The sequence below is a fragment of the Pseudoalteromonas sp. SaAl2 genome (genome assembly GCF_052947895.1).
In genome coordinates this window covers 1-57,671 of sequence record NZ_CM129605.1, presented here as the reverse complement: position 1 = coordinate 57,671, position 57,671 = coordinate 1, and the positions used below count along the sequence as shown (strand labels likewise).

Sequence of the window (57,671 nt, the reverse complement as noted above, 5' to 3'; positions counted from 1 at the left end):
CCTTAATTAGCGAGCGAGTTGCGCATTACGCTCAGCAGCTTCCTCACTTAAAGCTTGTGGTTAATCACGCCGGATTGCCACAGCAACTGGTGTTATGGCAAAAAGGCATTAGTAGTTTAGCTCATAATAAAAATGTATATATAAAATATTCTGGATTTGAATTACTTTCTCTAAATAAGCAACAACAGCAAGTTTGCTTTGATTTTATAGTACAGCAATTTAGCCAAACGCGAGTCATGCTTGCTAGTAACTTTCCAGTTTGCCAAATTCAACAAAGCTATTCTGAACTTTGGCACAGCCACTTCTCGTTATGCAAAAGCAATGATTTATGGCAACAACTTAGTTACTCCAATGCTCTTCACTTTTTATCAACTTTAACCTTTTACTTACTATCTTGTATCAATAAAAGGCGCTATATTCTATACAAGATGTATCTAAAAAGTGATGTGTGATGACTCAATCAAGATTTAATTTAGCGCTAATCTCAGCCTTATCCCTAGCTGTATTAACTGGTTGCGGTGGTGGCAGCACAGCGAATACTGATAACACTCAGATACCAGCACCGACAGCCATTGACTGGTCTGAAGGCGTGTTTGAGCCTTCAACTAGTTTTGCCCAGCAATGCCAAGCGCTAAATGAAAAACACTGGTTGCGTTCATGGAGCAATGAGACCTACTTATGGTATGACGAAATAATTGACCGAGACCCTGCTCTCACCGACTCCGTAGCTGACTACTTTCAACTTCTAAAGACTAAAGAAATAACGGAGTCTGGTGCTAATAAAGACAATTTTCACTCAAGTCTCCCCACAGCCGAGTGGGAAGCCCAAAGTCAATCAGGCGTTACTTTTGGCTATGGCTTCAAGCTCAAGATAATTAGCGCAACGGCCCCTCGTCAAGCTGTCATCTCATACACAGAAACTAACACCCCTGCAAGTAATGCTAACCTAAGCCGTGGTTTTGAAGTACTGGAAGTAGACGGTGTTGATTTTGTAAATGCAAGCACGCAAGCGGAAGTCGATATACTTAATGCTGGCTTATCACCTCGTGAGTCTGGTAAAACAACCAACTTTACATTTAAAGACATTGAGACCTCAGAGGTTCGTGAGGTCACTTTAACAGCTCAATCTATAACATCACAACCAGTTACGAATGTAAAAACACTTGCCAATGGCAGTGTGGGATATTTTCAGTTTAATAGCCATAATGCCATTGCTGAAAAGCCATTATATGATGCGTTTAATACCCTAAAAAACAGTAATGTCACTGATTTAATTATTGATATTCGCTACAACGGCGGTGGTTTTTTACAAATGGCAAGCCAAGTAAGCTACATGATTGCAGGTGCTGAGAATACTAACAATAAAATTTTTGAACGCACAATTTTTAATGATCAGCATCCAACATTTAATCCTGTCACAGGGCGACGGTTAGAACCGGTAATGTTCACCGATGAGTTTATTGGCTTTGCAGATAACCCAGGCCTTACCCCAGGAACACCTTTACCTTCTCTCAACCTAGAGCGAGTTTATTTATTAACAACCAGTAGCACTTGCTCAGCCAGTGAAGCCATTATTAATGGGCTTCAAGGTATTGATATTGAGGTAATACAAATCGGTGCTGGCACCTGTGGCAAGCCCTATGGCTTTTACGCTACAGATAACTGTGATACTACCTATTTTACCATTCAATTCACAGGTGAAAACAACAAAGGCTTCGGTGAATACTCCGATGGCTTTGCACCGCAAAATACGGTTAATAATGCCCGCCTACCGGTACGCGTAGCAGGTTGCGCTGTTGCTGATGACTTTAATCATCAATTAGGCGACCCAAATGAAGCATTGTTAGCGGCTGCTCTTAACTATCGTGAAAGCCAAAGTTGCCCAACTGCAACATCAACCGCTAGCCAACAAGGTTTTGCACCAGCCCTTTTGGCTGATACCCCTGCGGTAATCGATACGCGCGCAAGTACATTTGCTCAACAGAACAAAATCTTGCCTCAGGACCAAAACAGGTAGCTTACAATGAAAAAAATACCTTACATTTTAGTCAGTATGAGCATATTACTACTTGGTTGCAGTGCACCTAGCGAGGCGCCAACACCTAAACTACAGCATGCGCTTTTGCAAAAGCCACAAAGTGAGCTGATTGCACAAGGATTAGCCCGCTTAATGCGCAGTGACAACATTGCCGTTGCAGATGATGTTTTCATGAAGCGCAGTTTAATGGTCGTGGATAACCTTAGCAAAACAGATGAACTCGGAAATCCGATTATGGGTAAGCAGTTGAATCTACCTGATAGATTTGAGCTGTTGATCAAAGATAATTTATGTTTTATACGTCACTTAGATAGCAAAGCCACCGAGCCATTGCCTGATGTGAAATGTAAAGTGAATTATAAGTAGGTGCTAGGTGCTAGGTGCTAGGTGCTAGGTGCTAGGTGCTAGGTGCTAGCAATACGTTAATAGAAGAAGTGCCTAGAACAAATAATATTAACGAGAAGCAAGCTCTGCTCGCTTCTCGAAACTCGCGACTCGTCGCTTATTTTATTTCTACTCTTTGTGAGCGCATCACAATTTCATCGTTTAGTTCAATACCCAAACCAGGCTCTTCGGATACTTCAAAGAAGCCATTTTTTGGCTGCGGATCTTGCAGGCATAACTCGCGGTTCCATTTTTTAATAGCATAAGTATGGTGTTCATGGATTAAGAAATTAGGAATAGCCGTTTCTAAGTGCAATGATGCTGCAGTAGCAACTGGGCCACCACATACGTGCGCTTGAATTCTTACATCAAAAATATCGGCATAATCACATACCTTTTTAGTTTCGGTAAAGCCACCACATAAACCTATATCTGGTTGTAGTACGTCAATGCTTTGGTCTTCAAGGTATGGGCGCACACCCCAACGATTATATAAGCGTTCACCACCCGCGATTGGTACAGCAACTTTATCTGCAACTTTTGCATGCAGTGAATGATTTAAGTAGTTAACCGGTTCCTCATAATACATACAATCAAATTCTTCAGCTATTTCACCTATTTGAATCGCAGATGTTGCTCCTGGTAAGCTGTGACATTCAAAAATAATGTCTACTTCATCACCCACCGCTTCACGAATAGCTTGCATGCGTGCTCGATATAACTTCATTTCAGCTCGTGAAATGATTTTGGTGCGATCATAATACGTGTTCCCGTCTTTATCATACTGAATAGGATCAACTTTAACGGCATCGTAACCTTCTGCAATCGCTTTTAAAGCTGCTTCTGCATATTCTTGTGGTTGTACTAGGGCTTTAAACTCGCTATCCCAGTCAAACTGTAATTGTGAGGCATAAGTGCGCAGCTTATCGTTAACTTTACCACCGAGTAACTGGTAAACAGGTAAACCAAGTGCCTTACCTTTAATGTCCCACAGTGCAGTATCAATAGCACTCATTGCAGCATAAACCACAGGACCACCACCTAAACCCCAAAAGCTTTCACGTAGCATACGCGACCATAACTTTTCAGTTTGAAATGGGTCATGACCAATCAAAAATGCATCTGCCATTTCTTTGATCATCGCAGCAGCGGCACTATGCCCTAAATCGTACGCAAGACCCGCCTCACCAACACCGCTAATACCTTCGTCAGTATGAATACGAACAAACACAGGAGTCCACGCTGGACGCTCAGGGCAATGGATATCAAACACTTCAACGCGATTAACTTTCATGAAAATTCCTTAATTAGCAAAACTTGGATCAAGACGATAGGCTTTACGTAACATTGCAGGCCAAGCTAACTGACCTCCGGTGCTACCACTGTGCACAACATTGGCTTGATTATAAATATTATCGATTATGGCTTGAGGAACTGGCGTAACGTCTACGCCACTTGATTGCAATGCGAGTTGAATTTCACACGCGCGCTGTAAATCATAAAAACGCATGAAGGCATCACCCACTGTTGGACCTAGCGTTAAGCCACCATGATTAATAAGTAACATATGATTTGTGTCAGCAAGATCATCTTGCAATCGCTTTCTCTCATCATCATTTACTGCAAGCCCTTCGTAGCCATGGTAAGACAATGAAGGTAAAGAAAACATTGAATATTGGCTCAGTGGCAACAAGCCTTGTTTTTGCGTCGCAACAGCAATGGTTTCTTTAGTATGCAAGTGAATAACACAATGAGCATCGTCACGTACTTCATGAATAGCACTGTGAATAGTAAAACCAGCCGGGTTAATTTTAAACGGAGTGTCATCTAAAATATTACCTGATAAATCAACTTTCACCAGATTTGATGCGGTTACTTCGTCAAATGTTAGACCAAATGCATTTACAAGGTAATGATCAGTGCCCGGTAGCCGGGCCGATAAATGCGTATAAATTAAATCACCCCAACGAAAATGATCAACTAAACGATAACACGCGGCTAAATCAACACGTAATTGCCACTCCTGTGCTGATACTTTATTTTTTAAATCAAGTTGCGGTAATTCAAACATATTTATGCCTTGTATAAACACAGTGCGAAATAGATGTATAGAAGTCTAAAGCAGTCTAGAGTTGCAATCAACTGTTAGAAAACAAAACAGCCACATCAAATAAATTGATGTGGCTGTTTAAGCGCTAATTTAAGTACAGATTAACGTGAAAATTATTTAACGTTTGCTAAGTAGTCAGCAATTGCAGCCATTTCTTCTTCAGATACATTAGCAACCATAGCCTTCATTGCCGCAGTCATCCCATTACTACGCGCACCTGATTTAATGTCTTTCATTTGCGCAAGTAAATATTCTTTATTTTGGCCATTTAGTTTCGGGTACAATGCCATAATTGGCGCTTTGCCTTCAGGGCCGTGACAAGTTTGACAAAGCTTTGCGGTATAAAGGGCTTCACCTTCAGCGGCCACTGATGTAAAAGATGCGCTAGCTGCCATTGCAAGGCTAGCCCCTAAAAGTAATGTTGTTATCTTGCTCATTGTATTTTCTCTTCTTTTTGACGGTTTATAAATTTACTTATTTAATTGTAGACCATGCATAATAGCATGCTAATTTTGTACGCAATTTATACACATTGAAGATCACTGGGAGCGTTTTAAAAGCTCCGATTGCAAAAATTACCAAACAAGATCATCAGGCACTTCAAAGTCTGCATACGGGTCATCATCATCTTTGCCTTTATCTTCTGGTTCAACGTGAAATACGATGTACTTTTCATCTACTTCAGCGACTTTACGTGCAGGTTCGTCTTCAAGTACAAAAAATTGCCCTTCTAAAACACATATAGCTAATCTACCACCAGCAAGTGCCTTTTGTGTTTTTTCATTCACGTCTAGCTCTTTAACTTTGTTTTCATAGGTAAAGTTAAAAGTACGCTCACCACGAATTTCATCTTGATTGTGGTGTTCTAAAATTTGTTTAACTCTGGCTATTTGTTCACGCTGCTTTAAATCGCCTTGACGAGCTTGGTTTAGCTCTTCAGCTTTCTTTTGTTGCTCTAATTTAGTTTGCTGAATGTGCTTTTGCAGATCACTTGGGTTGCTCGTGGCACCTTTTTTCTGCTTTTTCTGTTGCTTGCGTTTCTCGCTTTTTGCAACTTTCGCTTTATGTGATGTAGTAAGTCCTGCTTGTAGCAATTGGTCTTGTAATGAACCCATGGCCTTGTTCCATTAAAACTTAGATTAGGATTATTTTATACCTATAGCTAAGTTACCTCAACAATGAAGCACCATCGCAAGAGAAGTAATTTAGCCAGTTCTTGAAAGTGACTGTAGCAAAGCTAATAAAACAAAACCTGATAAAACGCAATAAAACTCTATTTTAATACAGAACAAGCAACTTATTGTTGCTTTATCATTGATTTAAAAAGCACTAAGCGTAAGCTAACAGCTTTTATTGGCTGGTCAAAATAATGCGTATTTCCCACTTATTATTGTGCTCATTGTTTATCTTTTTTGTCTTGTACGCACCGCAGCCATTATTAGGCCTTTTTGCTTCACAGTTTAAAGTCACGCCCGCTAGCGCTGGCAGCTTGATGACGGCGACCATGCTACCACTTGCCATTGCGCCCCTGATATACGGCTTGTTGCTTGCTAAACATAACCCGTTAACTATTTTACGCTATGCTATGTTGATGCTGGCATTAAGCTGTATTGCGATTACTTTAGTGCCCAAATTTGAATTACTACTTCTGCTGCGCTTTATTCAAGGATTAATCTTGCCTGCTGCCCTCACCGCTATGACCACCTATATTGGCTGCACTTATAAGGCTGATTATTTACAAAAAAATATGACCTTGTACATAGGCAGTACTATTGCTGGCGGGTATTTTGGTCGGGTATTAGCTGCTGTATTTACAGATTTATGGAGTTGGCAGATCTTTTACTATGTAATCGCTGTCGCTTTAATTTTATTGGCTTTAGCCATCCCTAAGGGCCGCCATGAAACGATAACGCAAGTATTATCACCGCTGAGTTATTTAAAACAACTCGCCACAGCGCCTATCTTAAAATTGTATGGCGCAGTATTTTGCATGTTTTTTTGCTTTGCTGCATTATTGAATTACCTGCCTTTTATTTTGAAAAATACATTTTTAATAACAAATACTCGTGATATTGGTTTGGTTTACAGTGGCTATCTAATTGGTGCGCTGGCATCTATTACCACGCCTTGGCTACTAAAACGCAGTTCTAGCCCTTGGTATTTACTTAGCGGGGTATTTATTTTTTATTGTGGAACAATATTAATCTTGATGACTAACCAACTCATTATATTCTTATTAGCCTTTACTGGTTTTTGCGCTGCGATGTTTATGATCCATTCAACCGCGGCACCATTGGCTAATAAAATCAGTAGCGCGCCACCGAGTGTTACCAATGGCGGTTATGTATCATTTTACTATAGTGGCGGCGCGCTGGGTTCTTTTTTACCTGGCTTGGTATACCAGCACTACGGGCACGTCGCGTTTATTGCTGCACTATTGCTTGTATGCTTGTGCGGATTGGCCTTAGTATTGAGTGGTTATTTAGCAGGTAAAAAAACCACCTTAGGTTGATGCCCTGTACTGGCAAAAAACAACTCTAAATCATTTTTTTTCATTAACCATGTTTCGGTATTTTCAAATGGATGACAATGAAATAGTTCACTAAACCAAATATCTTGGTCTAACCATAAAGTCACATTATTTTGCTTATCGTTCATAAGTGCCAACATAGACACACAACCAGGTGCTACTTTTAAATAACGCGCTAAACGCTCATCTGAAGCAAAGCCTAATCGTGATAAGCCTTGATATTTAGCCACCGCCTTTAAATCAAGCTGCTTATCATGTGCAGTTATCACTAAAAAATGATTTTTTCCTTCATTATCTCGTAAGAAGAGATTTTTTAAGCGTGTGCCTGGACGCTCAATTAATAGCGTATCGGCATCTAAGCTACCATGCAAAGCGGGATGTTCAATTACATTATACTGAATATTTAAATGCGCGATATACTCAACTAACTTACTCTTATCTTCTAGCATGTTATAGACAACGCCCTCTAAGTTGTACGCTTAGATCACGCCAAACAACTTCATCTATCTCATAATTGCTTGGGCAATATTGTTGTTGCTCTAATTCGTTCTGCAACAACTCAACCGCTTGATCTTCTAATTGTAATTTAAGGCTATTCGATTCTTCAAAATACTCTTCTTCTGCGAAGCTTTTAAACTCTCTGCGCGTGAGTGGCCGATCTGAATTACGGCTTTTTCTGCTATTTGCTTTGACTGACACAACATAAGCAAAGATTTTATTACCTTGTTCATCTAGCTTTTTATATAATTGTTTATTATTTATTTCAAACGGCGGTTCATCTTGGCTGGCGCAACCAAAGAGCAAAACCAGTAACACCCAGGCATATTTTTTCATTATTAGTTTCTTTGTGTTTTTTAATAGTCGCTAGAATAGCCCCTAGTCTAACAAAGATTCACTGTTTTCGTGAAAATTGATAAAAAATATAAAAAATGCTTGACCAAATTTATAAATCTCATTAAAGTTCGTCCCGCTTAAACGGAACCTTAAGCAGGTTACAAAATTTGTGACTTTAGGAATGTGGGGCTATAGCTCAGCTGGGAGAGCGCCTGCCTTGCACGCAGGAGGTCAGCAGTTCGATCCTGCTTAGCTCCACCACTTTCCTAACTTCAATATCAGTCTATTTCCTTTCTTTTAAAACTCTTTAGATTCAATATTTTCAAACACTATTTAGCACTAAACTCTTGAGCATTTCAGATTAATTAACTATACCTAATCTACGATTACTTTATTAGGTTTGATTATGGATTTGCCTAAACGGGCAACACTCAAGAAGATCGCCACTTTAAGTGTAGGCGCTGGTATTATTACCCATGTACCCTATGTTTTCGCGCGTAAAAAAAACAACTCTACGTGTGCTCGGCACACATGTCACACTCCAGGAGCCCCTACGCAAACAAGCAATGGAAGATTTAGGTATCAACATTGTGTTTAATCCTGCGGGTAGTTCATCTGTTTTACAACAAGCTTCCATGGATCCGAGCTCTTTTGATCTTTATGAACAATGGTCTAATAGTATCAATGTTTTGTGGAGTGCAGGAAGTATCCAGCCAATCGAAAAAAAAGCGCATCACTCACTTTAATGAAATTAACTCATTGACAAAAACCGGAAAGCTTACTCAAGACGCATCTATTGGCGCAGGAGATGCGCCTTACAAATTACTTAACATTCAAGGTGATGGTACTCTAAACGCACAAGAAACAGATTTAATAAGCTATTTACCATATGTCCACAATGTCGATTCATTTGGCTACAACCTAGACAGCATTCCTCTTGGAAGCGCATATGAAACTGAAAGCTGGGCTTGGTTACTCGACGAAAAAAATCGTGGCAAAGTAGGCATAGTAAATGCGCCAACAATTGGCATTTTTGATTTGGCACTCGCAGCGCAAAGTAAAGGCTTGATAAAATTTGTTGATATAGGCGCTATGACGCGCGATGAACTAGATAGGTTATTTTTTATTTTACTCGACTATAAAAAACAAAAACACTTTAATGGCTTTTGGAACTCAGTACCAGAGTCCGTTGAGTTTATGAAAAATAACCGGGTTAGTATTCAAAGTATGTTCTCACCCGCGGTAGAGAGCTTAAATAGTCAGGGCATCAATGTACGATTTGCAGCTCCAAAAGAAGGTTACCGAGGCTGGCACGGTGTTATGTGTCTGTCTTCTCAAGTCACCAATAATACAAAAGATGCCGCCTATGATTATATGAATTGGTGGCTCAGCGGCTGGCCAGGTGCTTTTATTGCACGACAAGGTTATTACATTAGTAACCCAGAACGTTCAAAACCGTTACTTTCAGAAGCTGAATGGGCATATTGGTATGAAGGAAAAGAAGCAACGGAGGCACTGCTTAATACGCAAGGTAAAGTATCTGTAGAAGCGGGTAACGTTCGCAGTGGTGGTAGCTATTTAAAACGTTTCAGCAATGTAGCTGTTTGGAATACAGTTATGCCAACGTATGATTACAGCTTGCAAAAGTGGTATGAGCTAATTAGCCGCTAATGAAAATAAATTCTATCAAATCAAAAATCATCGCTGCGATCTCATTATTAGTTATAATTTTACTGTTTCAAAGCTATTTATTTTCAAGTGCGCAAAATTCACTAAGAATACTTTTGACAGTACAAAATGATGCTCAAATTCAAAGTGAAGCAACCAACGATCTTGAAAATAACGTCATCTCACTACAAGGGCAAGTAACTCATTACGTTGATAAAGCCAAGCCAATTTCAGTAGATAACTTTAAACGTTTTCAGTTGAATGCTAAAAACGACTTAAAGAAACTCAATACCAATGCACAAAAGCATTCAAGTTCATATAAAGACTTGCTTACTCGTTTAGGAGAGCACTTAACAAACTTCAACCGAACATTTGAGCAAGTCGTTAAAAACAGAGAAAATCGTGTACGTTTATTCAATACACGCTTCAAGCCTGCGGTTAATAATTTAATATTGCACCTCAACGCGTTGAAAAATGTTGAAGGCTCGAGCCATGAGGCAATTTACACAGATGCAATGCTAACGCTTTCAAACATAAACTACGCGACAGAAAACTACTTAGAAAATACTGACTTCGATATTTCGCAGACAACCAGCCAAGATGTTGATCAACTTAAGCTGCAGCTAGATAAGATAGAAAAATTTATTGAGTCAGGCTCAATACAACCTAATAGTTTGCTAAATAAAGAGTTTTTAGAAATAAAAAAAAAGCTATAACCAGCTTATTTTACTGTCGAGAGGCTATAACTACTCGGTAAATGTTGTTTTGACAGGTGTTGCAAATGAATTACTGTATTTAACAGACCAGATAAACCGTACTGAAAAAAATACCTTTCTCCAAGCGCAAAAGCAAGTCAGCTTACACCTAGATCAACAGGCGGAACAAAGTAAAGTATTTGCGCTAGTGATGTTGGTATTATTAATTACAATATGCATTTTTATTGTGCGCACAATAATATCCCCTATAGATAGTCTTTCTTTGCTTTTGAACGATATGAACAACGGTAAGCAACGTGGTCTACTGGTTGAGCCTGAACAAGATAATGAATTTTCGCATGCGATAAAAGCGGCCAATTCTCTGTATAAGAAAAATGATGAAACAAACACACTATTGATAGAAACCCAAGAGCTAAATGACCAAATGAAAGCGGTAAACTCAGCATTAAAAGCAGCAAAACATCAAGCAGATATTGCCAATGAGGCAAAAAGCAAGTTTGTCGCTAATATGAGCCATGAGCTGCGCACACCCTTGAATATCATTTTAGGAATGCAGCAACTTTTATCTGAAGAAATTACAGATGATGCGCATAAAAAGTATATTGCCAAATCCCTTACCAGTGGTAACAACCTACTTTTATTAGTAAATAATATTTTAGAGTTATCAAAGCTAGACTCGAATCAATCCACTATCGAAAATGTTAACTTTACCATTAAAGAGGTGTCACAGTTCTTATCAGAATCATTTTCAAGCTTGTGTAAGTCTAAGGACCTAGAATTTAATATATTACTTCATATGGATGAAGACATCTCCTTGACAGGTGACTATTTAAAGCTAAACCAAACCTTAAAATTTGTAGTCGACAATGCAATCAAATTTACCGAGCAAGGCAGTGTCACAATCACGATAACGGCCGATTCATTGAACAATGACTCAATTACCTTAAGTTTTTCAGTAAAAGATACGGGAATTGGTATTCCTGAAGATAAGTTATCAGCAATTTTTAATCCTTTTTATCAGAGCGATGACTCCTACTCCCGTAAATATACTGGAACAGGGTTAGGATTAAGTATTAGTCAAAAGCTGATCAAACTGCTAAATGGCGAAATTCAAGTCAAGAGTAGACAAGGTGAAGGCACTGAGGTGCTCATCTTTTTAAATTTTGATATCAATTCAGCTCTTTTCGCAACGCCTAATTTCTCCCAGACACAATTGATAAACTTGCCTGTGGCTTTAGAGAACTTAGACTTTAATGATGTACTGTTAAGTGAGTCGTTCGACCGGTTTACTAAAGACTACAGTAACTTTATAAAAGAAGCTGAAGTGCTTTATAAGCAACAACATATTCTTGAGTTAAGACGTATGTTGCATACGTTTGTAGGTTTAACCGGCACTCTGGGCTTGGAACGATTAGAGGAAGTGGCTAAGAAACTCCAAAAAGATGTAAAACAATCGACACCGATAAACTTTACTCCTTGCCAGCTGCAACTTGAAATTTCTTTGCGTGCAATAGAGCAGTTTGCTATTGCTAACCAACTAAAAGCAAGTCAAGCGATCACCCTTAATATTGAAAGTAATATTGAGTACCTAGATGAAATACTTGAATTAGCTAAATCAGCTAAACCTATTCCCCAGGTGCTTATTTTACAACTTGAGCAGCATATAGAAAACGTATCAGAAAATACGCAATTAGTACGGTTAAGAGAAGCGATAAATCAATTTAACTTTCAATCAATTAAAACACTCATTAATAACTACTTAAATGGCCTTAAAAACTAGACAAAACTCTTAATCATGAGCTATTTTTTATCTAATGGTGAAACTGAAATTGAGAAATTAGTGCCCCAAAAGAGCTTACCCACACAAAACGCTGACCGTCAAAAGCCGTTAATCCTCATCGTTGATGATGAACCCAATAATCTGCATATATTGGTTGAAGGCTTGCTATCAGATTATGACGTTCGCGTATCAACTAGCGGCAGAAGTGCGCTTGAATTTATTGAAACGACACGTCCCGATTTAATACTACTTGATATCATGATGCCACAGATGGACGGTTATGAGGTCTGTAAAAAGCTAAAGCAGAACCAAAACAGCAAGGGTATTCCTATTATATTTGTCACCGCCCTCACCGAAGAAGAATCCGAAGAACAAGGTTTCGAACTGGGTGCCGTAGACTATATTCACAAACCCTATAAATTGGCACTCGTTCGTGCTCGTGTACGTGCACACATCTCTGTGCAAGGAATGCTCGATCGCCTCATTGAAAAAAACTTTGAATTACATGACAAATTCCTTGAGGTAGAAAACCTTGCTTCTGAGCTTACCAAGCGTGATGTTGAATTAAAAAACTATCCGCCAAACAAGCTTTATTTTATCAAGCCCTCACCAGCACAGCCGATGGCGTAGTAATCACAAATCACAAGGGCATTATCATTGCTGTCAACCCATCTTTTTGCCGAATAACGGGGTTTTGTGAAAGTGAAGCTCTTGGACAACCATTAAAAGAAATCAAAAAAAACAACCTACCAGAGATAAGCTTTGATGATATATGGCTACATGCAAGCAAAGCGGGTTACTGGAGTGGTGAGCTGACTACACGACGAAAAAGCGGTGAGCTATATCCTGAATTACTTACTCTTAGTATGGTTAAAAACGAAGTCGATACCAACATTAACTTTATTGGTGTCTTTAGTGATATTTCGAGTGTAAAAGTCACTCAAGAGCGTATTGACTATTTAACATGGCATGATGAGCTTACAGGCCTCCCTAACCGTAATAACTTTTTAAAAATTCTGGATCAACAATTACGTGAGCAAAATAAACAGCAAAGCTATACCTGTATTTTTATTCTCGATATAGATAGCTTTCATTCTATTAATGATGGCCTTGGCCTAGTGGCGGGCGATAAAGTATTAAAAGAGTTTGCAACACGAATAAACGATAATTTAGATAATAAAGATATCGTTGCACGTCTTGGCAGCGATGAGTTTGCTGTACTATGTGAAACACAAAAAGGAACTGGTTATGAAAGAACACAATCTTTAGCGAATGTAACCGCGCAAAAACTGCTACTAGCCGCCAGTGAACCATTTGATATCGAAGAACAAAAAATTAGTTTAACGATCAGTATAGGAACCTATATTCTTCCTCGTAACGAATTAAGAGGAAGCGCAATTGAAACTATTCGAAACTGTGAAGCTGCTTGCTATAAAGCAAAAGAAAAAGGCGGCAATAGAGTTACGTCATTTGATACATCTTTTGGCGAACAAGCTAAACGACGTTTCGAAGTTGAACAAGACTTACGTCAAGCAATTGCTCAGCAAGAACTAGTACTTAACTTACAATCACAATATGATCACAACCACACCCTAAAGGGTGCTGAGGTACTCCTTCGCTGGCAACATACAACAAAAGGTTTTATTAGCCCTGCTGAATTTATCCCGATAGCCGAAGAGTCTGATATTATTTATGATTTAGATTGCTGGGTTACAACTCAAGCTTTAAAACTGCTAGAACAAATTAACGAGCAAAACCCAAGTCTAGCTATTTCTATCAACATCAGCGGCAGACATTTTCATGAAAAACGTTTTCTAAACTTTATCACTCAAAGCCTTATTGATGCGCAGGTCAACCCTGCAAACCTGACGATTGAAATCATTGAAGGCACACTGTTAAACAATATGGATGATGCTATTGCGGCAGTGCACCATCTAAAACAGCTGGGTGTAAGGGTATCTATTGATGATTTTGGAACTGGCTACTCAAGCTTAACCTACTTAAAGCAATTGCCTATTGATGAGCTCAAAATTGATAAGTCATTTGTTTTAGAAGCACCAACAAACAATAACGACAAACTGATTATCGATATGATAGTTAGTTTAGGTGATTTATTTGATCTAAAAATTATTGCTGAAGGTGTTGAGGATCAAGAGCACCTAACTCTACTACAAGCTTTCCCTGATATGACTTTACAAGGCTACTTTTTACATAGACCCGAACCAGCAGAAGATTGGCTAAGTGACTTAAGAAATAAAAATGCCGAGTCTTAAACTCGGCATTAAATACTTAACCTGAACTCTGGAGACTAATAAACATATTTGTGATTTAATATCAATACATTAGTACATCTCTAAACCAGAGTTCAGGTTACATAAATAAGTAAATTACTCGCGAACTTGACCTTCACCATCCACTAGGTACTTTTCTGTTGTAAGCGACTCTAAGCCCATAGGACCATATGCATGCAACTTAGAGGTAGCTATACCAATCTCAGCACCTAGACCTAATTGCGAGCCATCAGAAAAGCGTGATGATGCGTTAACCATCACGACTGATGCATCCACACTGCGTTGAAACAATTTAGCTGCATCTTGGTTTTTAGTACAAATAACTTCAGTATGGTTTGAACCAAACTGAGCAATGTGATCAATGGCACCAGCAAAATCAGGAACGACTCGAATCGCAATTTCTAAATCCAGATATTCTTGACCGAACTCACTATCGGCAAGTACTGTTGCATTATCAAAGTATTTAGCTGCTTGGCTATCAGCATTAATTTTAACACCTTCTTGACGAAGTACGACTGCACATAAATTTAAGAAACTCGTCTGCTACAGCTTCATGTACAACTAGACCTTCTAATGCATTACAAACACCTGTACGCTGTGTTTTACCATTTAACAGTAGATTAAGTGCCACTTCTAAATCAGCATCTTTATCAACGTATAAGTGGCAAACACCTTTAAAATGCTGAATAACAGGGATAGTACTATTATCTGTAACAAAGTTAATTAGCCCTTCACCACCTCGTGGGATAATTAAATCAATGCTGTCTCTTTGCTGCATTAGTTCCATCAGTAATGCACGATCAGGATCGGGGATCACCGAAATAAGTGCAGCTGGCAGATCATTCGCTTCAAGCACTTTGTGCATTACGCTAGCAATCGCTTGTGAGCTTTTTTAACGCCTCTTTACCACCACGTAAAATAACCCCGTTACCTGATTTAAAGCACAACGCACCGGCATCTGCGGTTACATTTGGGCGCGCTTCATAAATCATACATACAACACCTAGCGGTACTCGCATTTTACGAATTTTAATCCCATTAGGACGTTCAGTAATATCACGAAGCTGACCAACAGGATCTTCAAGGCTAACAATAACTTCAATACCCTCAGCCATTGCTTCAATACGCTCATCATTGAGCGTTAAACGGTCTATCATTGATGCAGCTAAATTATTGTCTCTAGCAGCTGCTAAATCACTCTCGTTTTCTGAAATTATAAATGCTTTTTGTTCACGTAACGCTGCCGCCATTTCCAGTAACACACGGTTTTTTGTCTCGGTATCGAGTAAAGCTAACTGGTGAGCAGCTTTTGCTGCTTGGCGTGAAATATCCGTAATTAAACTCATGACTTCTCCAATAATGCGATATCTTTTTCTGAAATAACGGGACCAATCGAATCTTGCATTTTGTCGCTAAATTCACTTTGCTCGTTATCAGCTATAAAATTCAATAAACAGCTACTATAGTTAGCTGTCGCTTTAGCCAGACGCGTACCATCGTTACTACGCACCAAAATAGTGTCGCCGATCGCAAACTCACCGTGTACGGCAACAATTTCATCACCGCGTATACACCCAGTTTCACCTTCAAGCGATTCATCAAATGAACCTTCAACCACGACTTCACCTTGCTCATTTGCTGTATGAGTCATCCAATGTACTGCTTCTTGCATTGGTTTTTCATAAGGTAAAAAGACTGTACCTGGATTTATACCCTCTAGTAACTGGTTAAACGTCTGCTCTTTAAAACCATTAATTATGTATGTGGTTATACCATGCGAAGTAGCTTTTTCTGCCGCCTCAATCTTAGTTTTCATACCACCAGTACCAACCGCACTGGTCGCACAACCAGCCATAGCGTAAATTGACTCATCAATTGACTTTATTTCCGGCAGTAACTCTGCATCATCATGTAAGTTCGGGTTTTTGTTATAAAGTCCATCTACATCAGAGAAAATCATTAATGCATCAGCATCCGCTGCTGCGGCAACCATGGCTGATAAATTATCATTGTCACCAACTTTCAAATCATCTGTTGTTACCGTGTCATTTTCATTCATGATAGGTAATACGCCATGCTCTAGCAATGTGAACACGGTTTCACGAATGCTTTCATAACGTTCACGGTCACGTAAATCACCATGAGTTAATAAAATTTGTGCAGACGGAAAATCAAAAAAGCGGTCCCACATAGCCATCATTTCTGTTTGACCTGCGGCTGCCATGGCTTTTTTCATGGTAACGGTGCGTTCTTGCTGATCGGGAAATAAATGCGCGCCAGCAGCTACAGAGCCCGACGAAACTAAAATAACTTCAATGCCACGACTACGGCAGCGAACAATAAACTGTGCGATAGTTAATAAATAACGTGAACGACAACCATCTTGATCCGGAGCGATAAGTGCGCTACCAACTTTAAGTACAATACGTCGCCAATTTAACTTTTGCATAATGTGTTTCAACTTTCCATTTAACTGTAACTTCTCAAAAGAGAAGTAAGAAAACAATCTCTTAGCATTAAGACTAAGATACGAGTTTACATTTTGTATGTCCAAATACACTTTTTACACACTCACCCAAAAACACACACCTTTAATTAAAAAAGTGAATTTTAGATATAGCATAACTTTTACTCAATCATTAGATTGAACAGTTATAAAGTAAAATAAAAAGTGTTGTTTATGCATCGCTGTAAAAAGCTGTGTGAAGCTTCTTTATTAACAACATACATAGAGCCTCTAAAGTCAGGTACACCAACAGATAGGGTGATGACTTAAGGACCGAGATTTGTTCACCACGATGGGCGCCAAATATTGAACAGGTAACAATTCAACTCAAAATATAAAAATGGCAATTTAATGCCCTTATTATTACAAGCGAACCAATACCCAAAAATGAGTAAATACATACAAATTGTGTTCAAAACAATTAACTCATTGAATATTAAGCAAATAAATATAATAACCTTCATTTAAGTAAGCATAATTTTAACTGACTTAAAAATAACTATATGTATTCGCTTATACCTAACTAGTAACTAATTAGACAACAAATTGTTTGAACACTAACTATAATACGCTAAAATCATCTGTGAGATCAAGGCTATATTTTATTCACCTACTTACACCCACCTTAAGAAAAATAAAATATCAATATTTATCAACATGTTGCATTAACATGAAATTTTTATGTAGTTGCGTTAATTTCTCAAGAAAAATTATTTCTACAAAAAAACCATATACAGCTAAAATTCAATTAAGATAAATGAACATATCCCTGTATTATTAGTTTTGCTAGCCTTACTCTTAACTGAAGTAATAAATAAGGAATACCTCTTTTATGTCAGCTATTTACATCGCAGGGATCGCTCTTTGCTCCGTTCTTGCGCAATGGGTTGCTTGGGCTTTTAAAGTTCCAGCAATTTTATTTTTACTACTCACAGGTTTATTACTTGGTCCTGCGTCCAGTATATTAGATCCAGATGCATTACTAGGTGATTTACTATTTCCTGTTGTTTCCTTGAGTGTTGCCGTTATTTTATTTGAAGGCTCACTGACCTTACATTTCAAAGAGCTTAAAGGAATAGGAAAGGTAGTTCGAAACCTATGCTCCATAGGCATGATTGCTACCTGTATTATAATTAGCCTCAGCGCTTACTGGATTTTAGAACTCAACTGGCGAGTTGCCGCAGTGCTCGGTGCGGTATTGGTCGTTACTGGGCCTACTGTTATTGCCCCCTTACTTAATTCTATGCGCCCAACCCAAGATATTGACCGTATTTTACGCTGGGAAGGCATTGTAATTGACCCTATTGGCGCGCTATTCGCGGTATTAGTTTTTGAAGCCGTAATGCTCGTTGGCCAAGGTGAAGTATTTGTTCATACCCTTATTGCACTATTTAAAACACTAGGTGTAGGTTTATCTATAGGGGTGGTTGCTGGTTGGCTTACAACATTATTAATCCGCAGAGAGTGGTTACCATTTGAATTACATAAATTTGGTATATTAGCTTTAGTGCTTATTAGCTTTACTATTTCTAACCATCTAAGCCATGAGTCAGGCCTACTGGCTGTAACAGTATTTGGTATCTGGTTAGCGAACCAAGATGACTTAGAAATTGACTCTGTATTAGAGTTTAAAGAAGACTTGTCGATGATTTTAATCTCGACATTATTTATATTGCTTGCTGCTCGATTGCAGCTCTCTGATTTAATGATGCTCGACGGTGACGTATTTATATTTTTAGCCGTTGTATTATTTATTGCACGTCCTGTCTGTATTGCAATTTCAACCTTTGGCTCAGACTTACCACTTAAATCACGTCTAGTGCTCGGATGGATAGCGCCCCGCGGTATTGTGGCTGCGGCTGTAGGCTCGGTGTTTGCACTAAGCATGATGGAAGCAGGTGTCGCAGACGCAGAAAAGATAGTACCGTTAATATTTACTGTAATCATAATTACTGTGGTACTGCAAAGCTTAACCGCAATTCCTGTTGCTAAGCTGTTGGGTGTACGTCAACCTTCACCGAATACAATACTAATCATTGGTGCAAACCATGTCGCTCGCGCGATTGCTAAAGGGCTAAATGATCAAAATATTCCAGTGCATTTGTCAGATCCAGCATGGGAAAACTGTAAAATGGCGCGGATGGATGGTTTGCCTTGTTATTATGGTAACCCTCAGTCAGAGCATGCTGAGCGCTACCTACCCCTAACCACTATACGCAGCGTACTAGCGCTGTCACCTAACCGGCACCATAACGCGCTAGGCGTACAATACTTTTCTCATCTACTAAATGAAAAAAATGTATTTTCACTGCGTTCTTCTACAAACCATGCTAAAGCGAACAAAGACAGCGCGACATTTTTGTCACGCCAAATTTTATTTGGCGACAATGGCGCCTATGCGCGCCTAAGTAGTTTGATTGCTAAAGGCGGTAAAGTAAGTGCAACTCGTATCTCTGAAGAGTTCAGCTGGGATAAATACCAAGAAATGAATAACGAAGCTATTCCATTGTTTATTTTGCACGGAGAAAAAGATGCCGATGACGACTCACCAATTAAAGTACGTCCATTTACTATTAACATGGAAAAACTACCGCAAGAAGGCGAGCGAATTGTTGCACTGCAGCCTCCCAAAATGTCAGTGTTAAAAAGATCCTAATAACGGGAAAGCAAAAGAACCAAAAGAACCAAAAGAACCAAAAGAATAAAATAGGAAAGCTAGGAATTTAATTCCTAGCTTTCCTTTTAGCTAATCACCTGAAAGTAATAACCTAATTACATGCAACTTACTAAAACATGACAACCTGTAATCCTCGCCTTACAGCATAGTTATGTTAATACATCGCCAAAAAATGCATTCATGCTTCAACTTATATATGCTGCCGCAAAATTATTATTCTAATTGGTGGAGTATAAATGAGCTCATATCAAGATGTAGCACAGTTAGATACATCGACAACAAGTAAAAACAAGTGGAACCTGCATGATACTCAGTGGGTTTTAAGTCTATTTGGCACCGCGGTAGGTGCTGGGATCCTGTTTTTACCAATCAATATTGGTATTGGCGGATTTTGGCCTTTGATCATTTTGGCCTGCTTAGCTTTTCCTATGACCTTTTTAGCTCACCGAGGTTTAGCACGATTTGTGCTATCATCAAAAAACAACAATGCTGATTTCACTGATGTGGTAGAAGAGCATTTCGGTATCAATGCTGGTCGGCTTATTTCATTGCTATACTTTCTCTCGATCTTTCCAATTTTACTTATCTATGGCGTAGGGTTAACTAATACTGTTGATAGCTTTATCGTAAATCAGCTTGCTATGGAGTCACCTTCACGAGTGCTACTCTCAGGCATTCTTGTCGCGGGAATGATAAGTCTAATGCTAGGTGGCGAAAAACTCATGCTCCGCGCTTTCGCTATTTTAGTTTATCCGTTGGTAGCTATTTTATTCTTTTTATCTATTTATTTAATTCCCAGTTGGCAAATGCCAAATATGGCGTTCCCTGAATTTACAAGCTTTACTAAGACGTTGTGGTTATCAGTTCCAATCATTGTATTTTCGTTTAGTCATGCCGCTGCAATCTCAAGCTTTGCCAATGTACAACGCGGCCACTATGGCAATGATGCCAGCGCTAAATCAGAAGCCATTCTTAAGCGTACAAGTTTGCTGTTGATTGTATTTGTACTGTTATTTGTATTTTCGTGTGTGCTTTCTCTTTCAACAGAGCAAATGGCGCAGGCAAAAGCTCAGAACGTGTCTATCTTATCGTACTTAGCAAACATTACTGAGAACTCATTTATAGCAACCCTAGGCCCTCTAGTGGCGTTTATAGCTATTACATCATCGTTCTTAGGGCACTTTTTAGGCGCGCGTGAAAGCTTTAATGGCTTAGTCACCAAGCAAACCAAACTAAGTATGAAGAGCGCTGATAAGTTGGGTGTGGTAATTATGTTTTTTGCTATCTGGTTTTGTGCAGTTAAAAACCCGAGCATCTTAGATATGATGGATCAACTATCAGGCCCTATTATTGCAATGATCTTATTCATTATGCCTATGGTAGCCGTCTTTAAAGTTCCAGCGCTCAAGAAATACCGTGGCAAAAGTGCTTATTTTATCTTATTTATGGGCAGCTTAGCGGTGCTTGCGCTACTTTATAGCTTCATAAAGTAATTAAGTATTATTGCGGATTGGTATAAATACAGAAAAGCCCAGCAAATGTCGCCATCTGCTGGGCTTTTATTTGTTTAAAGCAAAGTATGTTGATCTTTTAAGATTAAAATTTGTTTAGTTTCGGCGCGAAGTTTGTAACCAAATGAGCTAAGTAAAAGTCTAGCAAGCAAGAGTGAAAGTTATCGTTGGGATGAAAGCTATATCATGGCTCTTTGGGTACAGCCGTGTTTGGAAGTAGCTAAGGATTGGAAAGTATAAAATGTTAAGAAAAGAGATTGGAGCGGCACACGAGGCTCGAACTCGTGACCTCGACCTTGGCAAGGTCGCGCTCTACCAACTGAGCTAGTGCCGCAAAAAAGGTTCTAGGTTCAAGGTTCTAGCAAAAGCTTTAACTTTCGTCTTTTACCTTGAAACTATTAGCCAATTTCTTTGGTGAGAAATTGGAGCGGCACACGAGGCTCGAACTCGTGACCTCGACCTTGGCAAGGTCGCGCTCTACCAACTGAGCTAGTGCCGCATTCAGAATAGTCAGTAATTTGTCCGTTGGTGCGCGACGAGTCGCGGTAAACGTTCTGGCAACTGAGCTAGTGCCGCATAAAAAGTTTCTAGTGACAAGATTCAAGTTAAAAGTTAGAACAGCTTGGAGCTTTTAACTTTCCCCTTGAAACTTAAACCAATTTCTTTGGTGAGAAATTGGAGCGGCACACGAGGCTCGAACTCGTGACCTCGACCTTGGCAAGGTCGCGCTCTACCAACTGAGCTAGTGCCGCATTTCAATATAGTCAGTAATTTGTCCGTTGCTGCGCGACAAGTCGCGGTAAAACGTTCTGGCAACTGAGCTAGTGCCATATTTCAATCAGCTCAAGCATACTAACCCCGCGGGGGTTATCGTCTTAAGCGGGGCAGGATTCTACAATAATTCGATGTGTTTGCAAGTTTTTTTTACAAATTAAAGAATTTTTCTCGATAGACTTTCAATTCCATTATGGAATCTTTAATGTCATCAAGTGCAAGATGTGAGCCTTTTTTGCTCACTTGTGCTAAAACCTCGGGTTTCCAGCGTCTAGCAAGCTCTTTAATGGTACTCACGTCTAAGTTGCGGTAGTGGAAGTAATCTTCCAGCTCGCGCATATACTTATTCATAAAGCGTCGGTCTTGACCAATAGAATTTCCACACATGGGCGATGCACCAGCAGGAACCCATTGCTTTAAAAATTCAATGGTTTGCTCAACAGCATAAGCTTCATCATAAGTACTTGCCTTACAACGTGCCGTAAGCCCTGATTGACCGTGTTGAGTGGTACACCATTCATCCATCCCATTTAACAATTCATCGCTTTGATGAATGGCAATTGTTGGGCCTTCAGCCAAGATGTTTAGCTCACTATCGGTGACAACAGTCGCTATTTCGAGTATTTTGTCTGTACTTGGTTCTAGACCTGTCATTTCGAGGTCGAGCCAAATCAGATTTGATTTATGAAAAGACATAATTACCTTGCGGTGCTTTCCTTTAGATCTAACGCATTTAGATATATCATATTAGTATCATCAGTCGACCTAAAGCTTTTTTTTCAAAAAGCGCGACATTTAACTAAGTTATAGGCCAAAAGTGGCAAAACAGAAGAAATTAAGTAAAGGCCAATCCCGTAGGATCAAGGCTAATCACCAAAAACGCTTGTCTAATGCCGACGATAAGTCAGCGAAAGGGACAAATGAGCAACTACAGAACGATAATTTAGGCCCTGCGGAAAATGCTGTGGTGATTAGTCGTTTTGGTCAACATGCCGATATCGAAACCGATAATGGTGATGTACTGCGCTGTAATATTCGTCGAACTGTTAAAGGCATTGTTTGCGGTGATGAAGTACAATTTCGTCGCGCAAAAGTAAGCGAAGGCGATATAGCGGGTGTTATTGAAGCGATGCATGAGCGTCGCTCCCAATTAACACGCCCAGACTTTTACGATGGCGTTAAAGTCGTCGCGGCTAACATTGATCAGATACTAATGGTCTCTGCGGTACTCCCTGAGTTTACTGCCAATATTATCGACCGCTATCTAGTGGCTTGTGAAGATATGGGAATTGAGCCTATTTTAGTGCTCAACAAAATAGACCTTATTGACGAACCAAGGCCTAAAAGCTATTGAGGAAGTACTCGATATCTATCGTAAACTTGGCTATCAAGTTTTACTGGTGAGTAATAAAACCGCAGCAGGCATCGATGCTTTAAAGCAAACATTAGTGGGTAAAAATAGCATTTTTGTTGGCCAAAGCGGTGTCGGTAAATCCACACTGGTAAATACCGTGCTACCTGATGCTGAAATTTTGACTAAAGAAGTCTCTGAAAACAGTGGTCTTGGTCAACATACAACCACAGTGTCGCGGTTACACCATTTGCCTTCAGGTGGTAATTTAATCGACTCTCCTGGAATAAGAGAGTTTGGTTTATGGCACCTTGAAGTTGAACGAGTTACCTGGTGCTTTAAAGAATTCCGCGAGTTTATTGGCGGTTGTCGCTTTCGCGACTGTAAACATTTAAATGATCCTGGCTGTATAATTCGCCAAGCAGTTGATGATGGTGATATTTCAGAGCTACGCTTTGACAGTTACCACCGTATTTTAGAAACAATGGCCGATGGCCGTGCTGGAGCTCGTGCTCCGCGCGTTTAACTTAGGAAAAAACAAGTGAGTTTAGATAAATTCAAAATTACTATGCAATACGCAATGCCAAAGCATTTTCTATCGCGCATGGTAGGTAAATTAGCTGCTGCACGACTTGGTGGCTTAACAACATGGTTAATCAAATTATTTATTAAGCAGTACAAGATAGATATGAGCGAAGCACAATATTCAGATCCCGCTCATTACAAAACTTTTAATGAATTTTTTACCCGCCCGCTAAAAGAAGGTGTTCGCCCATTAAATGCTGAAGCTGAGATAATCGCTCACCCAGTAGATGGGGCAATTAGCCAACTAGGCGCAATTGTCGATGGTCAACTTATTCAGGCTAAAGGTCATGACTACAGCTTACAAGCGTTGCTTGGCGGTTCTGAGCAAGACACAGCCCCATTTTTAGGTGGTGAGTTTGCGACGATTTATTTAGCGCCAAAAGATTATCATCGTATTCATATGCCAATCGACGGCACATTAAGCAAAATGATTTACGTGCCAGGTGATTTATTCTCGGTAAACCCACTAACAGCGCAAAACGTGCCTAATTTATTTGCACGTAATGAGCGCGTGGTTGCGATTTTTGATACCGAGATTGGCCCTCTTGCGATGGTACTAGTTGGTGCGACGATAGTAGCCAGTATTGAAACTATTTGGGCAGGTACGGTAACACCACCAGCAGGAAAAGACGTATTTAGTTGGAACTACCCAACCACTGGCGATAACGCAATTACCTTGAAAAAAGGTGAAGAAATGGGCCGCTTTAAGCTAGGCTCTACGGTGATTTTAGCATGGGGTGCTAATCAGGCTGAAATTCTAGCGGATCAGCAACCTGAAACGGTAACCCGCATGGGCACACCTTTCGCCAAAATTACAGAGTAAAGTACTCAACGCCATAAAATAGCGCGAGTGTTATCTCGCGCTTTCATTGCTATCCACACTCAGTGCATTGTGCCGCTTTTGTTAATTTAAACTGCTGTTGCGTCACACTCAATCCATCAAAGCGTACAAACTGGCTCCCCTCATGGTGACCCAATATCAGGTTAATTGCTAATAGCGCCTGCATTGAGCCTATCACTCCTAGTAACGGGCTTAATACGCCAGCATTATCACAATTTAACATTTGCTCTTTTGGTTGCTCTGGGAACAGGCAGCCGTAGCAAGGGCTATCAGTCTTTCGAAAATCAAAGCACATCAACTGCCCTTCACTGGCTATTGCAGCGCCGGATATCAGCGGAACTCCTACCTTTAAACAAAAGCGATTAACGGTATAACGAGTGGTAAAGTTATCACTGCAATCAAGCACTAAGGTAGCGCCTGTAAAAACGTGCTCGGCATTTTTTTCAGTTAATTGCTGCTCAACTGTATTAACGGTGATTTGATTATTCAAACTGCCAAGCACTTTACCAGCGGCGCTTACTTTGGCTTGCCCTAAATGATTTACTTTGTAGAGCACTTGGCGTTGTAGGTTAGAAAGCTCAACTTTATCGTCATCCAGTAGCGTGAGTTTCTCCCACACCAGAGGCGGCTAAATATAATAGTGCTGGGCAGCCTAAACCGCCCGCACCAACCACCACCACATGGGCTGCTTTTAATTTTAGCTGACCTTCAAGCCCAACCTCCTTGAGCATTAAGTGACGGCTATAACGCAGCTGCTCTTTGTCAGATAACTCACTCATTATTTAATAACCTATGGCACTTTGTAAATCAGCAATAGTTTGTTGGTAGTCATCAGCTTCGGTAATGGCTCGCACCACGGCTATACTACCAACGCCGGTTGCCGCCACTTCACTTGCGCGTGCTAAGTCTATTCCACCAATCGCGACAGTCGGGTAATTTTGCATTAATGGCACAAAATGTTTGAGCTTTTCGAGACCTTGAATTTGCCCTGTCATATCCTTGGTGGTGGTTGGGTAGATAGCGCCAAATGCCATATAACTTGGGCGATAATTATGAGCGCGGATCATTTCATAAAAGCCATGGGTTGAAAGCCCTAAACACAAACCAGCCTCTTTAATAGCGACTAAATTGGCTTCAAGTAAATCTTCTTGACCTAAATGTACACCGTAAGCACCGTGTTTAATTGCAAGTTGCCAATGATCGTTTATATACACGTTACCTTCATATTTTTGGCCAAGCGTAACTGCGGCTGCAACAGCTTCATCAAGCTCACTTTCACTACCCTTTTTGATACGTAACTGCACGGTTTTAATACCTTGCGCTAAGCATTTGTCTAGCCAATCAACAGAGTCAACGACCGCGTATAAGCCAAGTTGCTTACTTTCGCACGCTGCAAAGTTAGCGGCCATAGTAAACTCATTCGGCGCATCAAAATCTAACTCATCACCGAGCCAGCTTCCCGCTTCAATCACTTGAGGGTAATCGTCAATATTTTGTGGGAAGCTAGTTTGTGCAACAGGGCCAATGCCTTCGCCATAACGCACAGCCGCTTTTAATCCTTGGTTTATATACGCTTTTGCTAAAATAAATGCATCTTTAAGTGGGTATTGTTTTGCTAAACACGCCGCAATCACAGACGCCATACTACAGCCTGTACCGTGACTATGCGGTGTGGCTATTTTTTCATTACCTAGCCAATATTCATTTGTGCCATCAGTGGTGTTTTCGCGGCAATAATCTATGCAGTAGCCACTTGGGTAATCCCAATGTCCACCTTTGATCACCACAGCTTTTGCGCCCCAGCTTTGCAGCTTTTCAGCGGCTTCAATAACCGCACTTGGGCCAATTAAGTAAACCCCCGTTAATAACTGGGTTTCGTGCGTATTTGGAGTGATCACATCCACCAGCGGCAATAAACATTCTTTAATTGCGCTAACGGTATCTTCTTCTGTGAGTAAGTCACCACTACTGGCAATAGCGACGGGGTCGTAAACCACTAAAGGAGGTATTGGCCATGTGGCTTTATAATGCTTAATATGCTCACTAATTAGCTGTATTTGCTGTACGTTGGCGAGCATACCTATTTTGATCACGCTCGCTTTCATGTCACTGGCCAGAGCAAGTAGTTGTGATTCAATCACCTCAGTTGAAATGGGGTTTAGCGATTCAACACCTAAACTGTTTTGTGCCGTAAGTGCTGTAATGGCTGTGCAGCCATGTACGCCAAAACTTTGCATGGCTTTTATATCAGCTTGAATACCTGCACCACCGCCAGAGTCTGAGCCTGCAATTGTCCAAACAACTTGATTCATTATTACTTCCTAATTAATTACGTTTGATGCCAAAAAGGCATCCCCATCGTGGGTGTTGATGGCGCGGCAACGTCTTTTTCTGGCATTGCCTTGGCTTTATAAGCAAAGCGCCCAGCATCGACCGCCGCTTTAAAGGCATGGCTCATGGTAACAGGGCAACCCGCCCCTGCAATAGCCGAATTTAATAATACCGCATCATAACCAAGTTCAAGTGCTTGGCAAGCATGAGAAGGTAAACCAAGGCCTGCATCAACAATCAATGTTAGCTCTGGTAAGCGCTCACGAATTGTTTTTAAATTGTATTGGTTTAATAACCCTTTACCCGTGCCTATTGGCGCTCCCCACGGCATCAGTACTTCGCAGCCAACATCTGCTAGGCGCTGGCAAAGTACTAAATCATCAGTGCAATAAGGCAACACTTTAAAACCATCATCCATCAGTATTTTTGTTGCCTCTAGCAACGCAAAAGGATCTGGCTGAAGGTTATATTCGTCTCCAATCAGTTCGAGCTTTATCCAGTCAGTCGCAAATACTTCACGACACATTTGTGCCAGTGTTACCGCTTCTTTGACACTGTGGCACCCTGCGGTATTAGGGAGTATTTTTAAACCTGTGTCTTTTATTAATTGCCAAAAGTCATCTCCAGCGGCTGCACTTTGCTGGCGTCGCAACGAAACAGTAACCACTTGTGCGCCTGAGGCTTTAATTGAATCGGCCATAATCGCAGGCGACGGATAAAGGGCTGAACCAATTAGTAAACGACTGCTTATTTGTTCGCCATAAATGCTAAAGCTACCACTCATCTCAGCCCCCTTGAATTGGCGAGAGAAGCTCAAGGCTATCGCCTTGCGTAACTGCAATCTCATCACAATTTTTACGCGGTATAAAATCGCCATTCAATGCTACCGCAAAGGGCTCTTTAGCACCAAACTCTGCAAGTACTTTAGCTAATGTCGTTTGGTTTTTGGTTTCAAACGGCTGACCATTAATTGTAATCTTCATCTTTTAACCTATTTAATTAACGCGACGGCTTCAGCTACTAAGCTTGGTGCAAGTAAGTAACCATGTCGGTACAGACCATTAATACTGATCACCTTACCTTGGCGTTTAACTTGTGGTCGATTATCACTAAATGCGGGGCGCAAGCCTGTTTGAATATTGATAATACGTGCTTCAGCAAACCCACTATGTACGGTATACGCCGCCGATAACAACTCAAGGGTTGAGCGTACCGTTGCTGGCCCATTATCTTGCGATTCTATTTCGGTTGCGCCAATAACGTATTCATTATTCGGTTTAGGCGCAATATACAGTGGGTAGCGCGGATGCATTAACCGTACAGGGCGCGTGAGATTTACCTCGGGCGCATGTAAACGAACCACTTCACCACGAACACCACGCAACTTACACTGCGCACTTTTAGCTCCTAAGCCTCTGCAATCAATAATATAATCATATGACTGCTGTAGCTGCTCACAAGCGGTATTGATATTTTCAGCAAAATTAAACTGCACATCACGTGCTTTGAGTGTATTAAAGCTTGCTTGATAAAAAGCCTGATTATCTATTTGCCCTTCGCAAGGTAAATACATGCCTTGATTAAAACGCCCAGTTAATTCAGGTTCAAGCTCACTAATATGTGAGCCACTTAATTGCTGAGCATGGTGATTAGCTAGCGGTTTTAAACGTTCGCGAAAACTCTGTAAGTCGCCTTTATCTTGTTGATGAGCAACCACCAGCGTACCTTGCTGCTGAAAAAACACGGCTTCATCAAGCTGCGCTAAAATTCCCGGCCAGCGACTTATTGAGTCAAGCCCCCTGAGCGCCAAGTCTTGTTCACAAAATACTGACTCAGCTAAAGGCGCAAGCATGGCTGCGGCAACACGCCCAGCACTATTTAATGCTTGTGCGTCATCAGCTTCATACACAGTCACATTATGCGCTAAACTTAATTCAAGCGCAGCTAAACGACCTGTTAAGCCAAATCCCACCACCGCAATGTTGTAAGACATAATAACCTTAATTCAGTTACGAGTTGCGAGAGTAAAGTTAGCGAGCGGTTCACTCGCTAACTTTCTAACTCGCTAACTTTTTACTTATACCGCTTTATGATAAATCTCTGAGCCAGTTTGCTTAAACTCTTCAGACTTCGCTTTCATTTCAGCCTCTACATCGACCATTTTGATTTCAATGGCATCTCCCACGTTGTTAGGATCTATACCCCGAGCTTCTAGGTCTTTGGCATATTCACGCACTTCTTGGGTGATTTTCATTGAGCAAAATTTTGGCCCACACATAGAACAAAAATGCGCTACTTTGCCAGATTCTTGCGGTAAGGTTTCGTCATGATATTCACGGGCACGCTCAGGATCTAAGCCAATATTGAATTGATCATGCCAGCGGAACTCAAAGCGCGCTTTTGATAACGCATTATCACGCTCTTGAGCGCCTGGGTGACCTTTTGGCTAAATCCGCAGCATGAGCAGCAATTTTATAGGTAATTAAGCCTTCTTTTACGTCTTCTTTATTTGGTAAGCCTAAGTGTTCTTTTGGTGTTACATAACACAACATAGCACAGCCATACCAAGCAATTTGCGCCGCACCAATACCTGACGTAATATGGTCATAACCTGGGGCGATGTCTGTTGTTAATGGACCTAATGTATAAAATGGCGCTTCGTCACAGTGCTTAAGCTGCTCTTCCATATTGTCTTTGATCATGTGCATTGGCACATGGCCCGGGCCTTCAATGAATACCTGCACGTCGTGTTTCCACGCTATTTTTGTCAGTTCGCCTAATGTACGTAGCTCGCTAAATTGCGCTTCATCATTGGCATCCGCAATGGAGCCTGGGCGCAGGCCATCACCGAGTGAAAAACATACATCGTACTGCTTTAATATTTCGCAGATATCTTCAAAGTGAGTATAAAGGAAGTTTTCTTTATGGTGCGCTAAACACCATTTAGCCATAATAGAACCACCGCGTGACACAATCCCCGTCACTCGTTTGGCTGTCATTGGTACGTAACGAAGTAAAACACCGGCGTGAATAGTAAAATAATCAACGCCTTGCTCAGCTTGTTCAATCAAGGTATCGCGAAATATTTCCCAGGTTAAATCCTCTGCTACACCGTTTACTTTTTCAAGGGCTTGGTAAATAGGTACTGTACCAATTGGCACCGGTGAGTTACGTACTACCCACTCGCGCGTCTCATGGATATAGCGCCCAGTTGATAAATCCATTACGGTGTCAGCACCCCAGCGAGTTGACCAGACCATTTTTTCAACTTCTTCTTCGATAGATGAACTTACCGATGAGTTACCAATATTGGCGTTTACTTTGACTAGAAAGTTACGACCTACAATCATTGGTTCTGTTTCTGGGTGATTAATATTGTTAGGCAGTATTGCACGGCCTCTAGCGATTTCATCACGAACAAATTCAGGGGTAATAAACTCAGGGATACTCGCTCCGAATGACTCGCCCTTGTGCTGCTCAGCCAATAGTTCTTTACGAATTTCTGCCCGGCCCATATTTTCACGAATAGCAACATACTCCATCTCTGGAGTTACAATGCCTTGGCGAGCATAATGCATTTGCGTCACGTTTTTACCCGCTTTAGCACGACGGATTTTTGGTAAGTGCTCAAAACGAATATGATCAAGTCCTTCATCAGCCATGCGTTGCTGTGAAAATTGCGAGGTCACTGATTCTAAAATTTCTGTATCGTCGCGGCTTTCAATCCATTGTTCGCGGTATTTATCTAAGCCTTTCCGTACGTCTAGCGTAAAGTCAGGATCGGTATAAGGGCCTGATGTATCATATACACGTAGCGCTGCATTCGGTTCATAGATTGGGTTTTCATCTGTACCGCCAACAAAAGTGTCGCTAAGAGTAATCTCACGCATACCCACGCGTACATTTTCTTGCGTACCTTCAACGTACACTTTGTGAGAACTTGGAAATGGTTGCCCAGTAAGGTTATAAATATAATCTGATGCGGCCGCACGGGTTTCGCGGCGAGACGGTTTATTTGATGTGTTTGACATGACTTACCTCATTGCTAAAAGGGTTGTCTTGTCAGATATTGCGATGCAATAGAGAGTAGCAACTGCTACATGGATCGTAGGTTGGTATTACTAAAAAGTACTACCAACCTTGGCAGCCACAGTGCTTGTGGCCTAAAAAGGCGCACAAGCACCGTTTTAGGCAGCTTGTTCCCTACGCAGGTGTTAGCCTGATCAGGTTCACGGATCCCGCTTTCGCGATCTCAGCCTTTGAGTTAATACCCAAGGCACTCCGACAAGTAAAATTCTATATATTGTTCGCTGACGAGTTTACGTTAGTTGCAGTTTGCCTGCAAGGGGTTAGCTTGCAGGAATAAATGCAAATGTTTGCTCGCCATTTAAAATCAGCTGTTGCGACTGCAACTGAATTTGAGCACCTTGCTTCAGTGAGTCTAATAACTGTTGCTCAAATTGATCTAGTTGCTCGCCACATGACTTTCTAGTCATGCCAAGTTTATTAATGCTTAACTGATTATTAGTTAAATCACCTTCACCAAAAAACTTATTACAACCAGCAAAACCATTAACTTGCAATGCTTCAATAAAGCTTAGCGATGCGCTATAAGACGCAGGAATTGCTAAACCATCTACTCGTGATAGTTGCCACTTAGTGTATTTTAATTGCTCACTGGTGACTGTCCCTGTCGATGAGCAGCCAATACAAAAACCGATAATAAGCATCGGTATTGCTGCTAATTTCATGTAATTACTAACCTAAAACTCAATCGTAATATAATAGCAATAATTAACCACAGATACCGTTAATAATGCATGTTTTTAATGTAAAAAATTGTTCTAAGATAGTAATAAAACTTCAACATCAAAGCGTATTTATGAGGTTTGAAATAAATTATCAATTTCCTCTGGTAAAAAAGGGCGACCTTGTTCATTAACAGAAGTACCTATTACCAACGCTTTAAGCATTACTTTTTCATCATGTTTACGTATCACCGTTTGACGAAAACCAAACTTTAATCGGCTTATACGCTCAGGCTCCACGGTGACATAAAACTCATCTGCGGGTTTTAGTGATTGTTTGTAATCCATTTCACTGCGCATGACTACAAGGTTTATTTTATCTCGAGCAAGCTTAGCAAAATCAATACCATTGGCATGTAAAAACTCATGCCGTGCATGTTCTAGGTAATTAAAATAAACACTGTTATTTACAATACCTTGTAGGTCACATTCATAATCACGTACTTTAAAGTCAACTTTAAAGGTCATATTAATATTCCTAATTATGTATACTGTGCGCGTTTATAGCATATTTATACAGCTGGTATCACGACTTTAATGAGAATAGTTGTTATCATGCACGTCCCTGAAATGGAGTTAAGAAACCGAATGAAACTACGTCTGTCTTTAATTACTGCCGCGCTACTTCCTCTTGTTAGCGCTTCAGCGCTTGCTGAAGATACTGATCTTGAAAAAATACTCGTTACTGGGGATTTCCAAAAAGAAAGCATTCAAACCCTCAGCGCCAGTGCAAGTTTATTTAGTAAGCACGAAATTAATGAACGTGGTGCAACATTTTTAGATGAAATGCTTGCTAGTGCCGCCAATGTGAATTTTTCGGCAGGTGCATCTCGCGGACGTTATATTCAAATTCGTGGAGTGGGTATGCGCTCTCAGTTCGTTGATCCTATCAACCCATCTGTTGGCTTAGTTATTGACGGTATCAATTATTCAGGCCTTGGCGCTAGTTCGCTGCTATTCGACGTAGACCAAATTGAAATTTACCGTGGCCCGCAGGGGACGCGTTTTGGTGCCGATGGTATGGCAGGTATGATTCAAATGGAATCAGCCGACCCTACTTTTGATCCGAGTGTAAAAGTGCAGCTCGGCGCCGGCAACTACAACAGTTATGAAGCAGGTGTTGCCGCAGGTATCGGTATCACTGATAGCACCGCTATACGTGGTAGCATTTATCAACGTGAATCTGACGGTTATCAAGATAACTTATACCTAGATAGACCAACACAGCAACAAGATGAAATGGTTGGCCGCTTTAAACTGCATAGCCAACTTACAGATCATTTACGCTCAGAGCTAAGCGTACATTATATCGATATAAATAACGGCTATGATGCATTTACCCTCGATAACAGCCGTAATAGCGTAGCTGATGAGCCAGGCCAAGATAATCAAGAAAGTATTGCTGTAGGCCTTGCCAATATTTACACTGGCTTTGATTTATTTGATGTTAGCTTAAACCTTTCCGGTATTGATAGTGATTTAGTGTATAGCTTTGATGAAGATTGGGTATGTAATGATATAAACAAACCTGAACTTTGCGCTGCAGGCCTTCACCCTGAGGGTTATAGTTCAACCGACGTTTATTTTAGAGATCGTCAAGACCAAGCCGCTGAGCTGCAATTTAATGGCAAAGGCGGTAACTGGGTAGCAGGGCTTTATTATCAAGGCCGAGATGTTGATTTAGAGCGCCAACACTCCACACCATTAACATCTACTTATAAAACGACAAACACTGCTATATATGGTCAATTAGCCACTCCAATTGGCAACAAGACTACTTTAATCACCGGGCTACGTGTTGAACAGTATTTAGGGGATTACACCGATAGTAACGGGTTTATTGTTGATACCGACGATATTATGGTCGGTGGAAAAATAGCACTTGAGTACCAAGTAATTGACCGCACCATGATTTACACTAGTTTAACTCGCGGTTACAAAGCAGGGGGTATTAATTCTGCAGCTCTAGCCAAAGCACAAAATTTTGGTCTTGGTGCAGACTTCTTTGAGCAACATACAACTTTTGAACCTGAGTATTTATGGAATGGGGAGTTTGGCGTTAAAGGGAGTTCACTCGACGACAAATTTGTACTCCGTTTGGCGGCATTTTATATGTACCGTGAAGACATGCAATTAAAGTCATGGCTGATAGAAGATCAAAACTTTACTGGGTATTTTGATAATGCAGGTTCAGGTGAAAATTACGGCCTTGAAATTGAAGGCAGTTATCAGTTAACTGATGACTTATTAATTACTGGTAGTGCTGGTTATTTAGATACAAGGATTAATGACTATGTTGCTAGAACAAGCCTCTACTCTCCTCCTATAGACCAAGATGGCCGCGAGCAAGCACAATCACCTAAATATCAATATGCATTTACTGCGCGTTATAACTTTACCAATGAGTTATTTGCGACTATAGGTGTTGAAGGTAAAGATGATTACTACTTCTCTGATAGTCATAACTCGCAAGCCCCCAGTGTTAACTTAGTTAATTTCACTGCAGGATACGAGGCGGATATGTGGTCAATTCGTGCCTGGGCACGTAACGTGTTTGATGAAGAAGTGCCAACTCGTGGTTTCGAATTTGGTAATGATCCAACTGACGGCTGGCAAACACATACCTACACCCAATTTGGTGAGCCAATGGTTGCAGGTGTTACGTTCATATACGAATTGTAATTAATAGGTGCTAGGTTATTAGGTACTAGGATTTCCTAGCATCTAGTTACCTAGTACCTAGCTCTTCAATTAAGCCCTACCTACATCAAACGCGATCACTTCTTTTATCGTATGTTTTTTGGTTGCTAACATCACTAACCTATCAATACCAAGTGCTACACCTGCACATTGTGGCAAACCATGCTCTAACGCGTTAATTAATCGCAAGTCTATGGGTACCTCGTTTAGGTTATTGTGTTTACGGTAGGCATTATCATCCTTAAACCTTTTCACTTGCTCCTGAGCGTCTGTAAGCTCATTAAAGCCGTTTGCCAGCTCCATGTGTTGATAATAAAGCTCAAATCGCCCAGCGACGCGCTCATCATGACTACAAATACTTGCTAGAGCTGCTTGAGAGGCCGGGAAATGGTAAATAAAACAAGGCCTATCTTGGCCTATCACCGGCTCAACTTTCATGCAGAATAGCAATTGTAATAATGTATCACGGTGAGACTCATCTGCAGCAATATCAGCAAAACCATGTTTAATAGCAAGTTGTTGTAACTGCTCCAAAGTGGCTGTCAAAGGATCAAGACCTAGTACGTGCTCAAATGCACCTTGATAGGTTAAGCGTTCAGCGGGTTGCACATCGAGAACTAACTGCATCAACTCATCTATTTCATCCATTAATGCAAACTCATCAAAGCCTGGGCGGTACCATTCCAACATAGTAAACTCAGGGTTATGATGCTTTCCTGCCTCCTCATTTCTAAATGCTTTACAGATTTGATAAATGGCACCACTGCCTGCCGCTAGCAGCCGTTTCATCGCAAACTCAGGCGATGTTTGTAGATATAAATCGAGCCCTGCAGCATGACCTGGGCCAACAAAATGAGTTTTAAAGCTAGCTAGGTGGATATCCGTTACACTTGCTGCACTTAGGCTAGGAGTTTCAACTTCCATTACATTACGTTGATAAAAAAACTCGCGAATGGCCCGTAAAATTCCGGCACGTTGCTGCAAGGTTGCAACCTGCGCACTTGGCTCCCAAAGATCTGCTGACATATTTTCTCCAAAAAAAATCCCAGCCTTAAGCCGGGATTCTATTAAACAGTGTTGTGCTTACTTAACACGGCCTACGTATTCACCGCTACGAGTGTCTACTTTAATCACTTCGCCAATTTGTACAAACAAAGGAACACGTACTACAGCGCCGGTGCTTAATGTTGCTGGCTTACCACCTGTACCCGCAGTGTCACCTTTTAGACCTGGATCTGTTTCTGTTATCTCAAGCTCAACAAAGTTAGGCGGTGTTACAGCGATTGGGCTGCCGTTCCATAATGTAATAGTACAAACATCATTTTCAACGAGCCATTTAACTGTATCGCCTAGCGCTTTTTCATCCGCAGCAATTTGCTCAAACGTTTCGTTGTTCATGAAATGCCAAAACTCACCATCGGTATAAAGATAAGCAAGATCGGTATCCATTACATCAGCGCCTTCAACAGACTCACCTGACTTAAATGTTTTTTCAAGCACTTTGCCAGAGATAAGCTTACGGATACGAACGCGGTTAAATGCTTGGCCTTTGCCAGGTTTAACCATTTCATTTTCTAAAATACTGCAAGGTTCGCCGTCCATCATAATTTTTAGGCCGCCCTTGAACTCATTAGTGCTATAATTCGCCATCGTTTCCTCTGTCTAATAATTTTTCGAGTAATCTACTTACCAATGATACAAAGAAATGAAGCAAATTTGCATAAAAACTGGCAAAAAGAATTAGCTAATGTAGTTACTTGCCCAAAAACCTTGCTAGAAATGGTTGGGCTATCGAGCCAAGTACATGAAAAGGACATAAAAGCTCGCAGTTTATTCCCTGTGCGCGTACCTGTCCCTTTTATAAAAAAAATGCGCTATGGTGATATTAACGACCCACTTTTGCTGCAAGTCATGCCTCGTCATCAAGAGTTTATTGAAAAAAACCGGTTTTAGTAACGATCCGCTAGAAGAGCAAGACAATACACAAACAGGCTTACTCCATAAATATAAGTCTAGAGTTCTGGTTATGTTTAAGACGGGTTGTGCGGTAAATTGCAGGTATTGCTTTCGCCGCCACTTTCCTTATCAAGAGAATCAGTTAAACAAACGCAGCTTACTTGATGCACTTGAATATATACGATCAGACGATAATATCAACGAGGTTATTCTCAGTGGCGGCGATCCGCTGATGGCCAAAGATGATGCAATTAGTTGGTTTATGGATGAACTAGAACAATTACCGCAAATTAAACGCATGCGTATTCATAGTCGCTTACCAGTCGTCATACCCACAAGAATAACAGAGCAGCTTTGCGTTCGTTTAGCGAAGTCACCTTTAAAAATTATATTTATCAATCATATAAATCATGCCAATGAGATAGATGATGATTTTAAAAGCGCTATGCAGCAATTAAAAAAAGCAGGTGTAACATTATTAAATCAAGCTGTAATCTTAAAAGATGTGAACGATTCAAGCTCTGCACAAATTGCGTTGAGTGAAGCATTATTTGATGCAGACATATTGCCTTACTATCTTTATCTATTAGATAAAGTAGCTGGCGCTAGTCATTTTGATATTGCAGAGCAACAAGCACGTAAAATAATGGCAGATATGCTTATTGCATTGCCAGGATTTTTAGTTCCTAAGCTCGTTCGAGAAATTGGTGGTCAGCAAAGCAAAACCCCCATAGATCTCAAATTGATTTAAACGTAAACGTTTACGTTATTGCCTAGCGTAGCCGTAACAGATTTAGCGGGGGTTTGTGCAACGCTAGACGAAGCAGCACCTTCAATTAGTGCTAGAGCAGCTGCACCATCCGCTTTCTGTTGCTTTTTGGCAAGCGCTGCACTATACACTTCTGCACTTTCACCTGCGCCACTCATGGCTGGTAAGTTTCCACCTGATATATTCATAGTTCAATACCTGACTTTTAATTACAATCCACGTACTATATCGGCATTGCAGTCTAAAGCTTTAGGAAAAAAATGGATTCAATTATCGAGCAACTCAACGCCAACTTAAAAGTTGTTTACCGTCAAGCACTTGATGCTGATAAAAAGTTAGATGATCTTCAACAACAAGGTCATGGAAAATTCAAAGCACTCTTCCCAGCAGATGCTGGATTTAACTTTGAAGCAAAAAGGTTTAAACCTTACGTATTAGACGTCGCTGCAGATGTAGAAAGTTTAAGCTCTGAAGGTTTAAATGAAGAAAAGCTAAAATCAACAGTACTTAAACTACAACAACTCTTACAGTTATTAGCAACATTCAAGTAATGTAAAGGCGCTCACTTAACTAAGTCAGCGCTTTAAGAACATTATTGCGGGGTTACTATAGGCATTAGCTCTTTATCGAACCAGTCTGTAATCAAGCGTTTATCATAATAAAACGCTTCATCACGGCCCATCTTAATTCGATCCATAAAGCCCATATCTTTTAATGAGACTTGTTCATTTTCACTTATAGTTTGACCGTCTTTATCCGTCACAGAATAGTTAAATTCAATACGGGGAAAATATATTGGCTTAATAATTCTGAGCTCATTCATACCACCAAAACGAACATCACCTGCCAAATCAAGCTCTGTTACTTCTACATTAAACTTATACCCTTCAGGTAACTTTTCAGCTAACTTATTGAAGTGCTTTTCAAAGTTTGACGCAATACGTTTATGATAAGAACCTTTTGTATCATTCGAAGGACGAACGTCTCGGTAATCATTAAAATCATGCCACTTAACAGCAGCTTCCCCAGCATGTGCAAAGGCAGGAACTAGAATAACCATTGCCACAGCAATTTTTTTTAATGTATTCATATTTTATTCTCCAATAACACTCGGGGTAACTTTAAATAAAATAATAGCAGCTACAACTTAACTATAGCTTAATCCTTTTATCGATCATTGTTATCATTTATATAAAATATGTAATCAAAAATACAGTCAATAACGCCGATAATAAAAAATAATAAATTTAAAACATGTAATAACAGGTAATCTATGGTGAAATTAGCTTAATTCACCTTATATATGGAGATTTCATGACAATTTTAGTAACAGGTGGTGCAGGATATATAGGCTCGCACACAGTAGTTGAGTTATTAACGCAAAATAACGACGTTGTTATCATTGATAACTTGAGTAACTCTAGTGTTGAGTCACTTGAACGCGTGAAAAAGATCACTGGAAAATCAGCACATTTTTATCAAGGCGACATTCTAGATAAAAGCTTCCTAGCGGATATTTTTGCCAAACATACAATAGACAGTGTCATTCATTTTGCGGGGCTTAAAGCTGTCGGGGAATCAATTGTAAAGCCGATTGAGTACTACCAAAATAATGTACAAGGTACACTAACACTGGTTGATGCAATGCGAGATGCAGGTGTATTTAAGCTAGTATTTAGTTCATCCGCGACCGTTTATGGCGACCCGGCAAGTTTACCTATTCGCGAAGACTTCCCAGTGGGTGGTACCACTAACCCTTACGGCACATCAAAGCTGATGGTTGAAATGATGCTACAAGATATCGCTAAATCTGATGAACGCTTTGCATTCGCGATTTTACGCTACTTTAACCCCGTTGGAGCACATGAGTCAGGACTTATTGGTGAAGACCCTAATGGCATCCCAAACAATCTGCTTCCTTATATTTCGCAAGTTGCAGTTGGTAAGCTAAAGCAGTTAGGTGTATTCGGTGATGACTACGACACTATTGATGGCACTGGTGTCCGTGATTATATTCATGTTGTAGACCTCGCTTTAGGGCATTTAAAAGCACTTAATAAGATCAATCAAGATACAGGCGCACATGTTTATAACCTTGGCACAGGTAATGGCTACTCAGTACTTCAAATGCTCAATGCTTTTAGTAAAGCCTGCGGTAAGGAAATCCCCTACCAAGTATCACCACGTAGACCAGGTGATATTGCCGCCTGCTACGCAGCCCCTGAGAAAGCTTCACTAGAGCTAGAATGGCAAGCAGAACGAGGCATAGACATTATGATGCAAGATACTTGGCGCTGGCAAAGCAATAACCCCAACGGTTATAAATAAAAGTATCAACTTAAACTTATAAAACCGCTATTAAGCTAACACCGATCAGTTACGGTGTTTTATTTTTTGATCGGTTGACCTATCTTTTGGCTTCGTCACAATGCCCTTTCATCTTTTTGATTAGGAGGGTATTTTCTTGCTTAGTCATTGATTACTTGATACTGACACATTCGCCGCTTCTGACTCTTTATCTACATTTCAGAAACATATCCATTTTGAGTGGATTTTTAATGTGTTCGAGCAGACTGGTAAAGCGAGCATTCACAAGCGTAAGTTATCTGCCACACCTCACACTCGCAACATTCTTGGGTCATTCCTGGACGATACGTTCAGTCATTTAACTAGATATAACCCTTGGCTCCCCAGGTAAGAAAACGAAAACTGGCTCTCTGTTAGAAATCACCCCCTGAAACACAGTATTAGGGTCTGTTTATCTTTCGAGGTTAATTTTGCAGCAGTGCGTTTGGTTTTTAGGCAAGGCAGAGCCTACGTAGTGTGGTTATTCCCCATAAATAGCCGATAACGCAGCATAAATGCCAAACGCGCGCTGCCCTTCGGGTTCTTCCTAGGTGCGATTAACTCTTTGTTGCCTACATGGATGTAGGTAAGGGGCGTGAGCAGGACGCGGTAGCTTTGCTCGATTTTTACTTAGCCCACTAGGTTACAAATCTCGCGCCGCGATTAAATCACACCTAGGTTGAACAAATTTTAATCCTGAAAGGTCAACAGACCCTAGCCTGACTAAATATAAGGTGTTGCGCTATTTTGCACACTGACTCACAAATATTGCCTAAACAGGTTACGATTAGTTGCAGCTGTGTGCCTCTAACTTCCTACCACTTCCTTAAGATCCCACAATTGCCCAGTGACGAATTTTCCATTCAAATTATCTTCCTTTTAGTCAGATGATAAAGAACCTTTCGCCTATCAGGTTTGCCAGCTTCGTTAGGCAAACAAAAAATATGCTTTAGGCATGTCGATTTAATAGAACTTGTTATTTCAGTGGTTGCGGGAGCCAGAGTTTATAAGAGTGAGCGCCTCACGCAGTGACGACGACCTTCGGGTTATGAGCAGCATCATCAAGATATTCACTGAATTTCAGGCATAAAAAAACACTCATATAGAGTGTCGATTCATTATTACATTTTATTTCAGTTGGTTGCGGGAGCCAGAGTTTATGAAGAGCGAACCGACGACCTTCGGGTTATGAGCAGCATCAACAAGATATTCACTGAATTTCAGACATAAAAAAACACGCTTTAGGCGTGTCTGTTTAATATTCTACATTGTTATTTCAGTTGGTTGCGGGAGCCGGATTTGAACCGACGACCTTCGGGTTATGAGCCCGACGAGCTACCAGGCTGCTCCATCCCGCGCCTGAAATTGCAGATTTATTTATAGTTGCTATACATGACAACTTGGCTTCCGATTCTTTAAAGAATTGGTTGCGGGAGCCGGATTTGAACCGACGACCTTCGGGTTATGAGCCCGACGAGCTACCAGGCTGCTCCATCCCGCGCCTGTATATTTTAAGTCTATCGACTACTTAATTTAATCTCTTAAGTTAGAGTTTAACAGTAACCAAATCATTTAAGTAAATTGGTTGCGGGAGCCGGATTTGAACCGACGACCTTCGGGTTATGAGCCCGACGAGCTACCAGGCTGCTCCATCCCGCGCCTGTAATTTCCTCTTAACAGTTTCGTGTTATTTGCGAGCCTGTTTCGAAGAGAGCGCTATAATATAGGAATAAAATTAGAATGCAAGGCCTAAACTACTTAAAGCTGTTCAACCGAACAAAAAGCAGGCAAAGTGCTGGTTAAAGCGCTCTTTGGTGCGGACTTATCATTTTCTGGAACTCCCAATCTGGGTGCCCCATCACGATAAAGTCTGGGTTTTCTGTACTCTCTCGCTGATTATACGTGAGCGGGTTAAATTCAGCATCTGTAATACATCCTCCCGCTTCTTCAACAATAATTTGTGAAGCACCGGTATCCCACTCACCAGTTGGGCCAATACGTAAAAAGCAATCGGCTTTACCTTCAGCAACAATACATGCTTTTAAAGAACAAGAACCCACAGCAACCGTAGTAAACTGCGTATTTAAATACTGACTCACCGCCTCTATCTTCTGGCGACGACTAACGGCTAACGTAAGGCTATCTGGGGTAGCAACATTAATCTTTTCATCAATGCCATTGCTGCGCTTAAATGCGCCGTTCTGATAACTGGCAAAGTAAGTAATCCCTTTGGCTGGCCAATAAATAACACCCAATACTGGGCGATTATTTTCTACTAGGGCAATATTCACGGCGAAGTCCCCACTTTCAAGAATAAACTCGCCAGTACCGTCCATTGGATCAAGTAGCCAGTAACGCTGCCAATCTTGTCTATCTGCAAGCGCTGGTATCGGTGTTTCTTCAGACATAATAGGTATATCAGGGGCAAGTGCTTTTAACCCAGCCACCAATACATCATTTGCGGCTAAATCTGCCTTTGTCACTGGTGTATGATCTGACTTTTGTTGCTGGCCAATATCATCTTTTTTTATAAATTGCCATAATTGCTGCACCTGCACTTTGTGCAAGCTCAATACATGGCTCAAGTAAATTATTCATTCGCAGCTCCCCGATTCAATGCGCTTCATTAATAATAGCAAAGCTGCAACGCTTCGTGCTTCAGTAAAGTCATCTTGTTGTAATAATGACTGCCATTGTGTTAATGGCCACTTAACCACCACTAAAGGCTCAGGTTCGTCGCCTTCCAGTGTTTGTGGATAAAGCTGCTGGGCAAATAGAATATGCATCGTGGCGTTAAAGTAACTGGGCGCCATAGACACCTTTTTGAGTGGCTCTAAATACTCAGCACCAAAGCCAACTTCTTCTTTAAGTTCACGGTTTGCCGCTTGCTCTGGTGTTTCACCAGGATCAATTAAACCTTTAGGAAAACCAAGTTGATAATCGTTTGTGCCAGCACAGTACTCACGTACAAGCAGTAATTCATTATCAACAGTTAGTGGCACTATCATCACAGCACCTCGGCCGCCGCCGCGGATCCGTTCGTATTGGCGTTGTTCATTATTTGAGAACTTTAAATCTAAAGACTCAACCGTAAATAAACGACTTTTAGCAACAATATTATTGCTCAGTATTTGCGGTGGTGTTGGGTGCTTTTTCTGTGTCATCGGCATTAATTTGCTATCATGGCTTCTTATTACAATCATAAATCTTTTATAGAGAAATGCCTATGCTAAATTGGTCAAAAATCGATACAGTACTATTAGATATGGATGGTACTTTACTTGATCTGCATTTTGATAATCACTTTTGGCTTAATGTTATCCCAGAGCAACTTGCGATTGCGCAAAATATTAGTTTAGCCAAAGCCAAAGCAGATATGCTTAACCGATATCAAGCTGTCCATGGGCAAATTCAGTGGTACTGTTTAGACTATTGGCAACAACAGCTTAATTTACCTATTATGGAACTTAAACGCCAAACTCAGCATTTAATTAAAGTACGCGAAGATGTACCTGCTTTTTTAACTGCCATGCGTAAAGCAAACAAAGAACTAATATTGCTAACCAATGCGCACCCAGAAAGTGTGATGCTGAAGTTTGAACAAACAGATATAGATAACTATTTAGATGGTGTGGTCTCTACCCACCAATATGGTGTGAGTAAAGAAAGCCAAAGCTTATGGCAGCAAGTGCAAGCTGATTTAGGGTTTGATAAACAGCGCACCTTATTTATTGATGACAGTCTGAGCGTATTAAGCGCTGCAAAAGAGTATGGAATTGGTCATTTGTTAGCGGTTGCCAACCCAGACAGCAAGCAACCACACAATGAAATCAACGACTATTTAAGTATCACCGATTTTAGCAACGTACACCCTTAACCTTTAGGGTAACGTGCCTCAAGGCCTTGGTATACTAGCTTAGCAAAATCAGCTTGCTCAGTATCAAGGCTTTTTACTACTTCAACTAAGTGCTCGTTATCTTCTTGACCATGCCATACTTTAATATAACTGCCATCTTTATAGCCATGATCTTGGCGAAAGAAGTTAAGCGTATTTTTACCCACATAACCACGGTATAAATCGTCAATGTTCATGCCTATTTGCACCATACACCCAGCGAATGCTTCAGCATTAAACTCTTTATCAGCAACAGCTGACGCTGCTAAAATTTCAAGGGTTTGTTTAAAGTCATCTGCTGTTTTAGGCGAACTTAGCTGCTCTTCTAGTTGTTTAGCCAACTCTAGATAACTCGTTTTTCCGTCAATGCGCAACGATAAACCGAAATGAAAAATATCCACGAGTTCAAGGATTACTTGTTCGGTATCTGGAGTCTGTTTTTTCCACCACTTCCAACCATAATGATCAAGCATCTCTGCACATTCAACCCAAATTGCGCGATTCCATTCAAAACCCTGGCTAAACCATTGCTTATGGACTTTGGTATTCATAGCGTTTTGCATTTCTAGCATCACCACTAGTTTATTTAAATTGGCAGACATGTCTCTTCCAGTTACTATTTTTAATTGCCGTTAATAATACAGATAAATTAAGTTTGATGAAATTGTTTATCTTGCTAGTCTGTCTTCTAACTGAACGTTTAAACAATCAATAAGGGAATGAAATGCTAAAACCTATCTTACTCGCTTGCTCAATGCTCATTAGCACTGTTGTATCTGCAGCAACGGCAACCAACATCGCCAATGAAGCGGAAAAGGTCAGCCCACTGATGCCAGGATTAATGGTTCCTGCTACAACATTAAAAGATAAAGATGGGAATAATGTTGATTTAAGCAAACGTTTCGCTGAAAAAACAACCGTACTAATCGTTTACCGTGGTGGCTGGTGCCCGTACTGCTCAAAACAATTAGCCAGCATTCAAAATATAGAACAACAAATCGCTGATTTAGGTGCGCAAATTATTGCGGTATCACCCGACAGCCCAGAAAAATTAGCTGAGAGTAAAATAGATTCACCCAATTATCAGCTACTTTCTGATGATAGCCTTACACTAAGTCAAGCGCTTGGCCTTGCATTTTATTTAGACGATAAAACAGCTACTATTTACCGTAATAAACTAGGTGTAAACTTTGTGTCGTTAGATGGCAAAGCAAAGGTGGCCCTGCCTGTACCGGCAGTATTTGTGGTTGATAAGAAGGGGCTAGTGAACTTTCAATACGCTAACCCAAACTATAAGGTGCGCCTAACAGAAAACTTACTATTGGCAGCAGTTAAGTCAGTCGCAGAGCAATAGTCGGCATAATTTATTAGCAGGGAGATCCGCCCCGCTTATCTTCCTGAAGTAAACTCTTGCCAAGAGTTAATTAAATCAACAAAGTCTTCAAAGCCACAGCCGCTGCTAAGCCCGTTTTCTTCAAGCATGAGTTCATCATCTTGATAAGCGATTAAATCTTCTGAATCTTGGTGCAATGCATGGGCTTCAAAAATGGCTTCGTCTTTATTTAAGATCAAGTCTATTTCTTGGCCTTGTAAAGTCAGCGGCTCAAAGCTGCTGGCAACTGACGCAATTAGAGCTTGCACCATAGCTATTTTATCTTTGCCGATCTCTTCATTTAACCAGCGGCCAATCACTGCGTGTTCACTGCTAATTTTAATACGCAATCCGCTGATAGGGTCACGTATAAATTGATATTCCATAATTATAGTCCAGTACTACTTATGCGAAGAATTATAACCTAGTCAGTTACAAATAACGAAAGCCAGATACAAAAACAGCGCTATAAAGCGCTATTTTTTGTCTTTCGCTAAACCTGCTACCGATAAGTTCTAAAACGTGCGGCATCAATGATCGACCACAAATGAAATATTGCACCTATGATAGGAGGGATTACCAAAAACCATAGCGCATAACCGCCAAAAACAATTATTGCGAAAACAAGAGCTGCCAAGATTCGCCCTTGTACTAGCTGCCCTAGACCTGGAAAAAATATATTACAAATTGCTGCGATTACATTACCGCCTGAACCTTGCTCTGCCATGTTAACCTCAATTATTAATTTAATTTTCTTATTAGATACTTACACACTTCATGCCAATTTTTAATTCATTAATAATCAAAATCTTAAATAACACTGACAAATAGAGACTTCTCTTAAATCGTGGTTTTTACTAAATATCAGTCAAATTGGCTATCAGTAAATATTGTTTACAACAATAGCTTAGCTAAAAAGCCTTGAGAATAAAATAAAGAACATTTTAAAATTAACTGTTTATAAAAACAGTATTTTATTTAGCCTAACAAAAACACCTGTTATACTGCCTGCAATATTGATTGAAAAGGCGTGATGATGGACGTTTCAGAATTACTCGATGGCTTAAATGACAAACAACGTGATGCCGTAGCTGCTCCACTGCAAAATATGCTGGTGCTCGCAGGCGCAGGCTCTGGTAAAACTCGAGTATTAGTTCATCGTATTGCGTGGTTAATGCAAGTAGAGCAAGCATCGCCTTACAGTATTTTTGCGGTAACGTTTACCAATAAAGCAGCAAAAGAAATGCGCTCTCGGGTTGAAGAAACACTCGGCGCACCAGTCGGCGGCATGTGGATTGGTACATTCCATGGTTTATCGCATCGTATTTTACGCGCACATCACCGTGAAGCTAATTTACCTGAAGCATTTCAAATTTTAGATTCCGACGACCAACTAAGAATGATCAAACGCTTATTAAAAGCGATGAACATTGATGATAAAAAATGGCCTGCTAAACAGTTTGGTTGGTACATCAGCGCGAAAAAAGATGAAGGCCTACGCCCAAAAGACATTCAGGCTTATGATATCAATGAGCAAATGATGCTTAAGGTTTATACCGCTTATCAGGAGGCCTGCGATCGTGCCGGTTTGGTTGATTTTGCCGAAATTCTGCTACGTAGTTTTGAAGTCTTAAAAAATAACCCAACCTTACTGCGCCATTATCAACAGCGCTTTGCCCACATGTTAGTGGACGAGTTCCAAGATACCAACACCATTCAATATGCATGGCTTAAGCTACTTGCTGGCGATACCAATAGCATTATGATTGTTGGTGATGATGATCAAAGTATTTATGGTTGGCGTGGTGCAAAAATTGAAAACATCAAACGTTTCTTAACTGATTTTGAAGCCGAAACAATTCGCCTTGAACAAAACTACCGATCAACAGCCACTATTCTTAAAGCATCCAATGCGTTGATTCAAAACAACTCAGACCGTATGGGTAAAAGCTTGTGGACTGATGGCAATGAAGGTGAGCCAATCTCTATCTATGCCGCGTTTAACGAATTAGATGAAGCACGTTTTGTTAGCAGTAAACTACGTAGTTGGCTTAATGCGGGTAATGCATTACAAGATGCGGCTATTTTATATCGTAGTAATGCGCAATCGCGGGTACTTGAAGAAGCCATGTTACAAGAAGGCTTAAAATACCGTATTTATGGCGGTATGCGATTCTTCGAACGTCAAGAGATCAAAGATGCACTGGCTTATTTACGCCTTGTCGGTAACCGTCAAGATGATGCTGCATTTGAACGTGTCATCAACACGCCTGCCCGCGGTATTGGTGATAAAACCCTAAGTCACATACGTGATTGCGCTCGTGCTGAGTCATTGCCTCTTTGGTATGCTGCTAAAGCAGTTGTTGAGCAACAACATTTATCTGGTCGCGCAGCCAGTGTTGTGACTAAATTTGTTGAGCTGGTTGAGCATATAGAAGATAAGATTGGCGACCTTACACTCGAAGAACAAGCCAAGTACGCAATTCAAACATCAGGCTTAATGGCCATGTACCAAGCCGAGAAAGGTGAAAAAGGCCGTGCTCGAGTAGAAAACTTAGAAGAGCTTATTAGCGCCTGTGGTCAGTATGAATTACCCGAAGACGAAGAGTTTAGTTCACCACTGCAAGGCTTTTTAGCCTACACCTCGCTTGAATCAGGTGATGGCCAAGCAGAAGAACATGAAGACGCAGTGCAAATGATGACACTTCACTCAGCAAAAGGTTTAGAGTTCCCGTTGGTATTTATGGTGGGTGTTGAAGAAGGCATGTTCCCTTCTCAGCAGAGTAATGAAGAATCTGGCCGTTTAGAAGAAGAGCGCCGCCTGTGTTATGTAGGCATGACACGTGCAATGGAAAAGCTTTATATTAGCCATGCCGAAAGCCGCCGTTTATACGGCCAAGAAAAATACCACAGCCCGTCACGCTTTTTACGTGAAATGCCTGAAGATTGTGTTGAAGAAATCCGCATTAAAACTCAAGTCTCTCGCCCACCTGCAGCAGGGCGCTTTAGCTCATCAGTCAGCCATGCAGCATTTGAAGATAGCGGCTTTAATTTAGGCCAACGCGTTGTACATGCAAAATTTGGTATAGGTACTGTATTAAATTATGAAGGTGCTGGTGCTCAATCACGAGTGCAAGTGAACTTTGACGATGTAGGCAGTAAATGGCTAGTAACCCAATATGCACGACTTCAAGCAATTTAATACTGAACTAAACAAAACATTATCACAACTTGCCCATACCAAACATAGGCAGTTATTACTGATCACCGGTGAACAAAACTGGTGCTATTTAGCTGCTCAGCACCTGCTCCACGGGCTAGGTGGCGCTAAGGTCAATGTATTATCCAAAAGCACGGAGTTCACTCCTCGCTTTTGGCCTGATCACACTCATCAAATTTTGGGTCAAGAGTTTGAGCATGCGATCTATGATGGCTTTAGTGGTATTTTACCCGATAAACTCGCAGCACTAAGCGGTACTGTTAAAGCCGGAGGTTTATTCGTACTGCTTTTGCCAGAATTGAGTAACTTAAAAAATTGGTGCGATCCTGCTTTAACCTATTTTCAATCCTATGCGCAAAATCAACCCACAAGCTTTTTTAATCAACGCTTAGCACGATTATTAACACAGAGTAACACTCTGCATTTTAGCCAATTAAATGGCTACACAGGTACTCAAAATAACACCGTCGAAGCAGGAGTTATTGATTTTACTGAGCAACAAGCGTGTATTGAGCAAATTGTAAAAACAGCTAATGGCCGAGCAAACCGCCCATTATTAATAAGTGCTGATAGAGGTCGCGGAAAGTCATCAGCGCTGGGCTTCGCTGCTGCACAGCTGTCAGATAAAAAAATAGTGATATGTGCTCAACAATTTACTGCTTTACACAGTTGTTTTAAACACCTCGCACAAGCAAGTAATTTAAGCTACAACGCCTCAGATAAACAGCTGGCAAATTTACACTTTAGTCCGCCTGATCAGTTACTGAACGAACTTCCAGAATGTGATGTATTATTTGTTGATGAAGCTGCCTCTATACCGGTACCACTGCTTATAAACATGCTCGCCCATTACCCACGCATCATATTTTCAAGTACCATAGTGGGCTATGAAGGCAATGGCCGAGGCTACACATTAAAATTTAAGCGCTATCTACAAACCCATTATAAAAATATGCGCAGCATTGAATTGACGCAACCTATTAGGTTTGCTGCCAATGACCCTCTTGAAAAGCACCTATCTACTTTACTTGCACTCGATGCTAACTATCAACACGCCAGTATAAGCAACGACAAAGTTGAGTTTGCACAATTAAGTCGTGGACAGCTCGCACACGATGAAGATTTACTAAACCAAATTATCAGCTTACTTTCGTTAGCGCATTATCAAAACAGTGTGAATGACTTACGCCATCTATTAGACGCCCCTTCACAGAGAGTATTTATTGCATCATTACAAAACAAAGTGGTCGCAGTTTGCTTAGTAGCAATTGAAGGTGGTTTAGCAAAAGATATTAGCCAGCAAATAGTAGTAGGTAAACGAAGACCACAAGGGCACTTGATGGCGCAAACACTTGCACAGCTTAGTTTTGACTCAAGGATTCTTAACCAAGCCTGCGCACGTGTAGTACGTATTGCCGTTTCACCCTCATTACACCAAAAAAAATTGGCTCACAACTGCTCAAATATTGTGAAAATAAGCTAACATCTAAATGTGATTACTTTGGTGCAAGTTTTGGGGCAAACGCAGCACTACTAACGTTTTGGCAAAATAATGGTTTTAGATTAATTAAACTAGGCTTTCAACAAGATAAAGCGACGGCAGAGCACGCCGCATTAGTCGTAAAAAGCTTAGCTAGTGACAATTTAATAAACCAGCTTCAACAGCAGTTTCAATCAGATTTTGCGCTTCAACTGCTCGACCAATTCAAATTATTAGATCATCAATTAGTAGAAACTGTTCTAACACAGTGCAGCAGTGAACAAGCTATTTCAACTCAAATAAAGCGCCTAGACTCCATCTTAGTAACAGACTATCAACTGTTTACAATAAAAGCATTATTATGGCGTATATTCTGGCAATCACCCTCAAGCCTGAAAAGTTGCGATCCGCATACCAAATACCTACTTATTAGACTAATATTACAAAACTGGTCGTTGCAAGAAGTAAAAGTAGCATTAAAGCTCAGCGGAAAAAAAATATTAGATCAACAATTTAAACAGGCAGTAATAAATTGGTATGAAAAACTCACACACACAATTTCTTCTTAGTTTTTCCTTTTTACTCTTTATTCTCTTCAGCTTTATTGTAAAAGCTACTAATCAAACTGTCATAAAAATAGGTATGTCTACCGCCTTATCAGGACCTGCAAAAAAATTGGCACACAACTTCACTTAGGCAGTGAAGTTTACTTTAAAAAAATAAATAAAAATGGCGGAATCAATGGCGCTCAAATAAAGCTACTTGTTGCTGATGATGGCTACGAGCCAAAAAGAGCCGTAAAAAATACACGCCATCTTATTAGTGTTGAAAACGTTGTAGCATTATTTGGAGCAATGGGAACACCTACCAGTCATGCTGTTACACCTATTTTAGAAAAGCTAAAAACGCCTTATTTAATGCCCTTCAGTGGTGCAGAGTTTCTACATACAAATCCAACTATCAATATATTTAATATCCGTGCTAGCTACTACGATGAAGCAAAGGTGCAAATAAGGCACCTAGTAGAGAATAAAAAACACACTAAAATTGGTTTTTTAATTCAAGCTGATGAGTTTGGGTATGTGGTAGAAACAGGCCTGTTAAAATATTTATCAAAATATAATTTAAAACCAGTGAAAGTCGCACGCTTTCTGCGTAATACGCATGAAATTACTAGTGCATTGAAAATATTAAAAGACAGTGGGGCAACCGCAATTTGCCTTGTAGGCACCTATAAACCGCTATCTGAGTTTATAAACACGGCCTATGAGCAAAATTATAAGCCTGATTACACCAGCATTTCATTTGCATCAAGCCCTGATTTATTCGCAAACTTAAAGTATTCAACTGATCTGATGGTGACCGAAGTTGTACCAAACCCATTTCAATGCAAATCAGTTTGGTGTACAGAGTTTTTAAAAGACATGAAAAATGCGAATGTAACAACGCCTAACAGGCTACATTTTGAAGGCTACCTTAATGCTGTATTTTTTAGTTTAGCGGCACAACACTGCCCACAACCTCTAGAAAACACATGTTTAATGGCGCAATTAGATAAAACCTTTAGAGAAGATCAACAACTAAACTCACTATTCCTAGATAAGAACAGTATAAATGGGCACGTTGTTTATCGCTCATTCTTCTCACTAAAATAACTGCGGTTTTTCTATTATGTTCTATCCTTAAGTTATTATTTTGGTAAGCGAGGAAGCTATGGAGTTAATAAACTTTAGGGTGGGTGAAAAAACAATCTCATTAAAAATATTAGATATACTTTTAACTGAGCGTTTCGAAGATAACTTAACCTCCCTCCCAAACGACAATAAAAGCTTCATCGGCGTCAAAGATTATATGGAAACACCCACCCCTATTTTTGACTTAGGCATTATTCTTAATAAAAAATCTACACAAGAAGCAAACCAGTCATTACTTGGGGTATTTAATGACTGGCAAAATAAACAACAAGCTTGGTTTGCATCTTTAGAGAGCAGCACTATCCATCAAACACCATTTGAACAAAACACTGATATTCAACAATCAAGTTTTGCTAATTGGTATTTTAGTTTTAAAACAGAAAATGATGACCTCCAAGCCATTGTTGAGCGCTTTAATGCTCCACATGAACATTTATGCCAACAAGCAAATGAAATAAGTATGCTCACCAAGTCTGGTCATAATGAAAAAGCACAAAAACAGCTAAACATCGAGCGTAGTGGTAGTTATAAACAATTAATGAGGCTTTTTGAGTCCGCAAAAGAGCAACTAAGCCTAGATTATAAACCAATCATAATTTTCACCACTAAAGATGGCATCAATCCTCATATTGGTTTACTTGTTGATAAAGTAGAAGATAGCATAAATTACAAAAAAGAAGATGTTAAACCGCTCGATAAACTTACTAATATTGGTTTTAAAATTGATTCACAAACGAAAAATATGATGCGAGGGCTTATTAAACTTGAACAAAAACACAGCGTACTAATTGACCCTAGCGCAATATTTAGACCCGAGCACCTAGTACAACATCAGGCCGAAGAAACAGAAGTATACGGATTGTTTTAGTTTTTTTCAAAACATCTAGGTCAAAAATTAAGTTGCGAGTTTGCGTTTTCTTATAGAGAGTGCGAGTTTGATCAGCTTTAAATCGGGGCTGAAGCCTCCTCCTACAATAACTTTGACAGCGCACAACACGTTAAGCTCTACGCTTTACACTCGCTAACTCGCGAGCTAATTCATTTTATTTCAGACAACAAAAAAACCCGTTACATTACTGTAACGGGTTTCTCTTATTTGGAGCCTGGCGATGACCTACTTTCACATAACAAATGCTACACTATCATCGGCGCTGTTTCGTTTCACTACTGAGTTCGGCATGGGATCAGGTGGGTCCAAAACGCTATTGTCACCAAGCAAATTTGGTGTAAGTTCAATTTAATCAAACTTACTAAAATTTGGAATTTCTGATAATAAATTAGTCTTCAGTAATCTACTTTAGTCTATTAACTTCTTCGCTTAAACTGTCGCATAAAACGCGTTTGGCGTTGTATGGTTAAGCCTCACGGGTAATTAGTACAAGTTAGCTTAACATATCACTATGCTTCCACATCTTGCCTATCAACGTTGTAGTCTTCAACGGCCCTTCAGAGACTTTAAAAGTCTAGTGAGAACTCATCTCGAGGCCTGCTTCGCGCTTAGATGCTTTCAGCGCTTATCAGTTCCGAACGTAGCTACCGGGCAATGCCATTGGCATGACAACCCGAACACCAGCGGTTCGTTCACTCCGGTCCTCTCGTACTAGGAGCAACCCCTCTCAATTCTCAAACGCCCACGGCAGATAGGGACCGAACTGTCTCACGACGTTCTAAACCCAGCTCGCGTACCACTTTAAATGGCGAACAGCCATACCCTTGGGACCGACTTCAGCCCCAGGATGTGATGAGCCGACATCGAGGTGCCAAACACCGCCGTCGATATGAACTCTTGGGCGGTATCAGCCTGTTATCCCCGGAGTACCTTTTATCCGTTGAGCGATGGCCCTTCCATTCAGAACCACCGGATCACTATGACCTACTTTCGTACCTGCTCGACGTGTCTGTCTCGCAGTTAAGCTGGCTTCTACCATTACACTAACCGTACGATGTCCGACCGTACTTAGCCAACCTTCGTGCTCCTCCGTTACTCTTTGGGAGGAGACCGCCCCAGTCAAACTACCCACCAGGCACTGTCCGTAACCCCGATTCAGGGGCCAACGTTAGAACATCAAAACTACAAGGGTGGTATTTCAAGGACGACTCCAACAAAACTAGCGTCTCGTCTTCAAAGTCTCCCACCTATCCTACACATGTAGGTTCAATGTTCAGTGCCAAGCTGTAGTAAAGGTTCACGGGGTCTTTCCGTCTAGCCGCGGGTACACAGCATCTTCACTGCGATTTCAATTTCACTGAGTCTCGGGTGGAGACAGCGTGGCCATGGTTACACCATTCGTGCAGGTCGGAACTTACCCGACAAGGAATTTCGCTACCTTAGGACCGTTATAGTTACGGCCGCCGTTTACCGGGGCTTCGATCAAGAGCTTCGTCCGAAAACTAACCCCATCAATTAACCTTCCGGCACCGGGCAGGTGTCACACCGTATACGTCATCTTGCGATTTTGCACAGTGCTGTGTTTTTAATAAACAGTCCCAGCCACCTGGTCACTGCGGCTCCCGTCCGCTTAGAGAGCAAGTCTCATCACAGATAGGAGCGTACCTTCTCCCGAAGTTACGGTACGATTTTGCCTAGTTCCTTCACCCGAGTTCTCTCAAGCGCCTTAGTATTCTCTACCTGACCACCTGTGTCGGTTTGGGGTACGATTCGGTATAATCTGAAGCTTAGAGGCTTTTCCTGGAAGTATGGCATCAGCAACTTCATCACCTTAGTGACTCGTCTCGTGTCTCAGTCTTAGCAACCCGGATTTTCCTAAGTCACCAACCTACTCACTTTCACATGGACAACCATCGCCATGCTTGCTTAGCCTGCTCCGTCCCCCCATCGCAATTATACCAAGTACGGAAATATTAATCCGTTTCCCATCGACTACGCCTTTCGGCCTCGCCTTAGGGGTCGACTTACCCTACCCTGATTAACATGGGATAGGAACCCTTGGTCTTCCGGCGTGCGGGTTTTTCACCCGCATTATCGTTACTCATGTCAGCATTCGCACTTCTGATACGTCCAGCATACCTCCCGGTACACCTTCAACCGCTTACAGAACGCTCCCCCTACCACTCAGAATAAATTCTGAATCCGCAGCTTCGGTGCATAGTTTAGCCCCGTTACATCTTCCGCGCAGACCGACTCGACCAGTGAGCTATTACGCTTTCTTTAAAGGATGGCTGCTTCTAAGCCAACCTCCTGGCTGTCTGGGCCTTTCCACATCGTTTCCCACTTAACTATGACTTTGGGACCTTAGCTGGCGGTCTGGGTTGTTTCCCTCTTCACGACGGACGTTAGCACCCGCCGTGTGTCTCCCGGATAGTACTTTACGGTATTCGGAGTTTGCAAAGGGTTGGTAAGTCGGGATGACCCCCTAGCCTTAACAGTGCTCTACCCCCGTAAGTATTCGTCCGAGGCTCTACCTAAATAGATTTCGGGGAGAACCAGCTATCTCCCGGTTTGATTAGCCTTTCACTCCAAGCCACAAGTCATCCCCTAACTTTTCAACGTTAGTGGGTTCGGTCCTCCAGTTGATGTTACTCAACCTTCAACCTGCTCATGGCTAGATCACCGGGTTTCGGGTCTATACCTTGCAACTATTCGCCCAGTTAAGACTCGGTTTCCCTACGGCTACCCTAATCGGTTAACCTCGCTACAAAATATAAGTCGCTGACCCATTATACAAAAGGTACGCAGTCACCCAACAAGTGGGCTCCTACTGCTTGTACGTACACGGTTTCAGGTTCTATTTCACTCCCCTCACAGGGGTTCTTTTCGCCTTTCCCTCACGGTACTGGTTCACTATCGGTCAGTTGGGAGTATTTAGCCTTAGATGATGGTCCACCTATATTCAGTCAAAGTTTCACGTGCTCCGACCTACTCGATTTCACTTAAAATGTCTTTTCATGTACGGGACTATCACCCTGTATCGTGGCACTTTCCAGAGCCTTCCATTAACACATAATAAGCTTAAGGGCTGTTCCGGTTTCGCTCGCCGCTACTTCCGGAATCTCGGTTGATTTCTTTTCCTACGGGTACTTAGATGTTTCAGTTCTCCGCGTTCGCCTCGTTAACCTATGTATTCAGTTAACGATACCTGCAAGCAGGTGGGTTTCCCCATTCGGAAATCTTAGTCTCAAGTGCTTTTTACTAGCTCGACTAAGCTTATCGCAAGTTAATACGTCCTTCATCGCCTCCAACTGCCAAGGCATCCACCGTGTACGCTTAGTCACTTAACCATACAACCCAAACGGGTCTTTGTTTCGTGACAGTTTAACTTCGCCAGAAGTTAATATTGAATACTAAAGTAGATACCAATCAACAAACGTAAACGTTCATTAAATGGCACTGAATGATACTGCTATCATTCTTTTTTACTTTTGAAAACTCTTGATAAATACAGAGTATCTATCAGAATTTTATTATCAGCTTTTCCAAATTTTTAAAGAGCATATTAATTAGTTAAGCCAGTGGCTTAGCTAACTAACAATCATCTGTGTGGACACTACGAACAAATAAGTTCTAAATCGTATAAGGAGGTGATCCAGCCCCAGGTTCCCCTAGGGCTACCTTGTTACGACTTCACCCCAGTCATGAATCACTCCGTGGTAAACGTCCTCCCTAAGGTTAGACTATCTACTTCTGGAGCAACCCACTCCCATGGTGTGACGGGCGGTGTGTACAAGGCCCGGGAACGTATTCACCGCGTCATTCTGATACGCGATTACTAGCGATTCCGACTTCATGGAGTCGAGTTGCAGACTCCAATCCGGACTACGACGCACTTTAAGTGATTCGCTTACTCTCGCGAGTTCGCAGCACTCTGTATGCGCCATTGTAGCACGTGTGTAGCCCTACACGTAAGGGCCATGATGACTTGACGTCGTCCCCACCTTCCTCCGGTTTATCACCGGCAGTCTCCTTAGAGTTCTCAGCATTACCTGCTAGCAACTAAGGATAGGGGTTGCGCTCGTTGCGGGACTTAACCCAACATCTCACAACACGAGCTGACGACAGCCATGCAGCACCTGTATCAGAGCTCCCGAAGGCACCAAACTATCTCTAGTAAGTTCTCTGTATGTCAAGTGTAGGTAAGGTTCTTCGCGTTGCATCGAATTAAACCACATGCTCCACCGCTTGTGCGGGCCCCCGTCAATTCATTTGAGTTTTAACCTTGCGGCCGTACTCCCCAGGCGGTCTACTTAATGCGTTAGCTTTGAAAAACAACTCCGAAGAGCCGAGCTTCTAGTAGACATCGTTTACGGCGTGGACTACCAGGGTATCTAATCCTGTTTGCTCCCCACGCTTTCGTACATGAGCGTCAGTGTTGACCCAGGTGGCTGCCTTCGCCATCGGTATTCCTTCAGATCTCTACGCATTTCACCGCTACACCTGAAATTCTACCACCCTCTATCACACTCTAGTTTGCCAGTTCGAAATGCAGTTCCCAGGTTGAGCCCGGGGCTTTCACATCTCGCTTAACAAACCGCCTGCGTACGCTTTACGCCCAGTAATTCCGATTAACGCTCGCACCCTCCGTATTACCGCGGCTGCTGGCACGGAGTTAGCCGGTGCTTCTTCTGTCAGTAACGTCACAGCTAGCAGGTATTAACTACTAACCTTTCCTCCTGACTGAAAGTGCTTTACAACCCGAAGGCCTTCTTCACACACGCGGCATGGCTGCATCAGGCTTGCGCCCATTGTGCAATATTCCCCACTGCTGCCTCCCGTAGGAGTCTGGACCGTGTCTCAGTTCCAGTGTGGCTGATCATCCTCTCAAACCAGCTAGGGATCGTTGCCTTGGTGAGCCATTACCTCACCAACTAGCTAATCCCACTTGGGCCAATCTTTAGGCGAGAGCCGAAGCCCCCTTTGGTCCGTAGACATCATGCGGTATTAGCAGTCGTTTCCAACTGTTGTCCCCCACCTAAAGGCATGTTCCCAAGCATTACTCACCCGTCCGCCGCTCGTCAGCAAAGTAGCAAGCTACTTTCTGTTACCGCTCGACTTGCATGTGTTAGGCCTGCCGCCAGCGTTCAATCTGAGCCATGATCAAACTCTTCAATTAAAAGTTTTTTTGTTCCCACCCAATAAAGAGTGAAGAACAGCTCAATGAATTCTGAATTTATTTAATATCTTTCGATATTGAATTGACTGTGCTGAATAATTACTAAAAGTAACTATTCTGTTGGTCACTCAGTTTCAATTGAGACTCTAAATTTTTTGCCTTACTTAGCGAACTAAGCTCGGCTGTTAGAACTCAATCTGTACGAGTGCCCACACAGATGATTGCTTTATATTGTTAAAGAACGTTGCGATTAAAGCGCTTTGCTTTATCTCGCTAGGGCTGAGCATGTTACGCTTTCCTATTTTTTTGTCAACACTTAATTTTAAACTTTTTAAAAAATCTAAACTCAAGTTTCACTCGACTCACTAAGTGACTTGCTTGCCTCGCTAAGCATTGCCTGCTCTGCCGTCTCAGTGGGGTCGCATTATAGGGAGAT

At 41.1% G+C, this 57,671-nt stretch carries 38 protein-coding genes, 7 tRNA genes, 3 rRNA genes, 10 pseudogenes and 1 riboswitch (1 of these 59 running past the window's edge); of the genes and pseudogenes, 23 read left to right on the top strand and 35 right to left on the bottom strand.

Annotation, left to right across the window (positions count from 1 at the left end):
* The 3 genes and pseudogenes from ACU8V8_RS00290 to ACU8V8_RS00280 all read left to right on the top strand — a co-directional run.
* Window positions 1–362 (top strand): annotated as a pseudogene (locus ACU8V8_RS00290) (amidohydrolase family protein) (its annotated part extends 464 nt beyond the left edge of the window); the annotation flags it as partial.
* An 89-nt stretch (window positions 363–451) separates the two neighbouring features.
* On the top strand, window positions 452–2,017 hold the full coding sequence (locus tag ACU8V8_RS00285; RefSeq protein WP_446888426.1) for a S41 family peptidase: 1,566 nt from the start codon (window positions 452–454) through the stop codon (window positions 2,015–2,017).
* 6 nt (window positions 2,018–2,023) lie between these two features.
* On the top strand, window positions 2,024–2,404 hold the full coding sequence (locus tag ACU8V8_RS00280) for a hypothetical protein (protein ID WP_446888425.1): 381 nt from the start codon (window positions 2,024–2,026) through the stop codon (window positions 2,402–2,404).
* 136 nt (window positions 2,405–2,540) lie between these two features.
* On the opposite strand, the gene ACU8V8_RS00275 is transcribed toward ACU8V8_RS00280, so the two are convergent.
* The 4 genes from ACU8V8_RS00275 to ACU8V8_RS00260 all read right to left on the bottom strand — a co-directional run bounded on the left by ACU8V8_RS00275 (window position 2,541) and on the right by ACU8V8_RS00260 (window position 5,647).
* Window positions 2,541–3,716, bottom strand: a complete 1,176-nt coding sequence (locus ACU8V8_RS00275) for a mandelate racemase/muconate lactonizing enzyme family protein (RefSeq protein ID WP_058560482.1) — start codon at window positions 3,714–3,716, stop codon at window positions 2,541–2,543.
* 9 nt (window positions 3,717–3,725) lie between these two features.
* The gene (locus tag ACU8V8_RS00270) at window positions 3,726–4,493 is read right to left on the bottom strand and encodes a class II aldolase/adducin family protein (protein WP_446888424.1); all 768 of its coding nucleotides are present in this window, start codon (window positions 4,491–4,493) and stop codon (window positions 3,726–3,728) included.
* A gap of 152 nt (window positions 4,494–4,645) precedes the next feature.
* Window positions 4,646–4,969, bottom strand: a complete 324-nt coding sequence (locus ACU8V8_RS00265; RefSeq protein WP_087534481.1) for a c-type cytochrome — start codon at window positions 4,967–4,969, stop codon at window positions 4,646–4,648.
* Window positions 4,970–5,107: 138 nt separating this feature from the next.
* On the bottom strand, window positions 5,108–5,647 hold the full coding sequence (locus tag ACU8V8_RS00260) for a DUF2058 domain-containing protein (protein ID WP_087534482.1): 540 nt from the start codon (window positions 5,645–5,647) through the stop codon (window positions 5,108–5,110).
* A 254-nt stretch (window positions 5,648–5,901) separates the two neighbouring features.
* Between ACU8V8_RS00260 and ACU8V8_RS00255 the strand changes: the two genes are divergently transcribed.
* Complete coding sequence (locus ACU8V8_RS00255) at window positions 5,902–7,044, top strand: MFS transporter (RefSeq protein WP_446888423.1); 1,143 nt, start codon at window positions 5,902–5,904, stop codon at window positions 7,042–7,044.
* On the opposite strand, the gene ACU8V8_RS00250 is transcribed toward ACU8V8_RS00255, so the two are convergent.
* Together ACU8V8_RS00250 and ACU8V8_RS00245 are read right to left on the bottom strand one after the other, a co-directional pair.
* A complete protein-coding gene (locus ACU8V8_RS00250; RefSeq protein ID WP_446888422.1) occupies window positions 7,011–7,511 on the bottom strand; it encodes a prolyl-tRNA synthetase associated domain-containing protein in 501 nt (166 codons plus the stop codon). The genes ACU8V8_RS00255 and ACU8V8_RS00250 overlap by 34 nt on opposite strands.
* Before the next feature lies 1 nt (window position 7,512).
* The gene (locus ACU8V8_RS00245) at window positions 7,513–7,896 is read right to left on the bottom strand and encodes a hypothetical protein (protein ID WP_446888421.1); all 384 of its coding nucleotides are present in this window, start codon (window positions 7,894–7,896) and stop codon (window positions 7,513–7,515) included.
* A 185-nt stretch (window positions 7,897–8,081) separates the two neighbouring features.
* Here ACU8V8_RS00245 and ACU8V8_RS00240 point away from each other — a divergent pair.
* The 5 genes and pseudogenes from ACU8V8_RS00240 (at window position 8,082) to ACU8V8_RS00220 (ending at window position 14,333) form a co-directional block, all read left to right on the top strand.
* A tRNA-Ala gene (locus ACU8V8_RS00240) sits at window positions 8,082–8,157 on the top strand.
* 145 nt (window positions 8,158–8,302) lie between these two features.
* Window positions 8,303–9,567: pseudogene (locus ACU8V8_RS00235) on the top strand (ABC transporter substrate-binding protein).
* 113 nt (window positions 9,568–9,680) lie between these two features.
* A complete protein-coding gene (locus ACU8V8_RS00230; RefSeq protein ID WP_446888420.1) occupies window positions 9,681–10,280 on the top strand; it encodes a hypothetical protein in 600 nt (199 codons plus the stop codon).
* A gap of 49 nt (window positions 10,281–10,329) precedes the next feature.
* Window positions 10,330–12,060, top strand: coding sequence for an ATP-binding protein (locus tag ACU8V8_RS00225; RefSeq protein WP_446888419.1), 1,731 nt, complete (start codon window positions 10,330–10,332; stop codon window positions 12,058–12,060).
* A gap of 15 nt (window positions 12,061–12,075) precedes the next feature.
* Window positions 12,076–14,333, top strand: a pseudogene (locus ACU8V8_RS00220) (two-component system response regulator).
* Between the two features lie 114 nt (window positions 14,334–14,447).
* On the opposite strand, the pseudogene ACU8V8_RS00215 reads toward ACU8V8_RS00220, so the two are convergent.
* Both ACU8V8_RS00215 and proB read right to left on the bottom strand, forming a co-directional pair.
* A pseudogene (locus ACU8V8_RS00215) lies at window positions 14,448–15,697 on the bottom strand (glutamate-5-semialdehyde dehydrogenase).
* Window positions 15,694–16,800, bottom strand: coding sequence for a glutamate 5-kinase (gene proB / locus ACU8V8_RS00210; protein WP_421960542.1), 1,107 nt, complete (start codon window positions 16,798–16,800; stop codon window positions 15,694–15,696). Before proB ends, ACU8V8_RS00215 begins: the two are co-directional and overlap by 4 nt.
* Window positions 16,801–17,689: 889 nt before the next feature.
* On the opposite strand from proB, the gene ACU8V8_RS00205 reads away from it, so the two are divergent.
* On the top strand, window positions 17,690–19,513 hold the full coding sequence (locus ACU8V8_RS00205) for a cation:proton antiporter (protein ID WP_446888418.1): 1,824 nt from the start codon (window positions 17,690–17,692) through the stop codon (window positions 19,511–19,513).
* Window positions 19,514–19,770: 257 nt separating this feature from the next.
* Complete coding sequence (locus tag ACU8V8_RS00200) at window positions 19,771–21,027, top strand: aromatic amino acid transport family protein (RefSeq protein WP_446888417.1); 1,257 nt, start codon at window positions 19,771–19,773, stop codon at window positions 21,025–21,027.
* Between the two features lie 276 nt (window positions 21,028–21,303).
* On the opposite strand, the gene ACU8V8_RS00195 is transcribed toward ACU8V8_RS00200, so the two are convergent.
* From ACU8V8_RS00195 to orn, 4 genes are all read right to left on the bottom strand, one after another.
* A tRNA-Gly gene (locus ACU8V8_RS00195) sits at window positions 21,304–21,379 on the bottom strand.
* An 89-nt stretch (window positions 21,380–21,468) separates the two neighbouring features.
* Window positions 21,469–21,544: transfer RNA gene (locus ACU8V8_RS00190), tRNA-Gly, on the bottom strand.
* A 177-nt stretch (window positions 21,545–21,721) separates the two neighbouring features.
* A tRNA-Gly gene (locus ACU8V8_RS00185) sits at window positions 21,722–21,797 on the bottom strand.
* Window positions 21,798–21,969: 172 nt separating this feature from the next.
* Window positions 21,970–22,515, bottom strand: coding sequence for an oligoribonuclease (orn, locus tag ACU8V8_RS00180; protein WP_446888416.1), 546 nt, complete (start codon window positions 22,513–22,515; stop codon window positions 21,970–21,972).
* A 121-nt stretch (window positions 22,516–22,636) separates the two neighbouring features.
* On the opposite strand from orn, the pseudogene rsgA reads away from it, so the two are divergent.
* A pseudogene (rsgA, locus tag ACU8V8_RS00175) lies at window positions 22,637–23,696 on the top strand (small ribosomal subunit biogenesis GTPase RsgA).
* Between the two features lie 15 nt (window positions 23,697–23,711).
* Window positions 23,712–24,578, top strand: a complete 867-nt coding sequence (asd, locus tag ACU8V8_RS00170; protein ID WP_421960546.1) for an archaetidylserine decarboxylase — start codon at window positions 23,712–23,714, stop codon at window positions 24,576–24,578.
* A gap of 49 nt (window positions 24,579–24,627) precedes the next feature.
* On the opposite strand, the pseudogene ACU8V8_RS00165 reads toward asd, so the two are convergent.
* The 8 genes and pseudogenes from ACU8V8_RS00165 to ACU8V8_RS00130 form a co-directional block, all read right to left on the bottom strand.
* A pseudogene (locus ACU8V8_RS00165) lies at window positions 24,628–25,375 on the bottom strand (HesA/MoeB/ThiF family protein).
* A gap of 3 nt (window positions 25,376–25,378) precedes the next feature.
* Window positions 25,379–26,908 carry a thiamine phosphate synthase gene (thiE, locus tag ACU8V8_RS00160; RefSeq protein ID WP_446888415.1) on the bottom strand — a complete coding sequence of 510 codons (1,530 nt, stop codon included), beginning with the start codon at window positions 26,906–26,908 and terminating at the stop codon, window positions 25,379–25,381.
* Between the two features lie 17 nt (window positions 26,909–26,925).
* Window positions 26,926–27,711, bottom strand: coding sequence for a thiazole synthase (locus ACU8V8_RS00155; protein ID WP_446888414.1), 786 nt, complete (start codon window positions 27,709–27,711; stop codon window positions 26,926–26,928).
* A 1-nt stretch (window position 27,712) separates the two neighbouring features.
* Complete coding sequence (thiS, locus tag ACU8V8_RS00150; protein WP_446888413.1) at window positions 27,713–27,910, bottom strand: sulfur carrier protein ThiS; 198 nt, start codon at window positions 27,908–27,910, stop codon at window positions 27,713–27,715.
* A gap of 8 nt (window positions 27,911–27,918) precedes the next feature.
* Window positions 27,919–28,920, bottom strand: coding sequence for an FAD-dependent oxidoreductase (locus ACU8V8_RS00145; RefSeq protein WP_446888412.1), 1,002 nt, complete (start codon window positions 28,918–28,920; stop codon window positions 27,919–27,921).
* An 84-nt stretch (window positions 28,921–29,004) separates the two neighbouring features.
* Window positions 29,005–30,958, bottom strand: a pseudogene (thiC, locus tag ACU8V8_RS00140) (phosphomethylpyrimidine synthase ThiC).
* 152 nt (window positions 30,959–31,110) lie between these two features.
* Window positions 31,111–31,221: riboswitch (TPP riboswitch) on the bottom strand.
* 55 nt (window positions 31,222–31,276) lie between these two features.
* Window positions 31,277–31,678 carry an META domain-containing protein gene (locus ACU8V8_RS00135; protein ID WP_254911264.1) on the bottom strand — a complete coding sequence of 134 codons (402 nt, stop codon included), beginning with the start codon at window positions 31,676–31,678 and terminating at the stop codon, window positions 31,277–31,279.
* A 129-nt stretch (window positions 31,679–31,807) separates the two neighbouring features.
* Window positions 31,808–32,203 carry an acyl-CoA thioesterase gene (locus tag ACU8V8_RS00130; protein ID WP_446888411.1) on the bottom strand — a complete coding sequence of 132 codons (396 nt, stop codon included), beginning with the start codon at window positions 32,201–32,203 and terminating at the stop codon, window positions 31,808–31,810.
* A 120-nt stretch (window positions 32,204–32,323) separates the two neighbouring features.
* Here ACU8V8_RS00130 and ACU8V8_RS00125 point away from each other — a divergent pair, with 120 nt between their 5' ends.
* Window positions 32,324–34,417, top strand: a complete 2,094-nt coding sequence (locus tag ACU8V8_RS00125) for a TonB-dependent receptor (RefSeq protein ID WP_446888410.1) — start codon at window positions 32,324–32,326, stop codon at window positions 34,415–34,417.
* A gap of 69 nt (window positions 34,418–34,486) precedes the next feature.
* On the opposite strand, the gene epmA is transcribed toward ACU8V8_RS00125, so the two are convergent.
* Entirely contained in the window at window positions 34,487–35,461 is a 975-nt protein-coding gene (gene epmA / locus ACU8V8_RS00120) for an elongation factor P--(R)-beta-lysine ligase (RefSeq protein WP_446888409.1), read from the bottom strand.
* Between the two features lie 57 nt (window positions 35,462–35,518).
* Entirely contained in the window at window positions 35,519–36,085 is a 567-nt protein-coding gene (efp, locus tag ACU8V8_RS00115; RefSeq protein ID WP_421960556.1) for an elongation factor P, read from the bottom strand.
* Window positions 36,086–36,127: 42 nt separating this feature from the next.
* Here efp and epmB point away from each other — a divergent pair.
* A pseudogene (epmB, locus tag ACU8V8_RS00110) lies at window positions 36,128–37,142 on the top strand (EF-P beta-lysylation protein EpmB).
* On the opposite strand, the gene ACU8V8_RS00105 reads toward epmB, so the two are convergent.
* On the bottom strand, window positions 37,139–37,348 hold the full coding sequence (locus ACU8V8_RS00105) for a hypothetical protein (RefSeq protein WP_087534599.1): 210 nt from the start codon (window positions 37,346–37,348) through the stop codon (window positions 37,139–37,141). The pseudogene epmB and the gene ACU8V8_RS00105 overlap by 4 nt on opposite strands.
* 72 nt (window positions 37,349–37,420) lie before the next feature.
* Here ACU8V8_RS00105 and ACU8V8_RS00100 point away from each other — a divergent pair, with 72 nt between their 5' ends.
* Window positions 37,421–37,711 carry a prephenate dehydrogenase gene (locus tag ACU8V8_RS00100; RefSeq protein ID WP_446888408.1) on the top strand — a complete coding sequence of 97 codons (291 nt, stop codon included), beginning with the start codon at window positions 37,421–37,423 and terminating at the stop codon, window positions 37,709–37,711.
* 41 nt (window positions 37,712–37,752) lie between these two features.
* On the opposite strand, the gene ACU8V8_RS00095 is transcribed toward ACU8V8_RS00100, so the two are convergent.
* Window positions 37,753–38,250: a DUF3016 domain-containing protein gene (locus ACU8V8_RS00095; RefSeq protein WP_446888407.1), complete on the bottom strand. Its 498-nt coding sequence runs from the start codon at window positions 38,248–38,250 to the stop codon at window positions 37,753–37,755.
* Between the two features lie 224 nt (window positions 38,251–38,474).
* Between ACU8V8_RS00095 and galE the strand changes: the two genes are divergently transcribed.
* Window positions 38,475–39,488: a UDP-glucose 4-epimerase GalE gene (gene galE / locus ACU8V8_RS00090; protein WP_446888406.1), complete on the top strand. Its 1,014-nt coding sequence runs from the start codon at window positions 38,475–38,477 to the stop codon at window positions 39,486–39,488.
* Between the two features lie 1,299 nt (window positions 39,489–40,787).
* On the opposite strand, the gene ACU8V8_RS00085 is transcribed toward galE, so the two are convergent.
* The 5 genes and pseudogenes from ACU8V8_RS00085 to nudE form a co-directional block, all read right to left on the bottom strand.
* Window positions 40,788–40,864 (bottom strand) — tRNA-Met (locus ACU8V8_RS00085).
* A gap of 66 nt (window positions 40,865–40,930) precedes the next feature.
* A tRNA-Met gene (locus ACU8V8_RS00080) sits at window positions 40,931–41,007 on the bottom strand.
* Window positions 41,008–41,088: 81 nt separating this feature from the next.
* Window positions 41,089–41,165, bottom strand: a tRNA-Met gene (locus ACU8V8_RS00075).
* Window positions 41,166–41,305: 140 nt separating this feature from the next.
* A pseudogene (gene cysQ, locus ACU8V8_RS00070) lies at window positions 41,306–42,104 on the bottom strand (3'(2'),5'-bisphosphate nucleotidase CysQ).
* Window positions 42,101–42,670 (bottom strand): ADP compounds hydrolase NudE, encoded by a 570-nt coding sequence (nudE, locus tag ACU8V8_RS00065; protein ID WP_446889556.1) that lies wholly within the window; start codon window positions 42,668–42,670, stop codon window positions 42,101–42,103. The pseudogene cysQ and the gene nudE overlap by 4 nt, the downstream one beginning before the upstream one ends.
* Window positions 42,671–42,732: 62 nt before the next feature.
* Between nudE and yrfG the strand changes: the two genes are divergently transcribed.
* On the top strand, window positions 42,733–43,383 hold the full coding sequence (yrfG, locus tag ACU8V8_RS00060; protein ID WP_446888405.1) for a GMP/IMP nucleotidase: 651 nt from the start codon (window positions 42,733–42,735) through the stop codon (window positions 43,381–43,383).
* Here the strand turns inward: yrfG and ACU8V8_RS00055 are convergent.
* The gene (locus ACU8V8_RS00055; RefSeq protein ID WP_446888404.1) at window positions 43,380–44,003 is read right to left on the bottom strand and encodes a dUTP diphosphatase; all 624 of its coding nucleotides are present in this window, start codon (window positions 44,001–44,003) and stop codon (window positions 43,380–43,382) included. The genes yrfG and ACU8V8_RS00055 overlap by 4 nt on opposite strands.
* A 122-nt stretch (window positions 44,004–44,125) precedes the next feature.
* Between ACU8V8_RS00055 and ACU8V8_RS00050 the strand changes: the two genes are divergently transcribed.
* Window positions 44,126–44,755 (top strand): peroxiredoxin-like family protein, encoded by a 630-nt coding sequence (locus tag ACU8V8_RS00050; RefSeq protein WP_446888403.1) that lies wholly within the window; start codon window positions 44,126–44,128, stop codon window positions 44,753–44,755.
* Window positions 44,756–44,790: 35 nt separating this feature from the next.
* Here ACU8V8_RS00050 and ACU8V8_RS00045 read toward each other — a convergent pair whose 3' ends face one another.
* Both ACU8V8_RS00045 and ACU8V8_RS00040 read right to left on the bottom strand, forming a co-directional pair.
* Window positions 44,791–45,159, bottom strand: coding sequence for a YacL family protein (locus ACU8V8_RS00045; RefSeq protein ID WP_421962202.1), 369 nt, complete (start codon window positions 45,157–45,159; stop codon window positions 44,791–44,793).
* A 116-nt stretch (window positions 45,160–45,275) separates the two neighbouring features.
* Complete coding sequence (locus tag ACU8V8_RS00040) at window positions 45,276–45,500, bottom strand: hypothetical protein (RefSeq protein WP_446888402.1); 225 nt, start codon at window positions 45,498–45,500, stop codon at window positions 45,276–45,278.
* Between the two features lie 309 nt (window positions 45,501–45,809).
* On the opposite strand from ACU8V8_RS00040, the gene uvrD reads away from it, so the two are divergent.
* The 4 genes and pseudogenes from uvrD (at window position 45,810) to ACU8V8_RS00020 (ending at window position 52,035) form a co-directional block, all read left to right on the top strand.
* Complete coding sequence (gene uvrD / locus ACU8V8_RS00035) at window positions 45,810–47,975, top strand: DNA helicase II (protein ID WP_446889555.1); 2,166 nt, start codon at window positions 45,810–45,812, stop codon at window positions 47,973–47,975.
* Window positions 47,953–50,042, top strand: a pseudogene (locus ACU8V8_RS00030) (GNAT family N-acetyltransferase). Before uvrD ends, ACU8V8_RS00030 begins: the two are co-directional and overlap by 23 nt.
* A gap of 87 nt (window positions 50,043–50,129) precedes the next feature.
* The gene (locus tag ACU8V8_RS00025) at window positions 50,130–51,128 is read left to right on the top strand and encodes an ABC transporter substrate-binding protein (protein ID WP_446889554.1); all 999 of its coding nucleotides are present in this window, start codon (window positions 50,130–50,132) and stop codon (window positions 51,126–51,128) included.
* A gap of 58 nt (window positions 51,129–51,186) precedes the next feature.
* A complete protein-coding gene (locus tag ACU8V8_RS00020; RefSeq protein WP_446888401.1) occupies window positions 51,187–52,035 on the top strand; it encodes a chemotaxis protein in 849 nt (282 codons plus the stop codon).
* Between the two features lie 233 nt (window positions 52,036–52,268).
* On the opposite strand, the gene rrf is transcribed toward ACU8V8_RS00020, so the two are convergent.
* The 3 genes from rrf to ACU8V8_RS00005 all read right to left on the bottom strand — a co-directional run bounded on the left by rrf (window position 52,269) and on the right by ACU8V8_RS00005 (window position 57,235).
* Window positions 52,269–52,383: ribosomal RNA gene (rrf, locus tag ACU8V8_RS00015) — 5S ribosomal RNA — on the bottom strand.
* Window positions 52,384–52,518: 135 nt separating this feature from the next.
* A 23S ribosomal RNA gene (locus tag ACU8V8_RS00010) occupies window positions 52,519–55,406 on the bottom strand.
* Between the two features lie 293 nt (window positions 55,407–55,699).
* Window positions 55,700–57,235: ribosomal RNA gene (locus ACU8V8_RS00005) — 16S ribosomal RNA — on the bottom strand.
* The 16S, 23S and 5S rRNA genes sit together here, the layout of an rRNA operon.
* Window positions 57,236–57,671: the final 436 nt, after the last annotated feature.

What these genes read in the sequence shown, in the direction of transcription:
- ACU8V8_RS00135 (WP_254911264.1), bottom strand. Translation starts at nt 31,678, where the DNA reads ATGAAATTAGCAGCAATACCGATGCTTATTATCGGTTTTTGTATTGGC.
- ACU8V8_RS00250 (WP_446888422.1), bottom strand. Translation starts at nt 7,511, where the DNA reads ATGCTAGAAGATAAGAGTAAGTTAGTTGAGTATATCGCGCATTTAAAT.
- ACU8V8_RS00205 (WP_446888418.1), top strand. Translation starts at nt 17,690, where the DNA reads ATGTCAGCTATTTACATCGCAGGGATCGCTCTTTGCTCCGTTCTTGCG.
- ACU8V8_RS00275 (WP_058560482.1), bottom strand. Translation starts at nt 3,716, where the DNA reads ATGAAAGTTAATCGCGTTGAAGTGTTTGATATCCATTGCCCTGAGCGT.
- epmA (WP_446888409.1), bottom strand. Translation starts at nt 35,461, where the DNA reads ATGTCAGCAGATCTTTGGGAGCCAAGTGCGCAGGTTGCAACCTTGCAG.
- nudE (WP_446889556.1), bottom strand. Translation starts at nt 42,670, where the DNA reads ATGACACAGAAAAAGCACCCAACACCACCGCAAATACTGAGCAATAAT.
- ACU8V8_RS00050 (WP_446888403.1), top strand. Translation starts at nt 44,126, where the DNA reads ATGCTAAAACCTATCTTACTCGCTTGCTCAATGCTCATTAGCACTGTT.
- ACU8V8_RS00020 (WP_446888401.1), top strand. Translation starts at nt 51,187, where the DNA reads ATGGAGTTAATAAACTTTAGGGTGGGTGAAAAAACAATCTCATTAAAA.
- yrfG (WP_446888405.1), top strand. Translation starts at nt 42,733, where the DNA reads ATGCTAAATTGGTCAAAAATCGATACAGTACTATTAGATATGGATGGT.
- ACU8V8_RS00045 (WP_421962202.1), bottom strand. Translation starts at nt 45,159, where the DNA reads ATGGAATATCAATTTATACGTGACCCTATCAGCGGATTGCGTATTAAA.
- uvrD (WP_446889555.1), top strand. Translation starts at nt 45,810, where the DNA reads ATGGACGTTTCAGAATTACTCGATGGCTTAAATGACAAACAACGTGAT.
- ACU8V8_RS00125 (WP_446888410.1), top strand. Translation starts at nt 32,324, where the DNA reads ATGAAACTACGTCTGTCTTTAATTACTGCCGCGCTACTTCCTCTTGTT.
- ACU8V8_RS00200 (WP_446888417.1), top strand. Translation starts at nt 19,771, where the DNA reads ATGAGCTCATATCAAGATGTAGCACAGTTAGATACATCGACAACAAGT.
- ACU8V8_RS00285 (WP_446888426.1), top strand. Translation starts at nt 452, where the DNA reads ATGACTCAATCAAGATTTAATTTAGCGCTAATCTCAGCCTTATCCCTA.
- thiS (WP_446888413.1), bottom strand. Translation starts at nt 27,910, where the DNA reads ATGAAGATTACAATTAATGGTCAGCCGTTTGAAACCAAAAACCAAACG.
- ACU8V8_RS00105 (WP_087534599.1), bottom strand. Translation starts at nt 37,348, where the DNA reads ATGAATATATCAGGTGGAAACTTACCAGCCATGAGTGGCGCAGGTGAA.
- ACU8V8_RS00265 (WP_087534481.1), bottom strand. Translation starts at nt 4,969, where the DNA reads ATGAGCAAGATAACAACATTACTTTTAGGGGCTAGCCTTGCAATGGCA.
- ACU8V8_RS00270 (WP_446888424.1), bottom strand. Translation starts at nt 4,493, where the DNA reads ATGTTTGAATTACCGCAACTTGATTTAAAAAATAAAGTATCAGCACAG.
- galE (WP_446888406.1), top strand. Translation starts at nt 38,475, where the DNA reads ATGACAATTTTAGTAACAGGTGGTGCAGGATATATAGGCTCGCACACA.
- ACU8V8_RS00040 (WP_446888402.1), bottom strand. Translation starts at nt 45,500, where the DNA reads ATGGCAGAGCAAGGTTCAGGCGGTAATGTAATCGCAGCAATTTGTAAT.
- thiE (WP_446888415.1), bottom strand. Translation starts at nt 26,908, where the DNA reads ATGAATCAAGTTGTTTGGACAATTGCAGGCTCAGACTCTGGCGGTGGT.
- ACU8V8_RS00280 (WP_446888425.1), top strand. Translation starts at nt 2,024, where the DNA reads ATGAAAAAAATACCTTACATTTTAGTCAGTATGAGCATATTACTACTT.
- ACU8V8_RS00260 (WP_087534482.1), bottom strand. Translation starts at nt 5,647, where the DNA reads ATGGGTTCATTACAAGACCAATTGCTACAAGCAGGACTTACTACATCA.
- ACU8V8_RS00055 (WP_446888404.1), bottom strand. Translation starts at nt 44,003, where the DNA reads ATGTCTGCCAATTTAAATAAACTAGTGGTGATGCTAGAAATGCAAAAC.
- orn (WP_446888416.1), bottom strand. Translation starts at nt 22,515, where the DNA reads ATGTCTTTTCATAAATCAAATCTGATTTGGCTCGACCTCGAAATGACA.
- ACU8V8_RS00100 (WP_446888408.1), top strand. Translation starts at nt 37,421, where the DNA reads ATGGATTCAATTATCGAGCAACTCAACGCCAACTTAAAAGTTGTTTAC.
- ACU8V8_RS00145 (WP_446888412.1), bottom strand. Translation starts at nt 28,920, where the DNA reads ATGTCTTACAACATTGCGGTGGTGGGATTTGGCTTAACAGGTCGTTTA.
- ACU8V8_RS00155 (WP_446888414.1), bottom strand. Translation starts at nt 27,711, where the DNA reads ATGAGTGGTAGCTTTAGCATTTATGGCGAACAAATAAGCAGTCGTTTA.
- ACU8V8_RS00095 (WP_446888407.1), bottom strand. Translation starts at nt 38,250, where the DNA reads ATGAATACATTAAAAAAAATTGCTGTGGCAATGGTTATTCTAGTTCCT.
- efp (WP_421960556.1), bottom strand. Translation starts at nt 36,085, where the DNA reads ATGGCGAATTATAGCACTAATGAGTTCAAGGGCGGCCTAAAAATTATG.
- ACU8V8_RS00130 (WP_446888411.1), bottom strand. Translation starts at nt 32,203, where the DNA reads ATGACCTTTAAAGTTGACTTTAAAGTACGTGATTATGAATGTGACCTA.
- ACU8V8_RS00255 (WP_446888423.1), top strand. Translation starts at nt 5,902, where the DNA reads ATGCGTATTTCCCACTTATTATTGTGCTCATTGTTTATCTTTTTTGTC.
- proB (WP_421960542.1), bottom strand. Translation starts at nt 16,800, where the DNA reads ATGCAAAAGTTAAATTGGCGACGTATTGTACTTAAAGTTGGTAGCGCA.
- ACU8V8_RS00245 (WP_446888421.1), bottom strand. Translation starts at nt 7,896, where the DNA reads ATGAAAAAATATGCCTGGGTGTTACTGGTTTTGCTCTTTGGTTGCGCC.